At 61.2% G+C, this 55,576-nt stretch carries 55 protein-coding genes and 2 tRNA genes (1 of these 57 cut by a window edge); 17 read left to right on the top strand and 40 right to left on the bottom strand.

From position 1 onward, the window contains the following. From JF539_RS00285 to JF539_RS00260, 6 genes are all read right to left on the bottom strand, one after another. Positions 1-971, bottom strand: partial view of an acyl-CoA dehydrogenase family protein gene (locus JF539_RS00285; protein ID WP_207137946.1) — the 5' portion only. It extends 211 nt beyond the left edge of the window; the window shows 971 of its 1,182 coding nt (coding positions 1-971); its start codon is at positions 969-971; its stop codon lies beyond the left edge, outside the window. Between the two features lie 3 nt (positions 972-974). After that, on the bottom strand, positions 975-1,223 hold the full coding sequence (locus JF539_RS00280; RefSeq protein ID WP_207137944.1) for an acyl carrier protein: 249 nt from the start codon (positions 1,221-1,223) through the stop codon (positions 975-977). A gap of 213 nt (positions 1,224-1,436) precedes the next feature. Continuing rightward, positions 1,437-2,240, bottom strand: a complete 804-nt coding sequence (locus tag JF539_RS00275; RefSeq protein WP_207137942.1) for a class I SAM-dependent methyltransferase — start codon at positions 2,238-2,240, stop codon at positions 1,437-1,439. Further along, positions 2,237-3,289: a glycosyltransferase family 4 protein gene (locus JF539_RS00270; RefSeq protein ID WP_207137939.1), complete on the bottom strand. Its 1,053-nt coding sequence runs from the start codon at positions 3,287-3,289 to the stop codon at positions 2,237-2,239. Before JF539_RS00270 ends, JF539_RS00275 begins: the two co-directional genes overlap by 4 nt. Positions 3,290-3,297: 8 nt before the next feature. Further along, positions 3,298-3,696, bottom strand: a complete 399-nt coding sequence (locus JF539_RS00265) for a 6-pyruvoyl trahydropterin synthase family protein (RefSeq protein WP_207137937.1) — start codon at positions 3,694-3,696, stop codon at positions 3,298-3,300. A gap of 31 nt (positions 3,697-3,727) precedes the next feature. Further along, the gene (locus JF539_RS00260; protein ID WP_207137935.1) at positions 3,728-4,741 is read right to left on the bottom strand and encodes a zinc-dependent alcohol dehydrogenase; all 1,014 of its coding nucleotides are present in this window, start codon (positions 4,739-4,741) and stop codon (positions 3,728-3,730) included. A 110-nt stretch (positions 4,742-4,851) separates the two neighbouring features. On the opposite strand from JF539_RS00260, the gene mdoH reads away from it, so the two are divergent. Further along, positions 4,852-6,678, top strand: a complete 1,827-nt coding sequence (mdoH, locus tag JF539_RS00255) for a glucans biosynthesis glucosyltransferase MdoH (protein ID WP_207137933.1) — start codon at positions 4,852-4,854, stop codon at positions 6,676-6,678. 57 nt (positions 6,679-6,735) lie between these two features. On the opposite strand, the gene ptsN is transcribed toward mdoH, so the two are convergent. From ptsN to JF539_RS00200, 11 genes are all read right to left on the bottom strand, one after another. Further along, complete coding sequence (gene ptsN / locus JF539_RS00250; protein ID WP_207137930.1) at positions 6,736-7,203, bottom strand: PTS IIA-like nitrogen regulatory protein PtsN; 468 nt, start codon at positions 7,201-7,203, stop codon at positions 6,736-6,738. Positions 7,204-7,266: 63 nt separating this feature from the next. Next, complete coding sequence (gene hpf, locus JF539_RS00245) at positions 7,267-7,854, bottom strand: ribosome hibernation-promoting factor, HPF/YfiA family (RefSeq protein WP_207137929.1); 588 nt, start codon at positions 7,852-7,854, stop codon at positions 7,267-7,269. Positions 7,855-8,124: 270 nt separating this feature from the next. Beyond that, positions 8,125-9,657: an RNA polymerase factor sigma-54 gene (gene rpoN / locus JF539_RS00240; protein ID WP_207137927.1), complete on the bottom strand. Its 1,533-nt coding sequence runs from the start codon at positions 9,655-9,657 to the stop codon at positions 8,125-8,127. Between the two features lie 87 nt (positions 9,658-9,744). Then, positions 9,745-10,500, bottom strand: coding sequence for an LPS export ABC transporter ATP-binding protein (gene lptB, locus JF539_RS00235; protein ID WP_209017108.1), 756 nt, complete (start codon positions 10,498-10,500; stop codon positions 9,745-9,747). 118 nt (positions 10,501-10,618) lie between these two features. After that, positions 10,619-11,209 carry an LptA/OstA family protein gene (locus JF539_RS00230; RefSeq protein ID WP_207137917.1) on the bottom strand — a complete coding sequence of 197 codons (591 nt, stop codon included), beginning with the start codon at positions 11,207-11,209 and terminating at the stop codon, positions 10,619-10,621. Positions 11,210-11,212: 3 nt separating this feature from the next. Further along, complete coding sequence (lptC, locus tag JF539_RS00225) at positions 11,213-11,779, bottom strand: LPS export ABC transporter periplasmic protein LptC (RefSeq protein ID WP_207137915.1); 567 nt, start codon at positions 11,777-11,779, stop codon at positions 11,213-11,215. Between the two features lie 113 nt (positions 11,780-11,892). Next, positions 11,893-12,513, bottom strand: coding sequence for a ribonuclease D (locus tag JF539_RS00220; RefSeq protein ID WP_207137913.1), 621 nt, complete (start codon positions 12,511-12,513; stop codon positions 11,893-11,895). A 115-nt stretch (positions 12,514-12,628) separates the two neighbouring features. Continuing rightward, complete coding sequence (locus tag JF539_RS00215) at positions 12,629-13,087, bottom strand: c-type cytochrome (RefSeq protein WP_207137912.1); 459 nt, start codon at positions 13,085-13,087, stop codon at positions 12,629-12,631. Positions 13,088-13,104: 17 nt separating this feature from the next. Continuing rightward, on the bottom strand, positions 13,105-13,533 hold the full coding sequence (locus JF539_RS00210) for a c-type cytochrome (RefSeq protein WP_207137910.1): 429 nt from the start codon (positions 13,531-13,533) through the stop codon (positions 13,105-13,107). Between the two features lie 14 nt (positions 13,534-13,547). Further along, positions 13,548-13,955, bottom strand: a complete 408-nt coding sequence (gene cueR, locus JF539_RS00205) for a Cu(I)-responsive transcriptional regulator (RefSeq protein ID WP_207137908.1) — start codon at positions 13,953-13,955, stop codon at positions 13,548-13,550. 216 nt (positions 13,956-14,171) lie between these two features. Further along, positions 14,172-14,828 carry a GntR family transcriptional regulator gene (locus JF539_RS00200; RefSeq protein ID WP_207137906.1) on the bottom strand — a complete coding sequence of 219 codons (657 nt, stop codon included), beginning with the start codon at positions 14,826-14,828 and terminating at the stop codon, positions 14,172-14,174. A 140-nt stretch (positions 14,829-14,968) separates the two neighbouring features. Here JF539_RS00200 and dctP point away from each other — a divergent pair, with 140 nt between their 5' ends. The 5 genes from dctP to JF539_RS00175 all read left to right on the top strand — a co-directional run bounded on the left by dctP (position 14,969) and on the right by JF539_RS00175 (position 20,661). Beyond that, positions 14,969-15,955, top strand: coding sequence for a TRAP transporter substrate-binding protein DctP (gene dctP / locus JF539_RS00195; protein WP_207137904.1), 987 nt, complete (start codon positions 14,969-14,971; stop codon positions 15,953-15,955). A gap of 65 nt (positions 15,956-16,020) precedes the next feature. Then, a complete protein-coding gene (locus JF539_RS00190) occupies positions 16,021-16,563 on the top strand; it encodes a TRAP transporter small permease (protein WP_207137901.1) in 543 nt (180 codons plus the stop codon). 6 nt (positions 16,564-16,569) lie between these two features. Then, positions 16,570-17,886 (top strand): TRAP transporter large permease, encoded by a 1,317-nt coding sequence (locus tag JF539_RS00185; protein WP_207137899.1) that lies wholly within the window; start codon positions 16,570-16,572, stop codon positions 17,884-17,886. Continuing rightward, on the top strand, positions 17,883-19,151 hold the full coding sequence (locus JF539_RS00180) for a malonyl-CoA decarboxylase (RefSeq protein ID WP_207137897.1): 1,269 nt from the start codon (positions 17,883-17,885) through the stop codon (positions 19,149-19,151). The genes JF539_RS00185 and JF539_RS00180 overlap by 4 nt, the downstream gene beginning before the upstream one ends. After that, the gene (locus tag JF539_RS00175) at positions 19,144-20,661 is read left to right on the top strand and encodes a malonate--CoA ligase (protein WP_207137895.1); all 1,518 of its coding nucleotides are present in this window, start codon (positions 19,144-19,146) and stop codon (positions 20,659-20,661) included. The genes JF539_RS00180 and JF539_RS00175 overlap by 8 nt, the downstream gene beginning before the upstream one ends. Before the next feature lie 81 nt (positions 20,662-20,742). Here JF539_RS00175 and JF539_RS00170 read toward each other — a convergent pair whose 3' ends face one another. Continuing rightward, positions 20,743-21,012 carry a hypothetical protein gene (locus JF539_RS00170; protein WP_207137893.1) on the bottom strand — a complete coding sequence of 90 codons (270 nt, stop codon included), beginning with the start codon at positions 21,010-21,012 and terminating at the stop codon, positions 20,743-20,745. 137 nt (positions 21,013-21,149) lie between these two features. Between JF539_RS00170 and JF539_RS00165 the strand changes: the two genes are divergently transcribed. Together JF539_RS00165 and JF539_RS00160 are read left to right on the top strand one after the other, a co-directional pair. Next, complete coding sequence (locus tag JF539_RS00165; RefSeq protein WP_207137892.1) at positions 21,150-21,497, top strand: SMR family transporter; 348 nt, start codon at positions 21,150-21,152, stop codon at positions 21,495-21,497. Between the two features lie 258 nt (positions 21,498-21,755). Further along, a complete protein-coding gene (locus JF539_RS00160; RefSeq protein ID WP_207137890.1) occupies positions 21,756-22,409 on the top strand; it encodes a sulfotransferase family 2 domain-containing protein in 654 nt (217 codons plus the stop codon). 181 nt (positions 22,410-22,590) lie between these two features. On the opposite strand, the gene JF539_RS00155 is transcribed toward JF539_RS00160, so the two are convergent. Then, positions 22,591-22,677: transfer RNA gene (locus tag JF539_RS00155), tRNA-Leu, on the bottom strand. 189 nt (positions 22,678-22,866) lie between these two features. Between JF539_RS00155 and JF539_RS00150 the strand changes: the two genes are divergently transcribed. Next, entirely contained in the window at positions 22,867-23,841 is a 975-nt protein-coding gene (locus JF539_RS00150) for a complex I NDUFA9 subunit family protein (RefSeq protein WP_207137888.1), read from the top strand. 315 nt (positions 23,842-24,156) lie between these two features. Then, positions 24,157-25,419 carry an MFS transporter gene (locus JF539_RS00145; RefSeq protein WP_207137886.1) on the top strand — a complete coding sequence of 421 codons (1,263 nt, stop codon included), beginning with the start codon at positions 24,157-24,159 and terminating at the stop codon, positions 25,417-25,419. Positions 25,420-25,446: 27 nt separating this feature from the next. Here the strand turns inward: JF539_RS00145 and JF539_RS00140 are convergent, their stop codons facing one another. Beyond that, positions 25,447-25,680 carry a DUF1127 domain-containing protein gene (locus JF539_RS00140; protein ID WP_207137884.1) on the bottom strand — a complete coding sequence of 78 codons (234 nt, stop codon included), beginning with the start codon at positions 25,678-25,680 and terminating at the stop codon, positions 25,447-25,449. A 169-nt stretch (positions 25,681-25,849) separates the two neighbouring features. On the opposite strand from JF539_RS00140, the gene JF539_RS00135 reads away from it, so the two are divergent. Then, positions 25,850-26,878, top strand: coding sequence for a helix-turn-helix transcriptional regulator (locus JF539_RS00135; protein ID WP_207137882.1), 1,029 nt, complete (start codon positions 25,850-25,852; stop codon positions 26,876-26,878). 216 nt (positions 26,879-27,094) lie between these two features. Here JF539_RS00135 and JF539_RS00130 read toward each other — a convergent pair whose 3' ends face one another. Beyond that, positions 27,095-27,901 carry an undecaprenyl-diphosphate phosphatase gene (locus JF539_RS00130; protein ID WP_209016929.1) on the bottom strand — a complete coding sequence of 269 codons (807 nt, stop codon included), beginning with the start codon at positions 27,899-27,901 and terminating at the stop codon, positions 27,095-27,097. Positions 27,902-28,110: 209 nt separating this feature from the next. On the opposite strand from JF539_RS00130, the gene JF539_RS00125 reads away from it, so the two are divergent. From JF539_RS00125 to JF539_RS00115, 3 genes are all read left to right on the top strand, one after another. Beyond that, positions 28,111-28,803 carry a glutathione S-transferase family protein gene (locus JF539_RS00125; protein WP_207137879.1) on the top strand — a complete coding sequence of 231 codons (693 nt, stop codon included), beginning with the start codon at positions 28,111-28,113 and terminating at the stop codon, positions 28,801-28,803. Positions 28,804-28,822: 19 nt separating this feature from the next. Next, entirely contained in the window at positions 28,823-29,980 is a 1,158-nt protein-coding gene (gene queG / locus JF539_RS00120; RefSeq protein WP_207137877.1) for a tRNA epoxyqueuosine(34) reductase QueG, read from the top strand. A 120-nt stretch (positions 29,981-30,100) separates the two neighbouring features. After that, positions 30,101-32,260 carry a hypothetical protein gene (locus JF539_RS00115; RefSeq protein ID WP_207137875.1) on the top strand — a complete coding sequence of 720 codons (2,160 nt, stop codon included), beginning with the start codon at positions 30,101-30,103 and terminating at the stop codon, positions 32,258-32,260. A 255-nt stretch (positions 32,261-32,515) separates the two neighbouring features. Here the strand turns inward: JF539_RS00115 and fdhF are convergent, their stop codons facing one another. From fdhF to JF539_RS00020, 19 genes are all read right to left on the bottom strand, one after another. Next, on the bottom strand, positions 32,516-35,284 hold the full coding sequence (fdhF, locus tag JF539_RS00110; RefSeq protein WP_207137873.1) for a formate dehydrogenase subunit alpha: 2,769 nt from the start codon (positions 35,282-35,284) through the stop codon (positions 32,516-32,518). Further along, the gene (locus JF539_RS00105) at positions 35,281-36,957 is read right to left on the bottom strand and encodes an NAD(P)H-dependent oxidoreductase subunit E (RefSeq protein WP_207137871.1); all 1,677 of its coding nucleotides are present in this window, start codon (positions 36,955-36,957) and stop codon (positions 35,281-35,283) included. Before JF539_RS00105 ends, fdhF begins: the two co-directional genes overlap by 4 nt. 492 nt (positions 36,958-37,449) lie before the next feature. Beyond that, complete coding sequence (locus JF539_RS00100; protein ID WP_207137869.1) at positions 37,450-37,980, bottom strand: RNA pyrophosphohydrolase; 531 nt, start codon at positions 37,978-37,980, stop codon at positions 37,450-37,452. Between the two features lie 38 nt (positions 37,981-38,018). Continuing rightward, complete coding sequence (locus JF539_RS00095) at positions 38,019-39,164, bottom strand: divergent polysaccharide deacetylase family protein (protein WP_209016928.1); 1,146 nt, start codon at positions 39,162-39,164, stop codon at positions 38,019-38,021. A gap of 109 nt (positions 39,165-39,273) precedes the next feature. Further along, positions 39,274-40,602 carry a S41 family peptidase gene (locus tag JF539_RS00090; protein ID WP_207137868.1) on the bottom strand — a complete coding sequence of 443 codons (1,329 nt, stop codon included), beginning with the start codon at positions 40,600-40,602 and terminating at the stop codon, positions 39,274-39,276. Continuing rightward, on the bottom strand, positions 40,599-41,957 hold the full coding sequence (locus tag JF539_RS00085) for a murein hydrolase activator EnvC family protein (protein ID WP_207137865.1): 1,359 nt from the start codon (positions 41,955-41,957) through the stop codon (positions 40,599-40,601). Before JF539_RS00085 ends, JF539_RS00090 begins: the two co-directional genes overlap by 4 nt. A gap of 341 nt (positions 41,958-42,298) precedes the next feature. After that, entirely contained in the window at positions 42,299-42,796 is a 498-nt protein-coding gene (locus tag JF539_RS00080) for a GNAT family N-acetyltransferase (protein ID WP_207137864.1), read from the bottom strand. Between the two features lie 81 nt (positions 42,797-42,877). Further along, positions 42,878-43,360, bottom strand: coding sequence for a 23S rRNA (pseudouridine(1915)-N(3))-methyltransferase RlmH (gene rlmH, locus JF539_RS00075; protein ID WP_207137862.1), 483 nt, complete (start codon positions 43,358-43,360; stop codon positions 42,878-42,880). 82 nt (positions 43,361-43,442) lie between these two features. After that, a complete protein-coding gene (gene rsfS / locus JF539_RS00070; protein ID WP_207137860.1) occupies positions 43,443-43,826 on the bottom strand; it encodes a ribosome silencing factor in 384 nt (127 codons plus the stop codon). Positions 43,827-44,041: 215 nt separating this feature from the next. Then, positions 44,042-44,689: a nicotinate-nucleotide adenylyltransferase gene (locus tag JF539_RS00065; protein WP_207137852.1), complete on the bottom strand. Its 648-nt coding sequence runs from the start codon at positions 44,687-44,689 to the stop codon at positions 44,042-44,044. Continuing rightward, entirely contained in the window at positions 44,686-45,966 is a 1,281-nt protein-coding gene (locus JF539_RS00060; protein ID WP_207137850.1) for a glutamate-5-semialdehyde dehydrogenase, read from the bottom strand. Before JF539_RS00060 ends, JF539_RS00065 begins: the two co-directional genes overlap by 4 nt. Positions 45,967-46,016: 50 nt before the next feature. Then, positions 46,017-47,156 (bottom strand): glutamate 5-kinase, encoded by a 1,140-nt coding sequence (gene proB / locus JF539_RS00055; RefSeq protein WP_207137849.1) that lies wholly within the window; start codon positions 47,154-47,156, stop codon positions 46,017-46,019. Continuing rightward, entirely contained in the window at positions 47,156-48,202 is a 1,047-nt protein-coding gene (obgE, locus tag JF539_RS00050; RefSeq protein WP_207137847.1) for a GTPase ObgE, read from the bottom strand. The genes proB and obgE overlap by 1 nt, the downstream gene beginning before the upstream one ends. Before the next feature lie 37 nt (positions 48,203-48,239). After that, positions 48,240-48,794, bottom strand: a complete 555-nt coding sequence (locus JF539_RS00045) for a GNAT family N-acetyltransferase (protein ID WP_207137845.1) — start codon at positions 48,792-48,794, stop codon at positions 48,240-48,242. After that, on the bottom strand, positions 48,791-49,333 hold the full coding sequence (locus JF539_RS00040; RefSeq protein WP_268957506.1) for a GNAT family N-acetyltransferase: 543 nt from the start codon (positions 49,331-49,333) through the stop codon (positions 48,791-48,793). The genes JF539_RS00045 and JF539_RS00040 overlap by 4 nt, the downstream gene beginning before the upstream one ends. Beyond that, on the bottom strand, positions 49,333-49,902 hold the full coding sequence (locus JF539_RS00035; protein WP_207137841.1) for a GNAT family N-acetyltransferase: 570 nt from the start codon (positions 49,900-49,902) through the stop codon (positions 49,333-49,335). The genes JF539_RS00040 and JF539_RS00035 overlap by 1 nt, the downstream gene beginning before the upstream one ends. Continuing rightward, positions 49,899-50,504 carry a GNAT family N-acetyltransferase gene (locus JF539_RS00030; protein WP_207137839.1) on the bottom strand — a complete coding sequence of 202 codons (606 nt, stop codon included), beginning with the start codon at positions 50,502-50,504 and terminating at the stop codon, positions 49,899-49,901. Before JF539_RS00030 ends, JF539_RS00035 begins: the two co-directional genes overlap by 4 nt. 141 nt (positions 50,505-50,645) lie before the next feature. Beyond that, positions 50,646-50,915: a 50S ribosomal protein L27 gene (gene rpmA / locus JF539_RS00025; protein ID WP_207137837.1), complete on the bottom strand. Its 270-nt coding sequence runs from the start codon at positions 50,913-50,915 to the stop codon at positions 50,646-50,648. A gap of 55 nt (positions 50,916-50,970) precedes the next feature. After that, a complete protein-coding gene (locus JF539_RS00020) occupies positions 50,971-51,573 on the bottom strand; it encodes a 50S ribosomal protein L21 (protein WP_207137836.1) in 603 nt (200 codons plus the stop codon). A gap of 509 nt (positions 51,574-52,082) precedes the next feature. On the opposite strand from JF539_RS00020, the gene JF539_RS00015 reads away from it, so the two are divergent. From JF539_RS00015 to JF539_RS00005, 3 genes are all read left to right on the top strand, one after another. Further along, positions 52,083-52,172: transfer RNA gene (locus tag JF539_RS00015), tRNA-Ser, on the top strand. A gap of 832 nt (positions 52,173-53,004) precedes the next feature. Then, positions 53,005-54,309, top strand: coding sequence for a reverse transcriptase domain-containing protein (locus JF539_RS00010; RefSeq protein WP_207137834.1), 1,305 nt, complete (start codon positions 53,005-53,007; stop codon positions 54,307-54,309). Between the two features lie 235 nt (positions 54,310-54,544). Next, complete coding sequence (locus JF539_RS00005) at positions 54,545-55,324, top strand: hypothetical protein (RefSeq protein ID WP_207137832.1); 780 nt, start codon at positions 54,545-54,547, stop codon at positions 55,322-55,324. Positions 55,325-55,576: the final 252 nt, after the last annotated feature.

The following is a 55,576-nucleotide window of genomic DNA, read 5'->3' as shown; positions in this document are numbered from 1 at the left end:
TTCACGTTGTTCATGGCAACGGAAAAACTCATGGCGTTGAGCGCGTCGCCGTCGCCCTTGCAGGCTTCGAACTGCTTCAGGCCCGCGACCACATTCGCCTTGACGAGTTGCAGGAGGCTCGAGGCCTCCGCAAGGCGCAGCGCGCCGGGGGGCACCTGGCCCGGCGATTTGCGCGCGGCCGTTTTGACGAAACTCTGCGCCCGGGCAACCGCATCGGCGGCGATACCGTACCACAGGGACCCCCAAAGCAGATGGGAGACGGCCAGCATGGACTGGGCCGCGATTTCCGCGAAGGGTCGCGGCAGGATCTGCTCTTCCGGAGCCTCGCCCTTGAAGATATAGCCGTCGGAGCAGGTCCCGCGCATGCCCAGGGTGTCCCAGACGCTGGTCTGCTCCAACGTGTACTGATCTTTCAGGAAGATGGTTGCAACCTGATCCGAATGCGCAGCGTCGGCGTGACGGCGGGAGGTCACCATGATGGCGTCGGAATCCGCTCCGTAGGAGATCACGGTCGCATCTTTCGTCAGGCGCGCCGTACCGCCTTCAACCTCGATGGCACACAAGGAATTGCGCAGATTGCCGCCGATCCCGGCTTCGCTGGTCGCCGAACCGATAAGAAGCTGCTCGTCGCAGACTTTCTTCAGGAACGCCTCGTGCCACGCGCTGCCGGCCGCGTAGCCGGACAGGCTGGCAATCTGGATCTGATGCATGGCGTAGGTCATGGCGGTCGCGGCGCAGGCCTGACCGAGGATCGCGCAGATGTCGGCGACTTCCGTGAGGGTCGCACCTTCTCCGCCGAGTTCCGGGCGGATCATGATCCCCATCAGGCGCTCGGCCTTGAGGGCATCCATGCCTTCCCTGGGAAAGCGCGCTTCGCTATCCACCCGGTCCGCGAATTCCGCGGCGACCTTCGCCGCCCGTTTCGCACGCTCCGTCTGTGACAGGGCAGCGATCTTGGTTGCAACGGTCATGGATCAGGCCGCCTGGTCTTTGAGAATTTCCGTCAGAGCAGCGTCGATGGCGTCGACCGAAGAAAAGGACTTGCGGTTCAGCAGGTGTTCGGGGAACTCGATGTCGAACTCCTCTTCCAGAGCCAGCATTACCTGAACAGACGCGAAAGAGGATAGGCCTGCATCGTAAAGATCCGCACCGTCCGCGACAGTCTCGACCGCAACAGGCAGATTGCCATGCTTCGCCAGAAGGTTCCGAATTGTTTCTTTCATTGCCATCCTCGTCTACGTAGAAACGTTGCCCAAACCACCTCGATTGTAGTTGCTGGTCATATAGTGCGAAAAAGAATAAGTTGTACTTAAGGCATATGGTAAAAAATTACGAAACACGGACCTTCGATTTTCGAAAATTAGCTACGTACTTCAGATCTTTCGCACAAGAATACGCGCGAATTCGACACGACCGTGGCCAGACTGCCTGCGCTCTCAAGCGCGCTCATTTCCGTGTTGCGGCAAGGCCGCGAAATCGATGTGTCCGACCGTAATGTCGAGGCGTCGATCCCCGATCTTCTCCCGCCGGTCGCGCCACCAGTCTTCCAGGGCGTCTTTTTCCAGGCCGACTTCCCGGCCGACATTGGCCCAGCCCTGCAGAAACTCCGTCTGAAACTCTTGAGACGACGGGCCGGCCCGCCAATCGGACGCGCCCTGCACGACATGGTAACCTTCGGCTTCAAAAAGCGCCACCGCACGGGGTGCCGCGTCCGGTCCAAGGGCCGGACCGAACCCCTTGTCGGTGCGCTGATGCGCGTTCAAGGCTAGAGACAGCGTGTCGTCGAACGGATGCGGCGGGGCGAATTCGGTGCGGCCGTCATAGGTGAGGCTTGCCAGAAAAGGCTTTTTCGCCCGGACGATCCGCGTCACAAGCTCTTCCAGAAAGCGTTCGGAGACGAGATCCAGAAACGCCGATGTCGTGATTGCATCCACCTCTTCGAACGGCAGATTTGTGAGCCCGTTTGCCAGGTTGGACTGCCGGAGAGAAACCGCATCGCCCCAGCGGCGCCGAGCGGCATCCAGCAGGAGCGGATCGTGATCGGTCAGCAGCCAGTCGACCGGGCGGTCGGCCCGCTTGCCCAGCGCCGCAACCGTCGAACCGGCACCGCTGGCGAGATCGAGCAGCCGGACTGGGCCGGACGGCAGCCCCTCCCAAAACGCCTTTTCGACATCCGGATTTCTGGCCGCCAGGTCGAGCGGTTCACGCAGGGTCAGCCAATGGGACGAAAACCCGCTCATGATTGCAGTTCCTTCAAGATTTCGGCGAATTGGCCAGCGGCCTCCCGCCACTCCGGCAACGCCGCTGCCGCCTTGCGAGCCGCAGCCGCCAGCGCGGAACGTTCTGCCCGGTCTTCGATCAGGGTTGACAGCGCCTCGCGCAAGCACGCGACATCCTCCGCCGGACAGTAAACCGCCGCATTTTCAGGCAGCGTCTCGCGCACCGCGCCACCGCCGCTGCCGATCACAGGCAGGCCATGGGCGAGAGCCTCGGTATAGGCCATGCCGTAGCCTTCGTAGCGGCTTGCCAGCACGAAGATGTCGGCTGCGGCATAAAACCCGGACAGCGCCTGCGGCGGCACCGCTCCGTGACAGGTGATCCGGGCGGTCAGCCCCGCTTCCGCAGCCTGCGCCTGAAGCGCCCGGTAGCAGGCCGGATCCGCGTCAAGACCACCGACGATATCGAGATGCCAGTTAACACCGGCCAAAGGGGCTAGCGCCTCCAGGAGCAGGTCGTAGCCCTTGCGCGGGACCACCGTGCCGACCGACAACAAACGCAAGGAATCAGATGGCGCTTTTGGGCCAGCTACGGGCTTCTCGGTTCCCGGTGGAACCACGCTGATCTTCGTTGCCGGAGCACCGAAGAGCTCCGTGACCTGGCGCGCCGTGGCCGGGCTGGTGACGATCACATGGCGGGCGTGCGCCAGTACCTCACTCTCGCTGGCCCGGAGCGCCGGCGCCTTGTCCGCGCTCAGCCCGTTTTCCAGGCAGAGCGGGTGATGCACCAGAGCGACGAGGCTCAGCCGGCCGGCCAGCGCACGCGCCGCGTCGTCCATGACGCCGAAGGCGAGCCCGTCGACAACCACCAGGCTGCCGGCGGCAAGACCTGCCAGTTTCCGCTGCGCGGACGCCAGGGTTTCCTCCGTCGGAAACGGAAACCCCTCGCCCAGAGGCAGAAGCTCGACTTGCCAGCCAAGGTCGCGCAGTCCGGCGATGATGCGCCGGTCGTAGCCGTAACCGCCTGTCGGCGTCTCCAGGTCGCCCGGATAGGCGAAACACACCGTGTTCATCGGTCTTTTCAGATCCCGGCCTCGTACCAGGCCCGAGCGACATGGGATTCCGAGATGGTCACCCGGATAGCGCTCAGTTCCGCTCCCGGACGCCCCAGCCGGTCCTCCCGCGCCGCCTTTGCCAGATGGTCGTGGATATGCCGGGTCAGGAATTCCGTCGTCGTGTTGACGCCCGCGAATTCCGGCACGTCGTCCAGGTTCTTGTAATTCAGCGGCTGCAGCACTTCCTTCAGGGCTTCGTGAGCACGGCCGATGTCGATGACCACGCCATTTGCGTCGAGGCTTTCGGCGAGAAAGGCCGCGTCGATGACGAAGGTGGCGCCGTGCAGGGCCTGGGCAGGCCCGAACAGCTCGCCTTTGAAGGAGTGGGCAATCATGACGTGGTCGCGGACTTCAACTGCAAACATTCTCGTGTTCCTGAAATGGCTCTTTGAAAGACTACGGGGTGGTTGGCTTGCTTTCGCCGTCATAGACGACAAGGGCGGCCAGAACATCTGACGCCTTGTTCAAAATATCGGGAAGTTGCTCGGGCAAGCTGTCGAACGGAATGCGATGGCTGATCAGCCGGTCCAGCACCGGGTCGCTCAACAGGGACAGCGCGGTCTCCATTCGGCGGCGGTAGGTCCAGCGTGCCTGACGCTCCGCAGGGATCGTGCCGACCTGGCTGGATATGAGTTTCAACCGCCGGGAATGGAAATCCTGGCCAAGGGGAACCGGCACCTCCCGCGCCCCATACCAGCTCATTTCCACGATGGCTGCGCCGTCGCCCGCGCAGGTCAGAGCAGTGCCGAGACCGCCTGGCGTCGCGCTGGTATGAAAGACCAGATCCTGGTCCCCTGGCGCGTCTTCGGGAAGACTGAACCCAAGCCCGAGCGCCCGGGCGACCGGTGCCCGGGCGGCATTCGTGTCCACGACGGTGACGGTTGATCCAGGCAGCCCATTTGCGACGTAAGCCGTCAGGAGGCCGACAACGCCGCCTCCCACCACGCAGATGTGATCCCCAGGTGATGGTTTTCCGTCCCATATTGCATTGAGCGCCGTTTCCATGTTGGCCGTCAGCACGGCCCGTTCGGGGAGAACGTCTGCGGGGACCGGAACACAAGAACCGGAAGGGAGGGTGAAGACACCTTGATGCGGATACAGCGAGAACACGGTTTGTCCCATCAGAGCGGCGTCCCCTTCGACGACCTTTCCGACATTGGCGTAACCGTATTTGACCGGGAAGGGAAAGTCGCCCGACTGAAACGGCGCGCGCATGCGCTGCCACTCACATTCCGGAACCTCACCGCGGAACACAAGTCCCTCGGTTCCCCGGCTGATGCCGCTGAAAAGCGTTTGAACCATGACCTCACCGGTTTGCGGGCGCGCAAACTCGGTCGTCTGGATTGCGCAGCTCAAGTCGCCGGTGTACCAGAGCGACCGGGTTCTGCCTGTGCCGGCCGTCACCGTCATCTTTCCCGCCTTCGCGTATCTTTCCTAAGCACGCAGCATGCTCCCGTCACCATTAGGACATTTTGACATGCGCACTATCGCGACGATTGCCCAGATTGGAAGACCAAAAAATGTTTCAAGCCATTAAAGCAACGTATTCCGGTCAACCGGCACCCGGCATGACGCCGCGCCGTGTGCTGTTTTCAGCCCTTCTGGTCCTGAGCTTTGTCGGCCTGTCGGCGCTCATGGCGGTCACGCTGTCGCCAGGCGGGCTGACCCCGCTCGACCTGTTTATCCTGCTGTGCTTCATGGTGACCCTGCCCTGGACGATCATCGGCTTCTGGAACGCGGTGATCGGTCTCCTGGTGATGCGCCTGTCGAAAGACCCTATCGCCGCCGTTTGCCCGATAGACCAGGGCAATCCGGAGCAGCCTCTCACCTGTTCAACCGCTCTTTTGTCCTGTGTGCGGGACGAGGACACCGAAAGCCTTGAGACAACCCTGAGCGCCATGGTTTCCGGCCTGGTCCGCGCCGGGCAGGCGGAGCACTTCTCCCTTTACGTGCTCAGCGACACCTCGATGAGCGATATCGCCCTGCAGGAGCAGCAGATGATCGCGCGTCTGCGCGAACGGTTCCAGGGTCAGATGGATGTGACCTACCGGCGCCGGACGGAAAACACCGGCTACAAGGCCGGCAACATCGAGGACTTCTGCGAGCGCTGGGGCAACGACCATGACTTCGCGCTGGTGCTCGACGCCGACAGCTACATGTCTGCCGAGGCGATCAGCGGTCTTGTCCGGCGCATGGAAGCCAACCCGCAACTGGGTATCCTGCAGAGCCTTGTGGTCGGCCTGCCAACGGACAGCGCGTTCGCCCGGATCTTCCAGTTCGGCATGCGGCTCGGCATGCGCTCCTACACCATCGGCAGCGCATGGTGGCAGGGCGATTGCGGCCCGTACTGGGGTCACAACGCGCTCCTGCGCCTCAAGCCTTTCAAAGAGCACTGCAAGCTGCCTGTCCTGCCAGGCAAGGGGCCGCTCGCCGGCACCATCCTGTCCCACGACCAGGTGGAAGCCGTCCTCATGCGCCGGGCCGGATACGAGGTCCGGGTCCTGCCCATGGAAACGGGCAGCTACGAGGTCAATCCGCCGCATCTCCTGGAATTCATCCGCCGGGACCTGCGCTGGTGCCAGGGCAACCTTCAATACCGCCGGCTCCTGAGCCTTCCGGGTCTCAAGCTGGTCAGCCGCGCGCAGCTCTTCCTGGCCATGCTGATGTTTTTGGGTTCGCCCGCCTGGATCGGTTTCATGACCGCCGCCGCCGTTCTCGGCATGACGACGGACTATGCGCCCTATCGCGCCGATACGGGGTCGGTGCTGTTCTTCACGGTCCTGACCATGGTTTTCGCACCGAAGCTGGCGACGGTTGCCGATGTGCTGGCGCGCAGGGACATGAGAAAAGCCTTTGGCGGGCCGGTCCGCGTGCTTCTCAGCGTCGGGGCGGAGATCCTTTATTCCTCGATGCTCGCGCCGATCATGGCCGTGGCGCACAGCCTGTTCATGGGCGGGCTGATGTTCGGCAAGACCATCGGCTGGGGCGCGCAGGCGCGCGGCGTTCAGCGTCTGCCGCTGGCGCTCGCCGGCCGCAAACTCTGGCCGCAGGCCCTGTTCGGCAGCGCGGCTCTGGCCTGGGTCACCGGACAGCCGTTCGATCTGGTCTGGCCGATCATTCCGGTCGCCGTCGGTCCGCTCCTCGCTCCCCTGATCGCGGTCTCGACCTCGACCAAGACGCTCGGTACGGCCGCAATCCGGTCGACCCTGTGGCGGATCCCGGAAGAAACGGCTCCGCCGGCGGAACTGGCGGATCTCCACCTTCCGACCCTGTTGATCCAGGGCCACGTCGCGGCCACGCCGCAACAGGCCATGGTCCAGGGCGACGCCACCACCGCAGAGGCGTAAGAGAACCGGCTTCGGCCGGTTCAATTTTTTCAATTCAAGGAAGAAGGAAGGGCAGCCTCAGGCCGCGTTGGACGATGCCAATGGCTGGATGAGGTAACCGAACATCTCGGACGCGTCGCTCGCCCCGCGAATGCCCTTGGTGACCTCGGCATCGCGAAGCTGGCGCGCGATCCTGGCAAGGGCTTTCAAATGATCCGCTCCCGCCCCTTCCGGCGCGAGCAGAAGAAACACGAGATCGACCGGTTCGTCGTCAAGAGCATCGAAATCGACCGGCTTTTCCAGTTTGGCGAACAGCCCTACAAGACGGTCCAGACGGGTCAGTTTGCCATGCGGAATGGCAATACCGTGACCGACGCCGGTCGAACCAAGTCTTTCGCGCTGAAGCAGGGTGTCGAAAATCTCGCGCTCCGAAAGCCCGGTCACTTCCGCCGCCTTGGCGGCCAGTTCCTGAATAGCCTGCTTTTTGCTTTTGGCCTTCAAACCGGCAATGATCGAGTCTTTCGTCAGAAGGTCTTCAAGATCCATCAGTCAGCCTACAAGTTTCGAAGCACGGCGTCTCCGTTGGAAACGCCGGCTCCGTTCGCATCTTTATTCCGCGGCCGCGCCAGCCACCAAAGCCGGATCGATCCAGCCTATATTGCCGTCCGGCCGGCGGTAAACAACGTTGACACCGCCATTTGCCGCATTTTTGAACATGACGACCGGCGCTTCGGTCAGATCAAGTTCCATGACCGCCATTCCGACTGTCATCGTTTTGACTTTCGCGGACGTCTCGGCGATGACGAGCGGATTGAAGTCCGCCGGCACTTCCTCGTCTTCCTCGGGCGAGGCGAGCACGTAAGACGCGGCCTCGAAGGTCTCCCGGCCATGAGCGTTGTGGATGTGGTGGTCCTTCAGCTTGCGCTTATACCGCCGCAACCTTTTCTCGATCTTGTCGGCTGCCGAATCAAAACTGTTGCGCGGGTCCTGATCCTGCGCGGACACCTGCAATATGATGCCGGTGTCCAGGTGCACGGTGCATTCCGACTTGAAGCCGGCGCCTTCCCTGCTGAGCGTTACGTGGCCTGTGAATCCGCCTGTGAAATACTTCGACAGGGCATCTTCGATTCGGTCTGTGATGTGTTCGCGCAGAGCGTCGCCTACATCGACATTCTTACCCGAAATCCGCAAAGCCATGGGGACCTCTTCTTTTTCTATTGACCGATGGTACACCGGCAACCCGCCGGTGCTGAAACGCGAAACGTTTCAAGCCCACAGAATGGACCAGTCGGCGCGCAAGCGCCATCCCCTGATTACGTCATGAGGGCGGTGCTATAATTGCGGTACCTCAAAGAGTCAATTGATTATGATTAAGCGTAGCTGATTTGAGACGGACCTGTGTAAAACCACTGTATTGTTTCAGTGGACATGTTGGAAATATTTTGCGGTTCCCGGGCTGTAACCCGCTTAAAGACGCGCGTTTTTTTCCCGCCGGCGCTGAACCGAGGAGCCGATTTTCATGGCCTCGCGATATTTCGCGACGGTGCGCCGGGCAATATCGATTCCATCGTCCTTCAATACCTTGACAATCGTGTCATCCGACAAGATCGCCTTTGGATCCTCCGCCTCAATCATCTGCCTGATCTTGTGCCGCACCGCTTCCGCGGAATGGGCATCGCCGCCCACGGTTGCCGAAATGGCAGAGGAGAAAAAGTACTTGAGCTCGAAGATGCCGCGCGGCGTCGACATGAACTTGTTGGACGTGACACGGCTGACGGTCGATTCATGCATGCCGATCGCTTCGGCGACGGTTTTCAGGTTCAGCGGCCGCAAGTGCTCGATGCCGTATGTCAGAAAACCGTCCTGCTGGCGCACGATTTCAGTCGAGACCTTCAGGATCGTTCTCGCCCGCTGATCCAGGCTCTTGGCAAGCCAGTTGGCGGTCTGCAGCGACTCGACCAGATATTCCTTCTCGGTCTCGTTACGCGCGGTCTTGATGACCTTGGCGTAGTAGGTCTGGTTGACCAGCACCTTGGGCAAGGTGTCGGAGTTCAGTTCCACCGCCCAGGTGCCGTCGTTGGCCGGGCGCACGAAGACATCCGGAACCACGGGCTGGACCAGCGACGAGCCGAAGACGCTGCCGGGTTTCGGATCGAGCGCCCGGATTTCGGCGATCATCTCGACGAGATCCTCCTCGTCGACGCCGCATACCTTTTTCAGCGCCGAAAAATCCCGCTTGGCCAGCAGTTCGATGTTGCCGATGAGCGCTTCCATGGCCGGGTCGAAACGGTTCTTGTCGATCAGCTGCAGCTTCAGGCATTCCCCCAGATTGCGGGCGAAAACGCCGGCGGGTTCGAAGGTCTGCAGGATGGCGAGCACCGCCTCCAGCCGGGCGATATCGACGCCGAGTTGGTCGGCCACCTCATCCAGGTCGAGATAAAGATATCCGTTCTCGTCGAGAGAATTGATCAGGTGTCCGGCGATCAGCTTGTCTGCCTCCGAACTCAAGGTCAGATGCATCTGTTCCTCGAGTGAGGCGACCAGTGACGTTTCCTCGGCAACGAAGGCCTCGAGATTGTAGTCCTCGGAAGCGCTGCTGCTTGTCGCGTTCTTGTAGCTGTCGCCGGTCTTCAGAAGAGCCGGATCGGGTGATGCCGGGACACCGGGCTCATCGGGAAAGACATTGCCAAGATCGGTGTCCATGCGCGAGGCGATGGCCTCGGATCCGGTTTCCAGGTCGTTCTGCATCCAATCGACCGACCCCGGTTCTTCGCCGCCGGACGCCGGGGTGTCCGAACTGTCGGAGGGCTGGTCGGATACCGGCTCCGAGGTGCCCTCTCCCTCGCTTTTTTCCAGCAGAGGATTGCGTTCCAGTTCCGCTTCGACATAAGAAACAAGATCGAGATTGGACATTTGCAACAGCTTGATCGCCTGCATCAGTTGCGGCGTCATCACCAGCGACTGGCTTTGCCGCATCTCGAGCTTTGTTGAAATGGCCATCTATGTACCGGGCACCCGTCGGTCGTCTTGGTCTGCTTTTTGCTTATTGGTTCAGACTGGCGTTATACCCCACAGGGCAGCCCATGATCAAAGCGTAAATTGTTCTCCGAGATAAAGCCGCCGGACGTCCGGATTCGTGACAATCTCCTGCGGCAGGCCTTCGGTCAGCACTTCGCCTGCGGCGATGATGTAGGCGCGGTCGATCAGTCCCAGGGTCTCGCGCACGTTGTGGTCGGTGATCAAGACGCCGATGCCGCGCTGTGTCAGGTGGCGGACAAGCTGCTGGATATCGCCGACGGCAATCGGATCGATCCCGGCAAAGGGCTCGTCGAGCAGCATGAAGGAGGGACGGCTGGCAAGTGCCCGGGCGATTTCAACGCGCCGCCGCTCACCGCCGGAGAGCGCGATACTCGGCGATTTGCGCAGATGGGTCAGGCCGAATTCCGCCAGCAGGGAATCGAGTTCCTCGCGCCGTTTCTGTCGGTTCGGCTCGACCACTTCCAGAACCGCGCGAATGTTTTCCTCGACCGTCAACCCGCGAAAAATGGAGGCTTCCTGCGGCAGGTAGCCGATCCCCAGGCGCGCACGGCGGTACATCGGCATGCGCGTTATGTTGAAGCCTTCCAGAGAGATCTGCCCCTGATCCGGCCGGATCAGCCCGGTGATCATGTAAAAGGTGGTCGTCTTGCCGGCGCCGTTCGGCCCCAATAGCCCCACGGCTTCGCCGGGCTTCACGGTCAGGCTGACGTATTTCACCACCTGCCGGCGCCCATAGGTCTTGCCGATCCCGTCGACGACCAGGGCCTGCGAAAGGTCTTCCGCGTGGCGCTCCGGTCCCGGCATGGTTCCCTGCAACCCGTTATAATCCGAAGAGGTTATCTTCACCGATGCGCCATCCATCTGAATCCTGCTGCGGCCTCACATAAGCACTCGGCCTGAAGCTGTCGAGTCGGGCCAAAGATCACTCTTGATTATTCTTTACGCTGTTCGGCTGAATGCGGACCTTCACCCGGCCGCCGCCGTTGCCGCTCTGCCCGGCAACCTGCCCGCTGCCCGCCGACAGGTTGGCCTGCCCGGTCTTCAGATTGACCGTCAGCTTGTTGCCGACCACCACATTGGGCCCCTGGCTCAGAACCACTTCGCGGCCGGTCATGACCATGATTTCCCGCGTCATATCGAAGCTCGCGACGTCGCCTCTGGCCTTTTGATCCTTGGAGGCAATGAAGACGCCGCCTTGCGCCTCCAGACGGGAAATGCGCTGCTGCACCGCGTTTTCGGTCCCGCTCCCGGCCGGGTTAGTCCCGGATCCGGCATAGTAGACCTTCAGGCGCTGGGTCTTGAGGCTAGTTTCCCCTTGCGTGACGACAACGTCGCCGACAAAGGTCGCGATCTTGCTGTTGTCCTCGACCTGCAGCTCGCTCGCCTCGATTTCGATCGGCTCGCCGTCATTTGACCCGAACCCCGCAAAAGCGTCCGAAAAAGTCTGGGCCTGTGCGCCGCCAATCCAAATCGCCGCCAGCGACGCGATTGCCAGGCTCTTGAAAAAAGTCATGTCTCAGCGTCCTTCCGAAGCCGGATTGAGGGTCATCTTGATACCGTCCGTGAACCGGACGATGCCTTTGTCCTGGTCATAAGAAACCTTTCCGCCCAGGACGCGTCCCCGCTCCGAACGTATGGAAACCGGCTCGGAAGACGACAAGCCCCCGTTTTTCATATCGATGTCCACTTCCGCGAGATCGACCGTGTAGCCTTCGCTCCATTCGAGCTGGATGCCGTCGTAAAGGCGCAGGGTTTCTTCGGCGTTGTTATAGGTTCCCTTGAGCGCGACGATCTCGGCGTTCTGGTCGGCACTGAGCGTAATGTTCGCACGAATTGTCTCAAGATCGATGATGCGCGGATCGCTGAGCCGCTGAATGGCGCGCCGCGCGGTCACCTTGTAGGAGCGTTCACCTTCATGGCCGGACAGTTCCGGATGGTCCATGACCAGGCCTTCGCTGGTCAGCATCAGATTGGTTGCGCCGAAACCGGTCAGAATGTTGAACAGGACGACAAGGCCGATCATGCCGGCAAGGATCAGCAGTCCGATGCCCGGAAACAACCAGCGCAGAATGCGAACCAGCATGCTGTGCCTGCGCGCGGCCCTTTGCACCCGGCTCAAGGGCCGTTTGGCAGACGTACCGCCTGGATGTTCACCGACAAGAACCAAACAACTCTCCCAAAAACGTCAGGCGAAGCTCACGAATGAGCGAAAATATCCGTTTCCTCCCATCCCTTCAGATCGAGTTCCGCGCGCGTGGGAAGAAACTTGAAACAGGCGTCGGCGATATGGCCGCGGCCCTCCCGCGCGAGCATGAACTCGAGTTTCTCCTTCAGCGCGTGCAGATGATAGACATCGGACGCTGCGTAAGCCAGTTGCGCATCGCTGAGAACATCCGCCGCCCAATCGGAACTCTGCTGTTGCTTCGACAGATCGACGCCAAGCAATTCGCGGGTGATGTCCTTCAGTCCGTGCCGATCCGTATAGGTCCGCACCAGCTTCGACGCGATCTTGGTACACCAGATCGGTGTCACTTCGACATTCAGATAGTGCCGCAATACGGCGACATCAAAGCGGGCGAAGTGAAAAATCTTGGTCTTTGAGCTGTCCGAAAGAAGCGCTACAAGATTCGGCGCCTCGCGCTGCCCCCTGGCAATCTGCACCACGTCCGCCGTTCCGTCGCCGGGAGACAGTTGCACGACGCACAGGCGGTCCCGGAGCGGGTGAAGTCCAAGCGTTTCGGAGTCCACCGCAACCGCATTCGCCTTTTCATAGGCAGTCAGATCGGGAAGGTCTCCCTTGTGATAGCGGATCGTCATGTCGCGTCTCTCCTGCCGCAGGCCTGTCGCAATGCAAAATCGTTTAGCCTGTGAGGTAAATCATGACGCGGCATGTGGCAAGCGGTGAGCTTTTGACAGCCTGGAAACAGACACGCTATTTCTTGATCCGAAACGCCTCGTGACAGGATTTGCAGGTTCCCGCGAGTGTCCCGAACGCACCCGCGACGGCCTGTTTGTCTGCCCCGTCCCTGGCAAGCGTCTCCAACGCGACCGCCGAAGACCGCAGGTCGTCAGCGTAGGCGGAGAAGGTCCGCCAGTCCGTCCAGATCGCAGGCGCGGCCTCCGTCGGGGATTGAAGGCTGTCATCGGGGAAAAGCGCGGTGAGGGCCTCGCCGCCATGTTGCGCGATTGCCTTTGCGGCCTTCGCCACCGATGCCGGATCGTAGGGGGCTCCACCCTTGAGCATTCGGCCGATTGGCTTCATGTTCTTGCCGATCGCCGACATTGCGTCCATGCGTTCCCTGACAACGCCGCTGGCTCCGTCGTGCCCCCAGGCGACGCCCGCGCTCAAAAGCGCCGTAACGAACGCAAGTTCCTTCAAACCCGACCGCATCAGCCAGCCACTCCCTGTCAATAAATGCCGTTTGCCCGCTGAAGCGTGCGAACGTAAGCTACGATTTTTTCGACCTCCCGGCCGGTCACATTCTCGACAGGCGGCATGTTGCCGAATGGCCAGTGATGGGCACGAACGCCCCGCGCCACAGCCTGGAAGAAGGATCCGTCGGCATGGTGTCCGGGCTCATAGATCTTGTGCACGAGCGGCGGCCCGGACCCGTTTCGTCCGCTGGCGTTTTCACCGTGGCATGCGACGCAATTCTTTTGAAAAAGGTCCTGACCCTGAAGCGCGGCGCCGGTCAGTTGAGGAACGTTGACCGCCACGAGCGCCTCGCCGCCAGCGTCCGACTTTCCGCTCCGGTCGGAAATCTTCAGGATGGCCGCACCGCTCAACAGCAGCAACGAAACCCCGGCGAGCGTGCCGATAAGCTGTTTTCTTCTCATTGGCGCCTGATTCCTTAATCCGTGGAAGGGGGATCTTTTTTTCCGGCGAGATCGTCCATGATGGGACACTCCGGTCGCGCGTCGCCGTGACAGGCCTCTACCAGGTCCGACAGGGTCCGTTTCAGCGACTCGAGCTCCGAGATCTTGCGCTCGACTTCCAGGATCTTCGCGCGTGTGAGGGCCTTCACATCCGCGCTCGCCCGGTTCCGGTCCTCGTAAAGCGACAGCAGTTCGCGGCATTCTTCGATGGAAAAGCCGAGACTGCGCGAGCGTTGCAGAAACTTGAGCCGCTGCAGATCGGCCTCTTCGAAATCCCGGTAACCGTTTTCGCTGCGCGCCGGGCGGACAAGACCGATTTCCTCGTAATAGCGGATCGTCTTGACGGGCAGTCCGATTCTGTCGGAAGCCGTGCCGATATTCATCGCAACCTCACCTCGTACACCAGCCCCGCTCACCTTCCGGATTGCCCGGTCGGGACGCGGACCGGAGGATTGACCTCCCGGCTCAGTTAGGGCCTCCAGCAACTGGAAGGTCAAGCGAAAACACGCCCGCGCGTTACGTTAAGGAAGAGATCGCAATCGATCCATGGTTCCAGGCCTGAGTCCGGCCGCCGGGCCGGCAGTCTGAGGGTCCGGATCCTAAACCGCCTGTTTTTTCAGGCTCGACATCAGATAATGGAACTTCTCGCCCTGGACCGCGACATGGTTCCGCAGGGCATTGGCCGTCTCTTCGGGCTTGCCATCCGCGAGAGCCTTCACAACCGCCTCATGTTCGGACATGGATTGCGGCATGCGTCCCCGGAACCTGAGCTGCTGGCGCCGGAAGGGCTTCAGGCGCTTGTGCAGCTTGGTCGCCTCCTGTTCCAGGAAGCTGTTTCCGGACTGGCTGTAGATCGTTTTGTGAAAACGCTCGTTCTCGATGTAGTAGCGGTCGACATCCTGCCGTTCGACAGCGGCCTGGCACTTGGCGTTGGCGTCCCGCAACTCGTCCAGGGCCTCTTCGGAAATCCGTTTCGCCGCCAGACGCCCGCACACCGCTTCGAGTTCGGCCATGACCTCGAACATCTCCATCAGTTCGATCGGTCCGGGCTGACGGACGAAGGCGCCCCGGCGCGGAACCAGCTCGACCAGGCCGGAAAGGGCAAGGCGCTGAAATGCTTCTCGCAACGGCGTCCTGGAAACGCCGAACTGCTCCGCGAGCCGGACTTCGTCCAGGCGGTCGCCATCCACGAAGGTGGCGTTGAAAATCAGCTCCTCCAGCGCTTCGGCGATGTTGTCGGCACGACGTGGTTCCATGATTTTCCTTATAGACGACCTCGCCTGAAACGCAATCTCATTTCTTTTGTATACAAGATGATTGACTAAAAATACAGTTAGGCTTTAGGGTGACGTCATTCCCCCAGGCTCCCTGGGGCGAAGACTTTGGGAGGAACAATATGAAACTCGTTTTGAAGGGCGCGGTCGCCGCCCTCGCCGTCGTTGCGGCCACCTCTATGGCCAATGCAACGGAATTGCGCCTGTCGCATCAATGGTCGAACAAGGATGTCCGCCATCAGGTCGCGCAGATCGTCGCCGACGAAGTTGCCGCCGCCGATGTGGACCTGGAGATCAAGATCTACGGTTCGAAGTCTCTCTTCAAACCGCGCGAACAATACAAGCCCCTGAGCCGCGGCCAGCTTGACATGACGGTGCTGCCGCTCAGCTATGCCGGCGGTCAGCAACCGGCCTATAACCTGACCCTGATGCCGGGCCTGGTGAAAAACCACGATCACGCAGCCCGCCTGAGCCAGTCTCCCTTCATGGAGGCCCTCGAAGCGAAGATGGCCGAAGACGACGTGATGGTTCTGGTGCACGGCTACCTCGCCGGCGGATTCGCGGGCAAGGAAAAATGCATCACCAAGCCGGACGACGTGAAGGGCCTGCAGACCCGCGCGGCCGGCAAGTCCTTCGAGCAGATGCTGGCCGGCGCGGGCGCCTCCATCGCCTCAATGGCCTCGTCGGAAATCTATAACGCCATGCAGACCGGCGTCCTGCAGGCGGCCAACACCTCGTCTTCCTCCTTCGTGTCCTATCGGATCTACGAGCAGGTGAAGTGCTATACGCCGGCCGGCGACGTTGCCCTCTGGTTCATGTACCAGCCGCTTCTCATCAACAAGTCGACCTTCGAGGGCCTGACCGAAGCGCAGCAGACCGCTCTTCTGGAAGCCTCCAAAAAGGCGGAAGCCTTTTATCTGACGGAAGCCAAGAAACAGGACGCGGCCTCTGTCGACGTCTTCAAGGAAGCCGGTGTCGAGATCGCGGAAATGAGCCCGGAGGACTTCGAAGCCTGGCGCGCGCTGGCAATGGAAACCTCCTACAAGAAGTTCGTCGAGGAAGTGCCGGACGGACAGGATCTGCTCGATAAGGCTCTGGCCGTCGAGTAACCCGACATCAGGGGCGGTCCCGGACCGCCCCGCTTTTCATTTCCTTCAAATCAAGAGGATCGGTCATGGCCGGCCAAAGTTTCGCTGTTGCCGCGCGCACCGGCAACAACCCCTTTTTGCGCGCCGTCGCCGCTGTTTCGACATTTGCCGGCTGGTGTTCGGCCGCGATGATCGTCGCCGCCGTTGCGATCACCTGCCAGATGATATTCGTGCGCTTCGTGCTGAACGGCTCGACCGTCTGGCAGACGGAAGCCGTCATCTACCTGGTCATCGCGGCGACCCTGATCGGGCTGCCTTACGTTCAGCGCCTGCGGGGCCACGTGAACGTCGATCTCGTTCCGCTGTCGCTTGCGCCGAAACCGAGATTCTTTCTCGCGCTGCTGACCTCGATCCTGTCCATCGCCCTGATCGCGACGATGCTCTGGTACGGCTACGAGTACTGGCATTTCGCCTGGTCCCGCGGCTGGCGGTCCGGCACGGTGTGGGATGTCCAGCTCTGGATCCCTTACCTTTCCCTTCCGATCGGTTTCGGATTGCTGCTCCTGCAGCAAATCGCCGATCTCGTGGCGGTTCTGACCGGCACGGACAAACCCTTCGGCCTGGAGTAAGCGGCAATGGATCCTCTCCTGCTCGGCGCGATCGTCGCCCTCGTCACGATCCTCGTCCTGTTCTCCGGCGTTTCCGTCGCCATCGGCCTGCTGATCGTCTCCGCCGGTTTCCTGATCATCTTCGACGGTCCCCGCTCCCTTGAACTCCTGCCTGAAATCTTCTTCGGCAAGCTCGACAATTTCGCCCTTCTGTCGATCCCGATGTTCATCATCATGGGTGCTTCGATTGCCTCGACACGCGCGGGCGCCGACCTTTACGAGGCGCTTGAACGGTGGCTGACCCGCGTGCCCGGTGGCCTGGTGGTATCGAACCTCGGCGCCTGCGCGCTGTTCGCGGCCATGTCCGGGTCCTCGCCGGCGACCTGCGCGGCCATCGGCAAGATGGGCATTCCCGAAATGCGCAAGCGCGGCTACCCGGACGGCGTCGCCGCGGGTTCGATCGCGGCCGGGGGCACGCTCGGCATTCTCATCCCTCCCTCCGTCACCATGATCGTCTACGGCATCGCCACGGAGACATCGATCGGCCGCCTGTTCCTGGCAGGCGTGATCCCGGGCCTGATGCTGGTCGGGCTGTTCATGGCCTGGTCGCTCTATTCGACATGGCGCTCGGGCGACGCCGGAACCCTCAGCGCCGGCCGTTACAGCTGGGTCGAGCGGCTGGTGATCCTGCCGCGTGTCCTGCCGTTCCTCGCCATCATCGTAGGCGTGCTCTACGCCATGTACGGCGGCATCGCCACGCCGTCCGAGACGGCCGCCGTCGGGGCGCTTCTGTGCCTGTTGATCGCCATGATCATATACAAGCTCTGGCAGCCGAAGGCGCTCTGGGTCGTCTTGCGCGACAGCACCAAGGAATCGGTGATGATCCTGTTCATCATCGCCGCCGCCGGTGTGTTCTCCTACATGCTGAGTTCACTCTTCATCACCCAGGCCATCGCCGAATGGATCGGCACGCTGGACGTCAACCGCTGGGTCCTGATGGGCGCGGTCAACATCTTCCTGCTGATCGCCGGGTTCTTTCTGCCACCCGTCGCGGTGATCCTGATGGCCGCACCGATCCTGTTGCCGATCATCACCACGGCAGGCTTCGATCCGATCTGGTTCGCCGTGGTGCTGACGATCAACATGGAGATCGGCCTGATCTCGCCGCCCGTCGGACTGAACCTCTATGTCATCAACGGCATCGCTCCGGACATTTCGCTGAAGACGATCCTGACCGGCTCCCTTCCCTTCGTCGCCTGCATGGTGCTGGCCATCGTGCTCCTGTGCCTGTTTCCCGAACTGGCGACCTGGCTGCCCGATTACGTCATGGGGGACGCCGTATGACCCTTCTGGCCGATCTTCTGTCGACCATTTTCGAACGCCGCTACCTTCAGCTCAGCCGCAGTCCCCAGGATGGCCGGCCGTTGGAGGAGCTGGCCGGCGATCTGGTCGGCTCCGCCGGGGAAACCTCGGGACTTGCGCTGGCGCAGAATATCCTGGCAGGCTTCGCCCAATACGACGATACGCAGAAGCTTGCCTTTTTCCGAACCGTGGCAACGACAATGAACATCGATCCGGAGAAGGTTCGGACCGCCCTGGACCGCTACGAACGCGCTCCGTCCAAAGCCACCTACCGGGACTTCATGACCGCGTCCGAACCGCGGCGGCAGGAACTCTTCCGGCGGCTGAACCGGGTGCCCGGCGCGACGGGAACGCTCGTCAAGATGCGCGCCGATCTCTTGCGCCTGCGCGGCGAGGCGCCGGAGCTCGACGCGCTGGACCTCGACCTCAGGCATCTGTTCGCTTCCTGGTTCAACCGCGGTTTCCTCGTGCTCAGGCCGATCAGCTGGGAAAGCCCGGCCCATATCCTGGACAGGATCATTGCCTACGAAGCGGTCCACGCCATCGACAGCTGGGACGACCTGCGCCGCCGCCTTCAGCCGGCGGACCGGCGCTGCTTCGCGTTCTTCCACCCGTCCATGCCGGACGAGCCGCTGATCTTCGTCGAAGTCGCCCTGACCAAGGGAATCCCGAGTTCGATCCAGACCCTTCTGGCGGAAGACCGGGCCGCGATGCCCGCCGAGGACGCAGACACGGCCGTCTTTTATTCCATCTCCAACTGTCAGGCGGGCCTCGCCAGCATCTCGTTCGGCAATTCGCTGATCAAGCAGGTCGCCTCGGATCTCGCCGCCGAACTCGGCGGCCTGAAAACCTTCGTTACCCTGTCGCCGATCCCGGGCCTGAACCGCTGGCTGGAAAAGGAAGGTCTTGCGGAAGATGGTGCGTCTCCGGTGGACATGAAGGCAACCGCGGCCTGGTACCTGATGAACGCCAAGGCGCGCGGCGGGCTGCCCTTCGATCCCGTTGCCCGCTTCCATCTCGGCAACGGCGCGATCGTGCATGCGGTCCACGCGGATGCGGATATTTCCGAAAAGGGCCGGGCGCAATCCGGGGGAACGATGGTCAACTACCTTTACGATCTGAACAAAATCGCTCAAAACCACGAAAAATTCGCCACGACTCAAGAGGTGGCAGCCGCCGACGCGGTCAGGTCCCTCGCCAAATCCTCCGCCCTTGCGCAGACCTGGAAAGGTAAAGCCGATGCCTAATCTCCTTTTCGACAGCCTGTTCGGCATTCATGCCGGCAAGACGACGCCGTTTCTTCATCTCGCCGATGGCCGGACGATCACCCATGAGGCGTTTCTCGAAACGACCGCGCAAATCGCCAACGTTCTGACCCGAAGCGGGTTGAAAGCAGGCGACCGGGTCGCCGTCCAGGTCCAGAAATCGCCCGAAGCCCTGGCACTTTATGCCGCCTGCGTCCAGGCCGGGCTGGTGTTCCTGCCGCTCAACACCGCCTATACCGTCGATGAGCTGACCTACTTCATCGAGAACAGCGGCGCGCTGCTGATCGTCTGCGACGGACAAAGCGAAGCCGCGCTTGCTCCGATCGCCGAAAGGCTCAATGCCAAGATCGAAACGCTGAACGCCGATGGCGGCGGCTCGCTGATGTCTCAAGCCGAGGCCGCGCCCGCGAGCTTCGCGACCGTCAACCGGGACGGCGAGGATCTGGCCGCGTTCCTCTACACCTCCGGCACCACCGGTCGGTCCAAGGGCGCCATGCTGACGCAGAACAACCTGCTTTCCAATGCGCAGACGCTCGTGAAGGAGTGGCGCTTCACCGACAAGGACGTGCTCCTGCACGCCCTGCCGATCTTCCACACGCATGGCCTGTTCGTCGCCTCCAATGTCACGCTGGCCGCGGGCGGCAGCATGATCTTCCTGCCGAAATTCGACATCGACGCGGTCATCGCGCAGATGCCGAAGGCGACCGCGATGATGGGCGTGCCGACCTTCTACACCCGTCTGCTCGACGACGGCCGTTTCACGCGGGAGCTTGCCGCCCACATGCGCCTGTTCGTGTCCGGGTCCGCGCCGCTGCTGGCCGAAACCCATGTGCAGTTCGAAAACCGTACCGGCCACCGCATCCTGGAACGCTACGGGATGACGGAAACCAACATGAACACCTCCAACCCTTACGACGGCGAACGCCGGGCGGGCACGGTCGGCTTTCCGCTGCCGGGGGTCGAGCTCAAGATCACCGATCCGGAAACCGGGGCAACCCTGCCTCAGGGCGAGGTCGGCCAGATCGAGGTGCGCGGCGAGAACGTCTTCAAGGGCTACTGGCAGATGCCGGAAAAGACCGCCGCCGAGCTGCGCGCCGACGGTTTCTTCATCACCGGCGATCTCGGCAAGATCGATGAGGACGGTTATGTCCATATCGTCGGGCGCAACAAGGATCTGATCATTTCCGGCGGCTACAACATCTATCCGAAGGAAATCGAGCTGGTACTCGATGAGCAACCGGGCGTCCTTGAAAGCGCGGTGATCGGCGTTCCGCATCCGGACTTCGGCGAAACGGTACTGGGCGTGCTGGTTCCGGAGAAGGGGCAGTCACCCGACCTCGCCGCGATTCAGGACGCGGTCAAGGGCTCGCTGGCGCGGTTCAAGCATCCCAAAGAGCTCATCCTGCTCAGCGAACTGCCGCGCAACACCATGGGCAAGGTGCAGAAGAACATCCTGCGAGAGCAGTACAAGGACATGTTCCAGCCCGCATGATACCGAGGATCGTCGAGGATGCCCCTTGCATAAATCCCTCCCTCTCTTTCCCTCATCCTGAGGAAGCGCCGAGCGCCATCTCTAAGGAAGGGGCGCCTGCTCCCGCGTGTGCCGCAAGCCGCCGTTGATCTGCGGGATCTCCCCGGTCATGCCGCCGGATCGTTCGCCAGGCAAACAGGCGGTGACGCCGGCGGCCTCGTCCGCGGTAACGCCACGGCGCAAAAAGGACTGCCGCGACAGCGCTTCGTGCCCCTCGCGGAAATCGGGCAGGCAGACATCGTGGCGCGGCGCCATCGCAGCGCGCTTGTCCGTCGGGCGCGTCAACAGGACCCAGTCCCGGCCGCTCAACATGACTTTCCCTTATCAGCGCTGCGTAATTCGCCGGCACAGGAAGGGAAAAGAGGTTTTGAACAATCGGTTTGCAGCGGCGGCGATCCGGAGTTACATCCGGTGCGTCGTCCGCATCTCTTTACCTGTCAAAGACCGCCATGCCAGCCAGCCTCGTGACCACCTACCTGTTCCTGATCGCCGCCATCGTCGCGGAGGTGATCGCCACCTCCGCGCTCGCAAAGGCCGACAATTTCACGAAGCTGGTGCCTTCGGTGATCACCGTTGTCGGCTACGCGCTGTCCTTCTGGCTGCTCTCCTACCCCATCCGTGTGCTGCCGACGGGCATCGTCTACGCCATCTGGTCGGCCACCGGCATCGTATTGATCACAATGGTCGCCTGGCTGTTCTTCGACCAGAAACTCGACTTGCCCGCGATCCTGGGGCTCGGCCTGATCGTGGCAGGGGTGCTGGTGATCAACGTGTTTTCGAAGTCGGTGGGGCATTAGGGAGTGGCGGGTACGTGCTGCCGGGGATCGAACCCAAGGTCACCGACCCGGAGACCGGAGCCCCCTTCCTCAGGATGATCTCGGCAAGATCGAGGTGCGCGGCGAGAACGTCTTCAAGGGCTCCTGGCAGATGCCGGATGGCCGCGATTTTTGCTGCCCGATTGAAACTTGTTCGAAGCGGTGCCATACAGCACGGGCGTTGAGGCTCCTTGCGAGCGATCGGCCGAAACTCCAGGTGCAACAGGGCAAACGCCGCGCATGCCGCTTTTCAAAATCAATCAGAAGACCATCCTGTTCATTCATATTCCGAAGACGGGCGGCACATCGGTTGAAGAAGCGTTTCAGGCCGCGGGTCCGAAGGCCCTTTTTAGCGACCGCCGGCCGGTGGGGCTGCGCTGCACACCGCAGCATTTCCACGGAGACCTGCTGAGCGCGGTCATGCAGCGGGAGTTCGTCGACTACAGCTTCGCCGTTGTCCGGCATCCGGTCGACAGGCTCGTGAGCGAGTTCTTTTACCGGTGCAAGGATCTGAAGTTCCGCTACTACGCCGGCTTTCGCCGCCGCAAGGTGCGCATTTCGGAGGCTTCGCCGGCGGAACTCACCAGGGCTTTCTCCGGCTGGCTGGACAGGATCCTGGCCGACTATTCGACGAACCCTTTCATCCTCGACAATCATATCCGCCCGCAGGCGGAGTTCACGTCGCAGTTCGATCCCGTCGTCTTCAGGTTCGAGGATGGATTGCAGTCCGCGCTCGACACGATCGGAGCGAAGATCGGCCACGCCTTCGGACCGGTCCCCCACGCCAACGCCTCCAACAGACCCCGCTTCCCGATCGCACAGGCCGACCTGCTCAAGCTGAAGACCTTCTACGCCAGCGACTTCGAGACCTTCGGTTACGCGCTGGACGCCTGAGAATTTAGGCGGTTGAAGCGGTCTCACCGGGACCGTTTGAAAAAGACGGCAACCAACGCGGAAAAGTGACCGTCCGTCGGATCCCTTACCAGTTCCCCTAAAAACCAAAAAAGCCCCGCCAGAGCGGAGCTTTTTTGAAAAGGTTTCCTGGACCGAACCGGTTATGATCCAAGAAAAAATTTGGTGCCCAGGAGAGGACTCGAACCTCCACGCCCGTAAGGGCACTAGCACCTGAAGCTAGCGCGTCTACCAGTTCCGCCACCTGGGCCGTGAGGGGGGCTTGTAAGGGCCGCTCAAGTGGTTGTCAATCATGGAGTGAGACTTTTTTTCCTCAAGCGCGGCCGGTACTTCACACCGTGCCCGCAAAGGGCTATGAGAAGGGCTACGAGGCTCAGGGCCGTCAGGCGTTTTTCGCTTTCCGGCCAACCCTTTTGGACGCGACAGAAGGCACTTGAGGATGTCCACACAACTTAACGGCAAACTGGTCACGGTTTTCGGCGGATCCGGCTTCCTCGGCCGCCACATCGTTCAGGCGCTGGCGCGGCGCGGCTACCGGGTGCGCGCGGCCGTCCGCCGTCCGGATCTCGCAACCCACCTGCAGCCGCTCGGCATGCCGGGGCAGATCATGCCGGTTCAGGCGAACCTGCGCTACCGCTGGTCGGTGGACCGGGCCGTGATCGGGTCCGACGCGGTGGTCAACGCCGTCGGCATCCTGGCGCCGACCGGAAAACAGACTTTCGACGCCATCCAGGCCTTCGGGCCGCGCGCCATCGCCGAAGCCGCCCGGGCTGCGGGCCTTGAAGGCATCACCCATATCTCGGCGATCGGAGCGGACGCGGACAGTCCCTCCGTCTATGCGCGCACCAAGGCCGCCGGCGAGGCCGCCGTTCTGGAAACCCTTCCCGAAAGCGTTATCCTGCGTCCGTCCATCGTCTTCGGCCCGGAAGACGACTTCTTCAACAAGTTCGCCGGCATGGCACGGCTTTCTCCCGCGCTGCCGCTGATCGGCGGCGGCGAGACCAAGTTCCAGCCGGTCTATGTCTGCGATGTCGCCGAGGCAGTTGCGCGCGCGGTCGATGGAGAGCTGACACCCGGCGCCGCCTATGAGTTGGGCGGACCGGAAGTCAAAAGCTTCAAGGACTGTATGGAAGAGGTTCTCGAGGTCACCCGCCGCTCGCGCGTTCTGCTGCCGATCCCCTTCCCCGTCGCCTCGGCGATGGGCAAGGTCATGCAGCTTCTTCCCGGCGCGCCGATCACCGCCGATCAGGTGGAGCTGCTGAAGTCCGACAATGTGGTCTCGGACGAAGCCAGGGCCGGCGGACGCACGCTGGAAGGCATCGGAATTTCCCCCGTGACGCTCGCCGCCGTGCTGCCCACCTACCTGGACCGCTTCCGCACCCACGGCCAGTACGACGCCCACCGGCCGGCGTGAGGTAAGGCTGTTTAAAAAAGCTCTGGACTGTCATTCCGGACAAGTGCAGCGAAGCTGCGCGCCGATCCGGAACCCAGAAATATTTTGCACCGAAGGTGCTCAATGCTCAAAACAAACGCTTATGAAAATTAGGGCTCGCTATCGCTCGCACTGATCTCTGGATTCCGGCTCACGCGATTCCGCTTCGCGGCCCGCTGTCCGGAATGACGTCGTGAGGTTTGTCCGCAGACTTAAACCTCCCCCCTCTTCACTACAGCTTTCCGTTGCTGCCCCGGGCGTCTTCGCCTAGGCTTTGTCTCATCTGCGGAGGGGCCGATGACGAGACTTGCCAAGTTCACACTGCTCTTTGTCGTGTTCGTGGACCTTCTCGGCCAGGGGCTGGTGTTTCCGATCATCAACAGCCTGATCATGGAACCCGACGCCTCGATGCTGCCGAAGGCGACGTCCGAGGCGATGCGCCATTTCGACTACGGGCTGATCATCGGCGTCTTTTTCCTGTGCTGGTTTTTCGGCGCGCCCTATATCTCCAAACTCTCGGATGTGATCGGGCGCAAGAACGCCATCCTGATCTGCCTGTGCGGCGCGCTCGGCGGATATGCGCTGACGATCGTGGCGCTTTATCTGAACAGCTTCCCGCTCCTGATCCTCGGCCGTGCCGTCACCGGCCTGACCGCGGGCAACCAGCCGATCGCCCAGGCGGCGATGGTCGACGGCAGTGTCGACGAGGAGGACTGCAACCGAAACATGGGCTACATCATCACCGGCGTCAGCTTCGGTCTTGTGGGCGGTCCGATCCTCGGCGGGTTTCTGTCCGACCCGGTCATTCTCGGAAGCCTTGCCAGCGTCAAGCTGCCGTTTTACGCCTGTTTCGCGCTGGTCGTGGCCGCGCTTTTCCTGGTGCTCGTCTTTTTCGAGGATCGGGAGGACGCCGTGGCTGAGCAGCGGCCGTTCCGCTTCCGTCCGTCCGAGATTTTCGAGCTTTTGTGGCGGATCAGGGATTATCCCGTCGTTCTGCGCCTGACGGTGGTGTTCTTCCTGTTCCACGTCGCCAACATGTCTTTTTACATCTTCGTCGACAATTACCTGACCAGCCGGTTCGGCTACGGCACGTTCGGCGGCAGCATGGTGATGCTGACCATCGGCGTGGCCCTGGCGTTTTCGAGCACCTTCCTGGTGGTGCCGGCGCAAAAGCGGTTCAGCAAGGAGGCAATCCTCGGGATCACCTTTGTGGTCTGGGCCCTGTCATCGGCCGCCTTCGTCGCGGCGCCCGCAGCGCTTTTGACCTTCGTTCCCGTCTTCTGTTTCTATTTCGCCTTCGGTATCGCCTATCCGACCTTTCTCGGGCTCTACTCGGCCGCGGTCGGCGAAAAGGAACAGGGCTGGGTGATGGGGGTCACGATCGCCGTCTTCACGCTGGTGGCGGGTGTCATTTCCCTGATCGGCGGCGAGCTGATCGGCTTCAATCTCGACATTCCGTTTTACGGCGTGATCGTGGCGGCCCTCGTCGCGCTGAGCGCCATGTTCCTGTTCTGGAACAAACCGGAGATCAAGGCGCTCACGCGCAAATCCGGCGGCTGACAGCCACGGGCCTGCCGCCGGGCGCAGTCATCGCAAGCCCCTGATACGGCCACGATCCTCATGCAGTTCCTGGTAGCCGAGTTCGGTGCGCATGAGGCCGATATCCTTGAGTTCCGCTTCGCTCAGGCGAGACAGGGCACGATAAGTTGCCCGGCGGACATAATAACGGTGAAGCCTTTCGGCAACACCATGAAGGGCAGCCAGCAGGATACCGCGGCTATGGGCACGGCTGCGGAAGACGGTTTCAATTTCAAGGCTCATCTCTCTTCTCCTGGATCAACGACAGTCCTTTCGGGGGCAGGGAATTTCCGTTCCGTTTCCCGGGGACAGAAAGACAATGACAAACCAATCCTGACAGCAGGGAGTCAGGTTTGATCTTGTTCTGTTCTCAAGCTAAAAGTTTTTATCGAATCCGGTGAGACACAACTCCATGAACCCGATCGAACGCGCGCTCGGCATTCTTCTTCTGCTCACGGGCGGCAAGCTCATCCCGGCGACCACGCTTGCGGAGCGCTTCCAGGTCTCGTTGCGGACGATCTACCGCGACATCGACCGGCTGATCGCGCTCGGCGTTCCGGTCGACGCGGAGCGCGGCGCGGAAGGCGGCTACCGGCTCGCCAGCGGCTATCTGCAGCCGCCTGTCGCCCTGACCCGCAACGAGACCGCCGCCCTTCTGTCGGCCATGGCGCTGACGCGCTCGAGCCGGACCGTGCCGCTCGCCGACGATCTGACGTCCGCGCAGAAGAAGCTGCTCGCCTCGCTGCCGAAATCGGTTCACGGACTGCTCAAGGACGCGGAACGCATCGTCGGGATCGAACCGATCCCCGCCGACATCTTCCATTCCGGCACCAAGGCGGAGGCGAACAAGGACTGGCAGAAGGCACTGGACGGCTTCATGGCCGGCATTTTGGACAGCAAGCGGGTCCGCTTCGAGCACTGCAATCCGGTCCGGCAGACCGTCAAACCCCATGAGGTGGAGCCTTACGGCATCATGTTCGACCGGGACCTCTGGTATCTGGCGGGCCGCTGCGTCGACACCAATGTCGTCAAGGTCTACCGGGCCGACCGGGTGCGCAACCTGGAAGTCAGCGGGCTGTTCTTCCGGCCGGACAAGACCTTTTCCATCCAGAGCCTGCTTGGCGGTGCCTGGCTCTCCAACGCCATGCGCCGCTGGGAGCAGGAGGAGGAAATCGCCAGGATCCTGATCACAGCCAACCAGGCCCGCAAACTCAGCGCCGACTGGTATTACCGGCACGCGGTGTTCACGCCCACGGACGACGGGCGCGTGCTGGTGAGCATCCCCAGCACGGAACGCGCCCGCATCCTGCCCCTGGTCCGCTGGCTCGGGCCGGGCGCGGAACTGATCGAACCTGCGGACCTGCGCAAGGAGATCGCCGAGGAACTTGCAGAGCTTGCCGGGCTTTACGCCACCGACAGGCGGACGGAACCTGCCGGCTGAGGGGAAAACGCGGCAAAAAACCTCGCGCCCGTAACGGGCCCTGCCGCTTGCTCCCGCCTCCCCGATCATCCCATGGCTCGACCATGGGATCCATAGCGTTTCTTGTGCAAGCCGACCGTTTCGGCGTGTTGCATCGTCTCGCCATGGATTGCCGGATCAAGTCCGGCAAGACCGCCAGTGTGAACCAGTCTTCCGAAACAGATCTGTCGGACAGCATCACCCCAGGAAGTAGAGACCCGCGAAGCCGGCGAGGCCGACGAAGATCCGCCACCAGGCGAAGGGCGCGAAGCCGTGGCGGGAGACGAAGTCCAGAAGCCCCTTGACCACGAAGACACCCGCGATGAAGGAGGCGACGAAGCCGATGGTGATGATCATGGCATCGTCCATCGAAAGCACGTCGCGGTTCTTGTAGAGGTCATAGGCAAAGGCGCCCGCCATGGTCGGCATGGCGAGGAAAAACGAGAACTCCGCCGCCGAACGCTTGTCCGTTCCCATGAGGAGCGCGCCGGCGATCGTCGCGCCCGAGCGGGAAACGCCCGGGACCATCGCCAGACACTGACAGAAGCCGATCTTCAGGCAGAGCGACAGCGGATAATCCATGACATTGGTGTAGCGCGGCTGGAGCGGCAGGCGGTCGATCCACAAAAGCACGATACCTCCGAGAAGAAGAGTCGTGCAGATCAGCGCCGGCGATTCAAACAGAACCTCCTTGATGAAACCATGCAGGAGAACTCCGATCACGGCGGCAGGCAGGAAGGCGATCAGGATGCCGGCGACGAACCGGCGGCTGGTCGGATCGGACGGCAGCGAAAGCATCAGCGACCACAGGCGGCCGAAATAAACCGACAGGATCGCCAGGATGGCGCCGAGCTGGATCAGGACCTCGAAGGTCTTGCCGGTGCTTTCGAAGCCCAGAAAATGGCCTAAAAGCAGGATGTGACCGGTCGAGGACACCGGTATGAACTCGGTCAGGCCTTCGACGATGCCGAGGATCAGCGCGTTTACAATCGTTTGACCGTCCATTATGTCCCGTCTCCAAACGGCTTGATGAAAACCAGCCCGAAAAAAATCATTTGCGACTCGGGCCAAGACGCCCGCCGGCGTTTCTTGCCGGAGGAAGCGTCTCCCGTCAAACCCTTGATAACCATATGTGAGGCAAACTAAGGCGGAACGCGTTCACCAAAGCCGCGCTTCGACCTAGTGTTGCCACAGTTCAGGCTCTAAACCCTTTCATGCTGACGCTTTATCACCATCCGTTCTCGCCATCGTCCAGATTCGTCAGGCTGATTCTGAGCGAATACAGCGCTGCCTTCGAGGAACAGCATGTAAACCCGTGGGAGCGGCCGCAGCGGCTTTTGATGCTGAACGCCGCCGGAACGGTTCCGGTGATGGTGGAAAACGAGGGCCCGGCGATCTGCGGTCCGGGGCCGATCATGGAATATCTCGACGAGACCCGGGGCTATGCGGTCGCCGACCGGCGGCTGATGCCGGACCACCCGGAAGCAAGAGCCGAAACGCGCCGGCTGGTGGAGTGGGCGCTGATCAAATTCGATCAGGAAGTGGTCGGGCACCTGGTACGGGAACGCATCTACAAACAGATCATGCCGAAGTCGGCCGGAGGCGGCGAACCGGATTCCGCCGCGCTCAGGGTGGCGCGCGCTAACATCCATCATCATCTGAAATATTTCGGCTATCTTGTCGCCTCCCGCCGCTGGCTGGCGGGCGACCGTCTGACCTTCGCCGATTTCGCCCTTGCCGCAGGCCTGTCCTGCGCCGATTATCTGGGGGAAGTGGTCTGGAAGGACGAGGACGACATCAAGAACTGGTACGCGCGGGTCAAGTCCCGGCCCAGCATGCGTCCGCTTCTGGGCGAAAAGGTTCTCGGCATGCCACCGGCGCCGAGCTACGCGGACCTCGATTTTTAAAAGCGCCAGAGCGACCGTCTTGGACAAAAAGACCGCAAAGCTCCTGACTGCCTTTAAGCACAAGGCGGACAAGCTTGGCTTCGACGATCTGAAAATCGCGCCGGTGAGTTCTCTGCCGGATGTCGCCGGCCGCCTGCGCGCGTTCCTGGACAAGGGCTATCACGGCACCATGGGCTGGATGGCCGAGACGGCGGATCGCCGCGCCGCGCCGTCGGCGCTGTGGCCGGAGGTCCGCTCCGTGATCATGCTGGCGATGAATTACGGTCCGGGCGACGCGCCGGAAGAGCAGCCGCTCGCCCATCTCGCCGACAAGACGACCGGTGGCATTTCCATCTATGCCCGCCACCGCGACTATCACGACGTCATCAAGGGACGACTGAAAGAGCTGGCAAGTTTTCTGGTCTCCCGGGCCGGAGGCGACGTCAAGGTCTTTGTCGATACGGCGCCGGTCATGGAAAAGCCGCTCGCCCAGGCGGCCGGGCTCGGCTGGCAGGGCAAACACACCAATCTGGTGTCGCGCGAGCTCGGCTCCTGGTTTTTTCTCGGTTCGATCTTCACCACGCTTGAGCTGTCTGAAAGCGCTGCCGAACGCGATCATTGCGGTTCGTGCCGGGCCTGTCTCGACAGTTGCCCGACAGACGCCTTCCCCGCCCCTTATCAACTGGATGCCCGCAGATGCATCTCCTATCTGACCATCGAACATCCCGGCCCGATTCCGGAAGAATTCCGGGAGCCCATGGGCAACCGGATCTACGGCTGCGACGACTGCCTCGCTGCCTGTCCGTGGAACAAATTCGCAGAGGCTGCAAGGGAAGCCAAGCTGATCGCCCGCGCGGATCTGATCGCGCCGAAGCTGTCGGAGCTTCTGGATCTGGACGACGCTTCCTTTCGGAAGCTTTTTTCCGGGTCGCCGGTCAAGCGGATCGGACGTAACCGGTTCCTGCGCAACGTGCTGATCGCCGCGGGCAATTCCGGGGAGACCGGACTGCTGGAGAAAGTCCGGACACTTCTCGTCGATCCCGATCCGACCGTCCGGGGCGCCGCGGTCTGGGCGCTGCGCCGGCTTGCGCCCAGGAACACGGTCGCAGACCTGAAAAGCACCGCGCTCGCAGCCGAGACGGACGAAAGCGTCCGGGGCGAATGGCTGCGGGAGCTGTCAGGGCACGCGGGCAATTGATTCGACCCGGTCATGAGATTGTCCCATAGTTCCTTGAAGTTGAGACTCATCCTCCCCCTGTACCGGGGTCCTGCTGACACCGTCAGACCAGGCCCGGTTCTTCGATCTGGAGCCAAGATATTGTTTTTTCCGTCCGTCTCTTCCCATCTCCGGCACAAGACCGCATCGCGCTCCCGCGTTGTCAGTTTCGGCGTGGCGCTGGTCCTCATCTCCAGCCCCGCGTTTGCCCAGGACACCGGCCTGGCCGCCTTCAACGCCTATGTCGACGCCCTAAAGAGCCTCGGTCTGACCGTCGAAAACGGTGCGGTGAACTACGACGCCGCGAGCAACACGCTGACGGTTACGAACAGCACCATATCGCTGGGAGGCTCCATCACCGGAATCGCGATGAAAGAACCGGGGGAAGCCGCCGACGGTTCCGGGAGCTCCCCTGCCAAGCCGTCCCGGCTCACCTGGTCGGTTTCGTTCACCGCCGGCACACTCACTTTCGCCGGACTGAGCCGTGACGCCAACTCCTTTTCCGCGGACAAGATCGTTTATTCCGACGACACGAATTTCAGGCTTTCCGGCTCGGTCGAAGGCGAAGGCCGGATCGATGTAAAAGGCCGTCTGGCGGGGACCGAAATCGACAACTACGATTTCACGATCCCGGCGATGCCCGCAGAGGACCCGGAGCGGCCGGTCAGCCGCTGGCTCCCTTTTGTCAAATCCAGCCTGCTGGCCTCTTACACTCTGGCGAAGGCCGACAATATCGGGATGACCTTCGAGGCTTATGAGGAAGGCCGAGACACTCCGGCCGTATCCGGAACCATGCAAATGGACGGGTATCGAATTTCCGATGTGGTCGAAGGACGGGTGGGCGAATATTCCGTCGACCAGGTGACCCAGAGTATGCGGACGCGGGACCTGCAGTCCGGCGAGATGCTCAACCAGATCACGTCCCAGGGCAAGACCATCTACCAGAACATGGATTTCAACGCCGTTCTCAGCCTCTTCGATCCGTCGATACCGGAAACCGGCGAGAAAATGACACTGATCGAATCCGGTTCGACGGTCGATTACGAAAACAAGCAAGAGTTGGGCAACGGCCTGTCGGTCAACATGTCCGTGGAAAAGGTGTCCATGGCCGATGTCACGGTCACCAAGCGGGAGAACGATCTCCTGGCCCTCTTCGACGCTCTGCTCAGCAAGAAGACGATCGCGCCGGACGAGCTTATCCTGGGGGCATTTCAGGTATACCGCTCCTTCGGACTGGCGGATGCCCGGGTGAGCGGGTTCACCTTGAATATTCCCACGCCCGATTCGCAAAAGGACGTTGATGTCGCCATCGAGGAAATGGCGATGACGAATGTCAGCTCCGAGGGGATCGGCGAAATGCTGCTTGTCGGCCTGAACGCGCCGGACCTTCCGGGCGGCGGGTTCGCCACGCTCGAGTGGGCTTCGATCAACGATATCAGCTTCGCCGAGTTCGCACCGATGAAAACCGTCATCGGCGAGATGGTCGCGGACAAGGACTATGCCAAAGACCACCCGATGGAGATCGTGAAGGCCTTCGTGCCGCGCTCCTTCGGCTATGAAATCGAGGGACTGGAGGTCAACCTTCCCGACACCGGAACCACCGAGATCGGCAAGGCGGAATTCAGCGTTTCCACCACTGTCCCGCCCATTCCGACCAGTCTCTATGCGCGAAACGACGGCATCCGCGTTCCGGTCAAGACGATCAAGGACCTGGAACTCAGGACCCTGTTCGAGGCCCTTGGGCTGGATACGGTCGTCTGGTCCGACGAGACCCGCCTTACCTGGGACGAAGCCACCCTGGACCTGCGCCTGGAGCGCCTGATGGTGGATATCGAAGGGCTCGGGCGCGCCGAAGCCTCCGCCCGCTTCGCCAATGTGCCCAAGGCCCTCTTCGAGGATCCGCAGGGCCAGGGGCAACTGGCGGCGATCATGGCCCAGTTCGTCGAGGCCACTGTTACCTTCAAGGACGCCGGCCTGGTCGCCAAGGGCCTGCCGCACATGGCCTATCTGCAGGGGGTTCCGGAAGAGACGCTGCGCTCCGCGCTCGTCGCCCAGGCTGTCGCGGCAAGCGGCCAGCTCAAGAACCAGGCCTTCACGGCCATGGTCAGCGAGGCAGCCACGAAATTCCTCAACAACCCGAACGGACTCAGGGTGACGCTGACCCCGGCCAATCCGGTACCGCTCACCAACATCCTCGGCAGCCTGGCCACGGCCCCGCAAGCCCTTCCGAACATGCTGAATGTGAATGTGGCGGCGGAGTGATCGTTTCGAGGTTGGACACCTCCTGGCCTTGCCGCTTGCACCCCTCTCCACCCTTGCGGGGGAGATGTCCGTGAAACGGACAGAGGGGGGCGCGGCTGTGCGGCAATATGAAAAGCTGAATGGAGTCGAACGGCTGGTTCCCCCCCTCTGTCAGCCAAAGCTGACATCTCCCCCTCAAGGGGGGAGAAGGGGGCCAGGGAAAGCCTCCAGTCCGCAGTCCATTTGCTGACCCGGTTCGTGGACGCCGGCCCTGCCCTACTCCGCCGCCTGCACCTCCGCGGCCGGTGCGATGCGGGCCGCGCAGAACTTGAACTCCGGGATCTTGCCGAAGGGATCGAGCTGCGGGTTGGTCAGGAAGTTGGCCGGGGCCTCATAGAAACAGAACGGGATGAACAGCATGCCCGTGGAGACGTCGCGGTCGGCGCGCAGGGTCAGCGTGATCGCGCCGCGCCTTGTTTCCACCCTGACCTTCTGGCCGATTTCCAGACCGCCAAGCTTGATATCGCGCGGGTTCATGGACACGACCGGTTCCGGCTCGATCGCGTCGAGCACGGTTGCCCGCCGGGTCATGGCGCCCGTGTGCCAATGTTCCAGCATGCGTCCGGTGGTCAGCACCAGCGGGAAGTCGGTGTCCGGCACTTCGTCGGGCGGCACCAGATCCGTCGGCACGATCCGGCCCCGGCCATCGGCGGTCGGGAAGGACTGGCCGAACAGGATCTCGTTGCCCGGCTTGTCCGGAGCGTCCGAGGGGTAGGTGACCGTGCCCTCTCGCTCCAGCCGCTCCCAGGTGATGTTGTCGAAGGACGCCATGTGGGAGCACATTTCCGCGTAGATCTCCGGCACCCCTTCGTAGGACCAGTTGAGGCCGAGGCGGTTCGCCATTTCAATCAGCAACTCCCAGTCGGCCCGCGCCTCGCCCGGCATCGGGACGCAGGGTCGGCCGATCTGGACCTGGCGGTTGGTATTGGTAAAGGTGCCGAGCTTTTCCGCATGCGCGGAGGCCGGCAGGATCACATCCGCGTGCCAGGCGGTTTCGGTCAGGAAAATGTCCTGAACGACCAGATGTTTCAGGCTTGAAAGCGCCTTGCGGGCGTGGGTCTGGTCCGGATCGGACATGGCCGGGTTTTCGCCCTGGACATACATGGCCTCGACGCCGCCGGCGAGAATGTCGTCCATGATCTCGACCACCGTCAGGCCGCGCACAGGATCGAGCGTCCGGCCCCAGGCGTCCTCGAATTCGGCACGGATGTCCGGGTTTTCGACGGAGCGGTAGTCCGGGTAGACCATCGGGATCAACCCCGCGTCCGAAGCGCCCTGGACATTGTTCTGGCCGCGCAAGGGGTGAAGCCCGGTTCCCGGACGGCCGATCTGGCCCGTGGTCAGCGCCATGGCGATCAGGCAGCGGACATTGTCGGTGCCGTGAACGTGTTGCGAGACGCCCATGCCCCAGAAGATGATCGACTTCTGGCTGGTCGCGTACAGCCGCGCGACCTCGCGCAGGGTGTTCGCGTCAATGCCGCAGACCGGCTCCATCGCCTCGGGCGTGAAGTCCCGGATCTTTTCCTTCAGCGCCTCGAAGCCGTCGACATGGGCGGCGATATACTGGCTGTCGTAAAGCTCCTCCGAGATGATCACATTGAGGATCGCGTTGAGCATGGCGACATCCGTGCCCGGCTTGAAGATCAGGCCGTAGTCGGCAAAGCGCATCAGGCCCTGGCCGCGCGGATCCATCACGATCAGCTTGGTGCCGTTCTTGGCCGCCTGCTTGAGATAGGTCGCCGCCACCGGGTGGTTCTGTTCGGGCCGCGCGCCGATGACGATCATGCAGTCTGCGTCTTCCGCCGCATTGAAAGGTGCGGTCACCGCTCCGGAACCGATCCCTTCCATGAGGGCCGCCACGGAGGAGGCGTGGCAGAGCCTGGTGCAGTGGTCGACGTTGTTGCTTTGAAAGCCCTGACGGATCAGTTTCTGGAAGAGATAGGCCTCTTCGTTGGAGCCCTTGGCAGAGCCGAACCCGGCGATGCCCGCACCGCCCTTGGCCTCATAGACCGCTTTCAGACCGCCTGCGGCTCGGTCCAGCGCCTCGTCCCAGGTGGCCTCGCGGAAATAGTCGAGATAATTGCCCCGGCTCATGGCGATGTCGCCGCGCTTCGGTGCGTCGTCGCGGCGGATCAGCGGTTTGGTGAGACGCTCGGGGCTCGAGACATAGTCGAAACCGAAGCGGCCCTTCACGCAAAGCCGGTTTTCGTTCGCGGGACCGTCGCGTCCGTCGACCTTGACGATCCTGCCGTCCTTGACCGACACCGTCGTGAGACAGCCGACGCCGCAGAACGGGCAGACGCTGTCGACGGTCTCTTCCGGATAAACCGCCCTTTTTGTCGCCGTTTCGTCCAGGAGGCTCTTTTCCATGAGCGCGCCGGTCGGACAGGCGGCAACGCATTCGCCACAGGCCACGCAGCTGGACAGTCCCATGGGATCGGCGAGATCGAAGACGGGTATCGTTTCCGACCCTCGGCCGGCCATGCCGATGACGTCGTTGACCTGGACTTCCCGGCAGGCGCGTTCGCACAGGTTGCAGGCGATGCAGGCGTCCAGATTGACGGCGATCGCCGGATGGGAAATGTCCTGCGCCGGCTTTTCGCATGGTGCGAAACGGCTTTCCGTCACCCCGGCGGCCACGGACCATTTCCAGAAATCGCTCTCGGGGTCGGGATGCGCGTCCCTGGGCGGCTGGTCCGCCGCCAGCAGTTCGAACACCATTTCACGCGCCTTGGCGGCCCGCTCAGTCGCCGTCTGGACGACCATGCCCTCGGACGGCTTGCGGATGCAGGAGGCCGCCAGCGTGCGCTCGCCTTCAATGTCCACCATGCAGGCGCGGCAATTGCCGTCGGAACGGTAACCCGGCGCATCCTTGTGGCAGAGATGGGGGATCGCCACGCCTTCGCGCTTGGCCACCTGCCAGATGGTTTCACCGTCACGGGCCGTGACCGTCTTGCCATCGAGGGAGAATGCGATCTCGGTCATGTCTCGAACTCCTCCGGGAAGAACCTTAGCACGGACGCTACCGGATTGCTGGCCGCCTGGCCGAGACCGCAAATGGAAGCCGTCCGCATCACCGCCTCCAGATCGGCGATCTTGTCCTCATTCCAGTCACCGTCCGCCAGCATCGTCTCGAGTTTTTCCGTACCCGAGCGGCAGGGTGTGCACTGGCCGCAGCTTTCATGCTTGAAGAAGCGGATCAGGTTGAGCGCGACCTCGCGCATGTCGTCCCGGTCGGAGAAGACCACGATAGCGTGGCTGCCGATGAAGCATCCGTATTGGTCGAGCGTGCCGAAATCGAGCGGCTCGTCCGCCAGGGATGCCGGCAGGATACCGCCGGACGCGCCGCCCGGCAGATAGCCCTTGAAACGGTGCCCGTCTTCCATGCCGCCGCAGAACTCGTTCAGCAACTCATTCATGGTGATGCCGGCGGGCGCCAGCTTGACGCCCGGTTGCTTCACCCTGCCGGACACCGAGAAGGACCTGAAGCCCTTGGACTTGCGCCGGCCCTGGCACGCGAACCACTCCGGTCCCTTTTCCAGAATGTCGCGGATCCAGTAAAGCGTTTCGACGTTGTGATTGAGCGTCGGCCGGCCAAAGAGGCCTACCTGGGCGATGAAGGGCGGACGGTGACGCGGCAGGCCGCGCTTGCCTTCGATGGATTCGATCATCGCGCTCTCCTCGCCGCAGATATAGGCCCCTGCCCCCCGGCGCAGTTCGATGTCGATGGAGTTGATGATCCCGGCGGAGCGCAAGGCCTCGATTTCCGTTTTCAGGATTTCCAGAACCGCCGGATACTCGTCGCGCATATAAAGGTAGATGCGCTCCGCCTCGATGGCATGCGCCGCGATCAGCGCCCCTTCCAGGAGGCGGTGCGGATCGCGTTCCAGGTGAAAGCGGTCCTTGAACGTGCCCGGCTCGCCTTCATCGCCGTTGATGGTAAGATATTTCGGGCCTGGCAGATCATGTACGATCTTCCACTTGGTGCCGGTCGGAAATCCGGCTCCGCCCAGTCCGCGCAGACCCGCCTCAAGCGCCTTGTCGGCCACCCCAACCGCGTCGAATTCCCCGGCCCGGACCCGTTCCAGCAGCCTGTAACCGCCATCGGCCCGGTAAGCTTCCAAGGCAACGTATTCCGGGATCACGGGAGCGCCGCCGCCTTCGTACAAGACGGCGCGCACCGAGAGTTCCGTGGCATTGTCGACCGCCTGTTTCGCGACCTGTACGGCGGGGGCACCGGCGCAGCGGCCGATGCAGGCGACTTTCTGGACGCGGACCTTGGCCGGGTCGAGGCCGGCTTTGAGCGTCGCGGCGAGTTCATCGGCGCCTTTCAAGGCGCAGGCAATGCTGTCGCACACCCGGACCGTCACCGGGGCGGGTTTTGCTTCGCCTTCGCGGACAATGTCGAAGTGATGATAAAAACTTGCGACCTCGTAGATTTCCGCCTGCGACAGGCGCATCTCCTCCGCGAGTGCCTTCAGGTGCCTGGCTTCCAGGCAGCCGAAAGCATCCTGGATCTTGTGCAGATGTTCGATCAGCAAATCGCGGCGACGCGGCTCTTCGCCCAGAAGAACCTGAACCTCTTTCAAGGCCTCATCTTCCAGTTGGCGCCCTTTTGGCTGGGACGGCTTTCTGGAAAGCCCCTTGCCGAAAGACATTGACGTCCCTCCAAATTTCTCAGGACCGCCGGAGGAAAGGCCCGTGCGCCCCAGTTCTTCTTCACGCGGGTCCGACCGCCCTTCGCACCGCCGAACCGCTTTCGCTGGCCGGGATCGTAGCGATGCACTCCGGGCCTGTCTGTTTCAAAAACGACATGAAACCAAGAGACATTGCTGACTAGCGGACGTTACGCGGGATTGTCCATACAGACGTTGGTATCCGGTTTTTTCCTCTCAAGGGAGTTGCGCCTGATCGAGAGCGTTTTTGATTGCCGCAGAGGCACCTCTCCCATGGGGACAGGCCGGCACTCGCGCCGGGAGAGGGGTTTGGACCTCTCCGACATTTTCGGGGGTTTGCCCCCTCACCCCAGCCCTCTCACAATGGAAGAGGGAGCTCGGCAGTGCCCGGTGCAAGTGCCATACCCGCGACGGCGGGAAACCGCAGCATTGTACTGGAGGAGCCGGGAACCGGCTGAAGCGCCCGCCCCCTCTTCAGGCCGTCAGATGGGAAAAGGCCGCGACCACGCGTTCGTAGACCGGGCGCTTGAAGGGGACGATAAGCTCCGGCAGGCGGGCGGCCGCTTCCCAGCGCCACGCGCTGAATTCGGCGGTGTGGCCGTCCGGCGGCGTCAGAATGTCGATTTCGTCTTCCCGGCCGTCGAAGCGATAGGCGACCCAGCGCTGCGCCTGGCCCCGGTATTTCCCCTTGCGGGTCGAGCGCGCGACATCCTCCGGATAGTCGTAGGCAAACCACTCCGGGGCTTCCTCAAGGAGCGTGACGGAGCGAACCGATGTTTCCTCGTAAAGTTCACGCCGGGCCGCCCGCTCGGGCGTTTCGCCCTTGTCGATGCCGCCCTGGGGCATCTGCCAGGAGTATTCGTAAATCGAGGTGTTCGCGCCGTCGTCCCGGCTTCCGATCCAGACCCTGCCTTCCGGATTGATCAACATGATACCGACGCAGGGTCGATAAGGCAGACCTTCCTGCGGTTCCGGAAAACCCGGCCCGAGTTCTAACTTTGTCACGCAATCACCTGTTTCAATACCTCGGGCATGGTCCCGGACTATCGGTCAATGGTTGCGCTGATCGGCACCAGCTGCAACCCGCGCTCTTCCAGGTCTCTTACCCACTTTTCAAGCTGGCGAACAGTGACGGGAAGCGCCGAACCGGCCGCCACCGCAACGCCTCTGGTCCGGGCAACGCCTTCGAGCTGCAACAGTTTCGCGTCGATGCTGTCTTCCTTCGGCACTTCATCGAGCACCACGTCCACGCCGCTGAAGGGCGTCCGGGATTCGTTCGCGGCTTCCGACGCGATGCTGCGCGACGACGTTCCGTTGTCGATGAACATCAGCCCACGTTCTTTCAGCTTGCCAAGTAGGAAGTCCATGGACGGCTTGGTCGACGTGAAACGTGCGCCCATATCCGCGATCGTTCCGACATAATTGGTGGCGCGCGTCAGCAAAAACGACAGCCGGTTGACCATTTCATCCGGCCTCAGGCTCACCAGAAGCGTGTGGGGACCGGGATCGTTGTCGGGAAAATCGAACGGCTCGAGCGGCAGTTGCAGCAGGAGTTCGTGCCCCTTCGTGCGGGCCTGCTGCATCCATAGATCCAGGTCCTGGCCATAGGGCGCCAGGGCGAAGGTGACATCCGGCGGCAGCCGGTCTATGGCATTCTGCGTTCCCGTCTCGCTCAGTCCCAGGCCGTTTACGATCACCGCGATTTTCGGAATGGAGGTAAACTCGCGCACGACCGGCCGGGAATAGGCGTCGAGCGGACGCACGCCGGCATCGCTGATTTTCGGCAGGAAACCGACGTCGGTGCGTTCTATGACACGGGTATCCGGATTGATGGACAACTCCGTCACCGGTTCCTCGGGACCGCGCCCGTCAGGCCGCTGAACCATCTCGTAGCGCGGTCCGAGGAGATCCTTGTCGGACCCAGGGCGAAGGTTGGGACCGAGATCCTCGCCGATGCCCGGGCGAATCTCGACAACCTCGATGTCCTGGGACGTCACGCCCTCGACAATCGCGTCGAGCGGAAGAACGGCCACCGGTTCGCCGCCGTAGGGATCGTCCACGACGACGATCCAGACAAGTATGGTCGTCGCCAGCACGCTCAACAGACCGGCACCGATCAGGCCGAACGGCAGCCGGACCAGCCGCCGTTTTCCCATTCCTAGGGGAGCTGTGAGATCTTCGCTCGACATGCCGTCCTGAGCCTTATGACCGGCGGGGAGCCGGCGTTTTTTGGTTACGGATTACGCAGAACGAGAACGGAAATACGCGTGCCGGACGAGGGCCGGCACGCCTTAAAGGTCAGTTTTTGACAGCCGCGCTGTCGGAGACCGGCGGGAAGGCGCTGTTCGCCTGAATGCCGCGCAGCAGGTCCAGCGCCAGGTTCAACTGGCTGTCGTCCTCCGGGTCCGAAGGCACATAGGCCTGGCTGCCGGATTCTTCCTCGCCGTCAGCCTCCAGGTGGCCGCGCAGACCGGCTTCGCCCTTGGTTTCGGCCCGGCCGACCAGTTCTTCCGGCAGTTCCTGCAGTTCCTCGATGTCCGGCACGATACCCTTGGCCTGAATGGAGGTTCCCGACGGGGTGTAGTAGCGCGCCGTCGTCAGGCGGATCGCGCCATTGGCGCCGAGCGGGATGATGGTCTGCACGGAGCCCTTGCCGAAGGACCGCGTCCCGAGGATGGTCGCCCGGCGGTGATCCTGCAGCGCGCCCGCGACGATTTCAGACGCGGAGGCCGAACCGCCGTTGACCAGCACGATGACCGGCTTGCCGTTGGTGAGGTCGCCGGCACGCGCGTTGTAACGCTGGGTCTCTTCGGCTTCGCGTCCGCGGGTCGAGACGATCTCGCCGCGATCCAGGAAGGCGTCGGACACGGCGATGGCCTGATCCAGAAGACCGCCCGGGTTGTTGCGCAGATCGATGATGTAGCCTTTCAGCTTGTCCTCGCCGATCTTGGCCGTGGTTTCCTCGATACCTTCCTTCAGGCCGTCGAAGGTCTGCTCGTTGAACTGGGTGACGCGGATGTAGCCGACATCGTCTTCCTCACGCCAGCGGACGGAGCGGATGCGGATGATGTCGCGCGTGATGGTGATGTCGAACGGCTCCGCGCGGCCCTTGCGCCGGACGGTAACGATGATGTCCGTGTTGACCGGGCCACGCATTTTCTCGACGGCTTCGTTCAGGGTCAGGCCCTGAACCTGTTCGCCGTCGATATAGGTGATCAGATCGCCGGCCAGAACGCCGGCCTTCGCTGCGGGCGTGTCGTCAATCGGGGAGACGACCTTGACGAGGCCCTCTTCCATGGTGACCTCGATGCCAAGACCGCCGAACTCGCCGCGTGTCTGCACCTGCATGTCGCGGAAGCTTTTCGGCGACATGTAGCTGGAGTGCGGATCAAGGGATGTCAGCATGCCATTGATGGCGCTTTCGATCAGCTGGGCGTCGTCCGGAACCTCCACATAGTCCGAGCGAACCCTTTCGAACACATCACCGAAAAGGTTGAGCTGCCGGTAGGTGTCCGTCGCCGCGGCATTTGCGGCCACCGACACGTTGATCGGCACCTGGGTCATTGTCGTCACCGCCGCGGCTCCCATCAGGGCACCGACCAGCAGCAGAGAAGCTTTCCGTATCATCCGCGAGCCTTTTCTTCTTCTGTGCGCGCCCACCAAGGCGTGGGATCGATCGCGCGGCCGTCCTTCCGAAATTCTACATATAGTATCGGCTGGGTCGAACCCAAGCCGAATGTCGAAGCGCTCGCCCATTGGGTCGCGCCCATAACGCCAACCGGTTCCCCGGCAAGAACGAATTGCCCCAGTTCCGCATCGATCCGGTCCATCCCGGCCAGGAGCACATGGTAGCCGTCGCCCGTATTCAAGATCAACAGCTGGCCGAAGGAACGGAACGGTCCCGAATAGACCACCCAGCCATCCGCCGGCGAGGTTACATTAGATCCCGGCCTTGTGGCGATAGACTGTCCTTCCGTCTCTCCACCGAATTCATCTTCCTCACCGAACCCTTTCAGCACTGTTCCCGAAACCGGCTGCGGAAGCTGGCCTTTCGCCTCCTGGAAGGGAATCGCCGGAGCCAGTCTTCCCGGATCAGAAAACGGATCAAAATTGCGCGAGGCATTCCGCCTGGCCTCTTCAGCCGCCCTGCGCGATTTTTCCGCCGCTTCGCGCGCGCTGTCTATCTCGGCTTCAAGGCCCGCGATCAGGTCCTTGAGCGACCCGGCCCGCTCGGCCAATTCCTCAGCCCGCCGCTTTTCCTGCTCCAGACTTCGCACCGATTTGGAATACTCCTGCCTTTTCGCGCTCAAGAGAAGCTCAAGACGGGACTTTTCCTCAGCCAACCGCATGGCATCGCCGCGAAGCCGGTTTTTTTCCTCTGCGATCACCGCTTTCAAGCGGTGCAACTCTTCCAGGTCGGCGGCAAGCGCTTCCGTTTCGACCTTCAGTTCGGGCATGACCGCATTGAGGAGAATCGCACTGCGCACCGCCGACAGGGCATCGCTCGGCCGAACGGCCAGGGCCGGTGGCGGGCGCTTGCCGATCCTCTGCAGCGCGGCCAGCACCTCGGACAATACGTCGCGGCGCGCGATGAGCGACAGACGCACCGCGTCTTCGTTCTCACCCAGGCTCCTCAGCCGGCGCTCCGTGGCGCTCAGTTCGGTTTCCAGTCCCTTGATCGTGTCGGAGGTGCTGATGATTTTCGCGTTCAGCGTTTCCCGGTCCCGGTCCAGGGACCGGATTTCCCGCGCAATGGCGGCCTGGCGGTCGGAGGACACATCTATGTCCTGGGAAAGGGCCGCCAGTTCCTGTTCGCGCTGTTTCTTCCGGTTGAGAACGGCGCCCATTTCCGGCGAGACGCCGGCAGTTTCGGTGGCGTTCGCCTCGGACGCCTCGTCGGCGTTTTCCGTCGCCACCGCGTGCATCGGCAAAAGGCACAGAGCAAAAACAGCCGCACTCAAGAGCGGTCTGGTTTTCCGCATCTCAAGTCCTGAACGCATGACCCTGATGCGATCCGGCTTCACCCTGCCCAAGCTCCAAAAGGTTACCAACCTATGCGGTTTACACATACAGCGTTAACGAACCGTTTACCTTGTTTGTCCGGCCGACCGGCGGAAGCTCCCACAAGTCCTTCCGCCCCAGTCTTTCGTTACGGCGTGAATGAGGCGACATACGGGCAGACCGGCCATTTTCGGCATATTGACGCATTCCACGGACTTCACAATGCGCTTCATCGGCAAAAGGGTGCGGAGCGGACGATGCAGCTTTCAGGCAACGGGCAAGGCATGAACCCCGGGTAAAGGCACTTTCATGGCAGCAGTCTCTAGAAATGCCGGTAGACGAGGTCTTCCGGCTCCGGCCGTTCAGCTTGGTCGTCCAGTCTGGCGCCAAGACGTTCGGCGAGGTTCCTGGAACGCAGATTGTCGCGATCCACATAGCTGACAAGACCGGGCAGTTGGCGAAGCTCCCGCGCCCAGGCCACGAGCCGTTCCGCAGCCTCAAACGCCAGACCCTTGCCTTCGGCGTGGGGATAGACAAACCAGCCCAGTTCATGTTCGGGAAACAGCGGCCCATGGTTTATGCCGACCTGGCCAAGGCAATCCCCCGATTTCCTGTCCTCAAGCATCAGCGCGCCATGGCCCATCAACGGCCACTGCGCCATATCGTGGCAAAACAGGGCCCACGCCATTTTCAGCTCAAAAGGCCCTCCCATGCCGACGGAGCGGTCCGTCCGCATGAAGGCAAGATAGTCCGGCCAATCGGCCATGCGCATGGGCCTCAGGATCAGCCTGCCGGTCGTGAGGATCGGTATGTCGGTCATTTCTCGGTCAACTCTCGCGGCATGACGCGCCCCGTAGAACCGGTTGCGCTCCAGCCACCTTCGCAAAACTCGGTTGCAAGGTCAGATCCGATGGTAGGGATGGCCGGACTGAATGGTCAACGCCCGGTAGATCTGTTCGGCGAGAAGAATGCGGGCGATCTGGTGTGGCCATGTCATCGCCCCCAGCGCCAGTTTCAGATCGGCCCTGGCCAGAACCTCTGCGCCATGGCCGTCCGCCCCTCCCAACGCAAAGACGACTTCCGGAACGCCTTCGTTCTTCCAGGTGTCCAGCCTGTCGCTAAAGGCCGGACTGGTCAGGTTTTTGCCGTTTTCATCGAGAACGACCAGGCGCGCTCCGGCCGGAATGCCCGCCAGAAGAGATCCGGCTTCGTCCGCCTTGCGCGCCTCCGGCCTCTGGGCGCGGCTTTCCGGTATTTCGACAAGCGCGATCCCGGTCACGCCAAGCGCCCTGCCCGTCTTGCGTGCCCGGTCGAGATAGCGGTCGAGAAGATCTCGTTCCGCACCGGCCTTCATCCGGCCAATGCAGGATAGCGTGAAGCGCATGAATTCCCCGCCGGAGCCCGCTCCGGTAATTTACTCTACGTCATCGGCAAACCGAGGCCCTGACGTCCAGGACCTCAAATGCTCAGCCGATAAAATGCGGCGCTTCGTCCGTCTCCGGCGCCCACATCTTCTCGAGATTGTAGAAGCCGCGCACTTCCGGACGGAAAATGTGAACGATCACATCGCCCGCATCGATCAGCACCCAGTCACATGTGCTCAAGCCCTCGGCTTTGACATGGCCGGTGCCCGCCGACTTGAGGTCCTTCAGCAAATGGTCCGCGATCGCGCCCACATGGCGGTGGGAACGTCCGGACACGATCACCATGTGATCGGCCAGGGAACTCTTGTCTGCGATGTCGAGAGTAGTTACGTCCTCGGCTTTTGAATCTTCAAGACTAGCGAGAACCGTATCGAGAAGGTCTGCCGCAAGATCAGCGCTTACGGAAGCCTGTACAGGAGTGGACATAGCTGTCCGCCCACTTTCAAAGGTCATGGTCAGGTGTAGTGCCTTTCGCCGTTTCTGCCGTCCTGCGCCCAACGTCGTCACGAACCGAACGTCCGACTATACGTCACCCGTTTTGGATGCAGGACCGGTTGACCGTACCTCGGCCGCGCTCTCCGCGACCGCCCCTATCATACCGCTTACCCTTTGGCATTTTCAAGACAGCCGGCACTTCATGGCTAATCCGCTCTTCTTCCAGCCGGTTCGCGCCGCAGTTCGGTCGAGGAAACCGGGTCCAGCGGCGCGTGCAGAAACGTCCAGACCGGAGGTTCCATATCCGGCAAAAGACCGGCCTCGTCTTCAGGAAGTCTATATTTTTCATACGCTTTTGCCATCGGTGACGAGAGCACGGACAGGGAGGCGCCGGGACGGTTGACAATGGCGAGCGGAACGGAACCGACAATGGCGCGCCAGTCCTGCCAGCGATGGAAACCCGCCATATTGTCGGCGCCCATGACCCAGACGAATCGCACGGCCGGGCGCATCGCGCGCAGCGCCATGATCGTTTTGGCGGTGTAAGGCGTGCCCAGAACCGACTCGTAGGCGGTCACCTTCATGCGCGGATGATCGGCCAGCGCGCTTGTCATGTGCAGGCGCATTTCCAGGGGAGCCAGATCCGAATGGCTCTTGAGGGGATTGCCGGGCGTCACGAACCACCAGACCTGATCGAGCCCGAGCCGCTTCAACACGGTGAGGGCGACAAGCCGGTGGCCGGAATGGGGCGGATTGAAGGAACCGCCGAAAATGCCGATGCGGTTGCCCGCCTCCGCATGCGGCAGCTTCAGCCAGTCACGGCCAAGTCCGGACCCGATGGTCAGTGGGCTCATGAACGCGTCTGGCTCGTGCCGCGCACCTTGTATTTGAAACTGGTCAACTGTTCGACGCCGACCGGTCCGCGCGCATGCATGCGGCCCGTGGCGATGCCGATTTCCGCGCCCATGCCGAACTCGCCGCCGTCGGCGAACTGGGTGGAGGCGTTGTGCAGGACAATGGCTGAATCCACTTCCCGCTGGAACCGGTCCGCCGCCGCCTGGTCTTCGGTCACGATGCAGTCGGTGTGGTTCGAGCCGTAGGTGGCGATGTGCTCCATCGCCGCATCCAGGTCCGGCACCACTTTCACCGACAGGATCTTGTCCAGATATTCCGTCGACCAGTCGTCTTCGCCGGCCGGTACGGTATCGCCGCAAAGCGCCTGCACGCGCTCGTCGCCGCGGATCTCGCAGCCCTTTTCCTGCAGCGCCCTGACGATCGCCGGCAGATAGCTGTCCGCCACGTCCTCATGCACCAGCAGCGTCTCCAGGGCGCCGCAGATCCCGGTGCGGCGCAGTTTGGAGTTCACGACAATGTCGACCGTTTTATCCAGTTCGGCGGACTTGTCGACGAAGAGATGGACGATCCCTTCAAGATGGGCAAAGACAGGCACGCGGGCCTCGGTCTGGACCCGTTCCACAAGACTGCGGCCGCCGCGCGGCACGATGACATCGAGGTTTCCGTCGAGCCCGCGCAGCATTTCCCCCACGGCCGCCCGGTCGGTCACCGGCACGACCTGAATGGCGTCCGCCGGCAGGCCGGCTTCGCGCAGACCCTGTTCCAGGGCTGCATGGATCGCCTTGTTGGAGTGAATGGTGTCGGAACCGCCGCGCAGGATGACCGCGTTGCCCGCCTTGAGACAAAGCGCACCGGCATCCGCCGTGACATTGGGACGGCTCTCGTAGATGACACCGATGACACCGAGCGGCGTGCGAACCCGCTCGATCTTGAGCCCGTTCGGCCGCTCCCAGGCCGCGATGACGCCGCCGACCGGATCGTCGAGCCTGACGATGTCCTCAAGCGCCCCCGCGATCGCCTCGATCCGCTCCTCGCTGAGCGTGCCCCGGTCGAGAAAGGCGGCCGTTTGTCCTCCGGCCTTCATGGCCTCGACATCGAGCCGGTTCGCGGCAAGGATCTCGGGCATCGCTTCGCGCACGGCCTTCGCCATCGCGGTCAGGGCGCTGTTCTTTACCTCCGCTGGAGCGGTGGCGAGGATGCGCGCGGCGGCACGGGCGCGCCGTCCGATCTCCGCCATCAGGTCCGCCGTCGTCCCTGTCTCGACCATGTCCAGCATTCTTCTAAACTCCCCGTTTCCGGCCCTTGAAGGCCTTCATTCAACGCGTTTTAGCCTGTTCCGTTCAAAAAGGCATCTTCAAGAACCAGATCGTCCCGATGGATCATTTCCGCCCGTCCCGGATAGCCGACGATGGCCTCGATTTCCCGGCTGTTGCGGCCGGCGATCAGACGGGCCTCGTCGATGTCGTAAGCGATCAGGCCCCGGCCTATTGTCCGTCCTTCCGGAGTAAGCAGAACGACCGCGTCGCCGCGCGAAAAGGTTCCGGAGACCGCCGTGACGCCGGCCGGCAGCAGGCTCTTGCCCGATTTCATCGCCCGGACCGCCCCGGCGTCCAGCCGGATCTCGCCGCGCGGTTCCAGATGGCCGCCGATCCAGGCCTTGCGCGCGCTCGAAGGCGAGTCGAGCGCCGGAAACCATGTTCCCCGCACCCCCTCGTCCAAGCGTTTCAGCGGATGCAATTCCTTGCCCGAGGTGATCACCATGGCGGTTCCCGCCGCCGTCGCGATCTTGCCGGCATCGATTTTCGTCTTCATGCCGCCCCTGGAAAGCTCCGAACCGGCACTGCCTGCCATCGCCTCGATTTCCGGCGTGATACGCGGAACTTCCGGCAGGAAGACCGCGTCCGGGTTTTGCGCGGGCGGGGCGGTATAGAGACCGTCGATATCGGACAGAAGCACCAGACAATCGGCGCTGGCCATGGTTGCGACACGGGCCGCCAGACGGTCGTTGTCGCCATAACGGATTTCGGAGGTGGCGACGCTGTCGTTCTCGTTGACGATGGGAACGGCGCCCATCTTCAAAAGGGTGCCGATGGTCGCACGGGCATTGAGATAACGCCGCCGCTCTTCCGTGTCGCCCAGCGTCAGCAGGATCTGCCCGGCCTTCTTGCCATGGGCGCCGAGCGCATCCGCATAGGCCTGCGCCAGGGCGATCTGGCCGGCGGCGGCCGCGGCCTGGCTTTCTTCCAGCTTCAAGGGACCTTTCGGCAGGCCCAGAATGCCGCGTCCGAGCGCAATGGAGCCGGAGGAGACGATCAGTGTTTCCGCACCGCCGTCCGCCAAGGCAACCACATCGGCGATCAAGGCATTGAGCCATGCGCGCTTGAGTTCCCCCTCCTCGACGAGCAGGGCGGAGCCGATCTTGATCACGATACGGTTGAAGGCACCGAGACGGTGGGGGGATGACATTACGGGTGCCACCCTTCCTCTTGCGGGGCCGGCACCTGATTGGCCGCTTCTTCCTTGTCCCGGTCGATGGCGCGCAGGATCATGCGCAGGGCCCGGTCGACGTTGAGGCCGCTGGCGGAGGACAGGATCAGCGGCTTTTGACCGCAGGCGGCTTCGAGGCTTGCGGATCTTTCCGCAATCAGTTCTTCCGTCAAGGCGTCGCATTTGGAAAGCGCGACGATTTCGGGCTTTTCGGTGAGGCCCGCGCCGTAGGCTTCCAGCTCGCCGCGCACAACCCGGTAGGCCTCGCCCGGGTCCTCCTCGCCGGAGCCGTCGACCAGATGCAAAAGCACCCGCGTGCGCTCAACGTGGCCGAGGAAGCGGTCGCCGAGGCCGGTGCCCTCATGGGCGCCCTCGATGAGGCCCGGAATATCGGCCATGGCGAAGCTGCGGCCATCGATCTGGACGATGCCCAGATTGGGATGGAGCGTGGTGAAGGGATAATCCGCGATCTTCGGCTTGGCCGCCGAGACGGTCGCCAGGAAGGTGGACTTGCCGGCATTGGGCAATCCGACCAGACCGGCATCCGCGATCAGTTTCAGCCGAAGCCAGATCCATTTCTCCTCGCCCTCAAGGCCGGGGTTGGCGCGGCGCGGCGCCTGGTTGACGGACGACTTGAAATGCGCGTTGCCGAAGCCACCGTTGCCGCCTCTCAGAAGGACGACCTTCTGGCCGAGTTCGGTCAGGTCGGCGATCAGGGTCTCGTTGTCTTCCTCATAGATCTGCGTGCCGACTGGTACCTTCAGGACGACGTCGCCGCCATGGGCGCCGGTGCGGTTCTTGCCCATGCCGTGAATGCCGGTTTCCGCCTTGAAATGCTGCTTGTAGCGGTAGTCGATCAGCGTGTTGAGGCCGTCGACGCATTCGACGATCACATCGCCACCCTTGCCGCCGTCGCCGCCGTCCGGTCCGCCGTACTCGATGTATTTCTCGCGCCGGAACGACACGCAGCCCGCCCCGCCGTTGCCGGAGCGCACGTAGATCTTGGCCTGATCGAGGAATTTCATTGTTCTTCTCTTTTGTCCTGTTGTCAGGCCCTGATCGTCAGACCGATCGAAGGCCGTTCAGAAAATCTTCCCGTGTCAGTTCCGTGCGAAGGGCGGGCATGCTGGCACCCCGGGAAAGGCTTGCGCAGCTTACTTCACCAACACGCTTGAAGCCGAGTTTTTCCGCCACCCTCAAGGAGCCCGGGTTTTCCGTCATGGCTTCGCAGGCAACGCGCTCATGCGCTGTGTTCTCAAACAGCCAGCCAAGCGCCGCCCCGGCGGCTTCGCTCATCAACCCCTTGCCCCAGTACGGGCGCCCCAGCCAATAACCGATCTTTGGGGTCTCCCGCAATGTTCTGAAACTGGTACCGCCAATCATTCGGCCCTCATGGTCAATATGGAAGTTCAGCTCGTCGGCCTCCTTCCAATCAGACCATCGCGCGACCGCGTCGCTCAGGAAGACCCGGCCCTGATCCAGATCGTAGGGGTAAGGAACGCGCGACAACATCTTCGCGACGTCGTAGTCGCCAAGAAGTGCCGCGCAGGCCTGAAGGTCCTCCTGGCGGGGTGCCCGGAGGACGAGCCGTTCGGTTTTGACTGAAACCGTGCTCACGATGCCCCGCCTTTCAGGGTTTCAAACCGCTCGCGGCTGAGCTGCACTCGCATTCCTGGCAAGGTTTCACCGCGCGACTTGACCGAAAGCGAATACGTATGCGCTCCGGTAAAGCCAAGCTTCGACAGGACGTTCAGAGAGGCCGTGTTTTCGTCGAGCGCCCCGCTCATAACCGTTTGCGTGTCCGTGGTTTCAAAGAGCCACGCCAGCGCGGCGCGCCCGGCCTCGGTCATGAAGCCCCTGCCCCAGTAAGACCTGCCCAGCCAATACCCGAACTCCGGCGCTTCGGCGGGCTTTCCAACCGAAACGGCACCGGCTGCCCGGCTGTCCAGCTCAATCGCAAAGACCCGCTCGCCGTTCCCGGTCTGTCCCTCGGTCTGCAGGAACCATGTTTCTGCATCCTCCACGGAATAGGGATGCGGAACCACGGACAACATTCGTGAAACGGCAAAATCGCCGATTAGCCGTGTGATCTCAGGCAAGTCACCCGCTACGACCGGCCGGAGACAGAGGCGATCCGTTCTTAGGACGGGCAGCATCACGCCGGTTCCTTCCGTGCCTCGAAGTCCGCCTTTTCCAGCCGCACGACCACGTTCGAAACCTTGCGGTCGAGCGCCTTGGCGAAACGTTCGGTCAGGCAGAAAGGCTTGAAACCGAGCTTGCGCAACAGCGCGCGGGAGCGGGTGTTGTCCTCGAAGGCGCGCGCGGCAATCGCCTCCGTGTCGTAGGCCTCGAAGGCCCAGTCGAGAACCGCGTCCACCGCCTCGCTGGCGTAACCGTGCCCCTGGAACGCACGGCCGATCCAGTAGCCCAGCGTCGGCAGGTTCGGAAGGTCCTGAAGGTCGCCCGGGGCTTCGATGGCCACGACACCGATAAAGACACCGCCAAGCGTCACCGCGAAGGCGGCTTCGGTCTGAAACGGATCGGAACCGACGATCTTGCCAACGAATTTTTCCGCCTCGCCCTCGACATAGGGCCAGGAAGCGCCGGTCAGCCAACGAACGATTTCAAAGTCGCGGCCGCCAAGGTCCGCAATCGCCGCGGCGTCCTGCTCCTGAAGCGGACGCAGGATGAGGCGGCGCGTTTTCAGGTTCGGCATTCTAATCATCGGCCCTGCCCCCAGCCTTTCAGCGAATCCCACACGGTCCGTTCCAGCGAGTACCGTTCGATCGGCACGGGTCCACCGGCGCCGACGGAGCGGATCATCGCCTGGTCGCGGTACTGGAAACCGGATTTCACGAGCACGCGGCGCGACGCCGGATTGGTGACCCGGCAGGACCCCTGCAACTCGTGTGCGTCGGTGTAGGTGAAGGCATGATCGACGAGGCTGTGCACCGCCTCCGTGGCATAGCCCTGGCCCCAGAAGGGTTCGCCCAGCCAGTAGCCGACATGAAGCGGACAGCCCGCTTCGATCGAGGCGTATTTGACGACCCCGATCAGCCGGCCCGTGCTTTTCAACCTGATTGCGAAAAGGGCGTGATTTTCACGGATTTCATTTGCCCGCTGGATCAGCTTGCGGCCGTCTTCCGCCCTGAACGGATGGGGCATCGCGGCGAGATTGGCCGCGACGGTCTTGTTGTTGGCCAGAAACACCAGATCGGCCAGATCGTCCGCTCGCGGCGTATCAAGCCGCACGCGGACCGCTTCCTGCGGCAACGGGGCCGCGCTCAGACTGCTCTCGTCCAGCAACCCATCGCTTTCAACAACCATCTTTACCTCCAGTCAAAACAAATCAAAGGGGGAGATGGCGCCCCATCTCCCCCTCCGGATTTTGACAGTCGTGGTTGCTGACCTGTCTCTTACCGCCGGGGTCTTGGTGGGACGCCGGCGTTTCGAAACTTCACGTCGGCTTTACTCCGCAGCTTCCGCTACCGGGACCACATTAATGTAGGTTCGTTTGTTCGCCTTCGGCTGAAACTCAACCTTGCCTTCCACGGTCGCGAAGATGGTATGGTCCTTGCCCATGCCCACGCCGGTGCCCGGATGCCAGGTTGTGCCACGCTGACGCGCGATGATGTTGCCGGGAATCACAGCTTCCCCGCCGTATTTCTTGATGCCGAGACGGCGGCCTGCTGAGTCGCGGCCGTTGCGGGACGAGCCGCCTGCCTTCTTGTGTGCCATCGTTAGAACTCCTCGTTCTTCGAATTCTTAATTCTTACAGGGACGAAACGGCGGCTTAGCTGCCCGCCAGTTCCTTGGCCTGCTCAACCCAGTTTCCGCGTTCGAACTTGCCTTTCAGGCCAGTCTCTTCTTCAACGCGCGCGACATCGTCAGCGGACATGGCCGCGATCTGAGCGAAGGTGGTGATGCCCGCCTCGTTCAGTTTTTTCACGGCCGCCGGACCGGCGCCGTCCAGCTTCTTCAGGTCGTCGCCGGCTGCGGCTGCGGCCGGAGCGGCCTCTTCCGCGGCTTTCTCGGCCTTCGGCGCTTCCTTCTTCGGAGCTGCCTTCTTGGCCGGCTTCGCGCCACCGGTCAGGATGTCGGTCACCTTGACGAGGGTGAAGGCCTGACGATGGCCGTTGCGGCGGCGGGAATTCTGACGCCGGCGCTTCTTGAATACGATAACCTTGCGGCCACGGCCCTGATCGACCACTTCCGCAACAACACTGGCGCCTTCGACGGTCGGAGCGCCAACGGTGGTATCCGCGCCCTTGCCAACCATGAGCACTTCGTCGAAAGTGACGGTGCTGCCGGCTTCGGCGTCGAGTTTTTCGACCTTCAGGAGGTCGTCGGCTGCAACAGTGTACTGCTTGCCGCCTGTCTTGATCACTGCGAACATGTCGCGCACGTCCTTCTTTTCGTTTTTGAACGTACCAGCCCCGGATTACAGCCGGTGTGCTGGCAGCTTTCAGATCGAACCAAGGCGCCTGTCCCTCCGGTCATTGACATCCGGTTGACAAGTCTTTGCGTCGGGTTGCGTGAAGCTTTGGAAAGCCCGCCAGGCCTTGAACGACGAGAGAGCCCGAAAAAGCGGACCTTTTCGAGCCCGCGCAATATAGTCGGTGAGCGTCCGATGTCAAACGGAAATATGGGCTTTTCGGGCAGTCTCCGTCTCGCCCTTGCGTCGCGCGGCCAGGCACTCAGGTTGGCCTTTTACACATGAAGGAATGCTGATCGCAAAACAAAGGAAAGAAAACCGACGACCGAAACGCCGGATGCGTCGCCTCTGGAGAACTGCGATGCCCCTAAAATGCACCAGTGGGGAAGAATGCATTTCGACACTTGCGGCGCGCGAAGAGCTTGTCTATGTTCCGCGCCACTTGAGACTCGTTTTTCTCAAAGTGCCGCGGAGAGGTGCCGGAGTGGTCGAACGGGGCGGTCTCGAAAACCGTTGAGCGCGCAAGCGTTCCGAGGGTTCGAATCCCTCTCTCTCCGCCATAACCTTATGATTGTAATGCGCTATTTTTAAAGCGTGATTGTCAACACTTTTCAACTTTATCGGGCAACACGCTTCCAGCAAGCAACATGGAGACAACACGCGTGATGTTGCACGCGGGCCGTTCTTCCCACATTTTGCTTCGCGTACGAATGCACAGCGCCGTCGGAGCGATTTCGACGACTCGCACCATTCAACAGTTTCCCGAAGATTGGCCGAATTTTGCTGTTGCTTTCTTCCCTTCAGGGGTTGCAAGCGGGAACGATCACACTACCTTTAAAAAGCTGGAATCTGGCGGTAGGGATCGTGTTGGCAGGCTTGTCTTGGGCACTCGAATTCCGATGCAGCATCGACGTCCGTACAATCGTGCTGGCGAGTGATGCGCCGATAGGACCGAAGGGTACCTCGGCAGAGTTCAGCGAGGATCCGTCCAGAATGACCGTTATAGCCGATGCTTTCTCCTTTCGTGGGGCCTGTTGGGCGGCTGGTCGCTTTAATTCTTCGGGCGGGGCCAGGGTGCGTGGCCGGGCGGCCTTGCCTTCGCCCTCAAAAAGGGTACCGATAGGAAGGAAGGCAAGAATGTTTGAGACATGCAAAAACGTGCCAACTCGGCACGCCTCGGGCGGGGCTCTGATCTTTGGGGCCGCGTCAGAATTTCTCTGGCGGTAGGGATCGTGTTGGCAGGCTTGTCCTGGGCACTCGAATTCCGATGCAGCATCGACGTCCGTACAATCGTGCTGGCGAGTGATGCGCCGATAGGACCGAAGGGTACCTCGGCAGAGTTCAGCGCAGCGGTCGGACGGGTATAGCGACCAACAGGACCCACAAGATCACATGCCAACGTCAAAGTGCAAACACTCCAAACCTTTTGAAGAGACCACCCGGCAACCTGCGTTGCGACACGCATGGAACAAAGTCCATGCGAATGGAATTCAATCTCGTTCGGATACAACAAAAACGGAAATCATCGAATTCCAAAAGACTGCCGATAAGATCATTCGGAAGATACAACGTGAGATTCGAAATGGTTCGTTTGTCTTCGGAAAGTCTGTGGGGAAAAAAGTCCCCAAAGGGTCTATGGGGGATTTTCGCCCCATCGTCGTCGCACCTATCGAAACCAGAATTCTCCAGCGTGCGGTGCTCGACCAGCTTCTGAGACAGCCCTCGTTAAAGCCCTATATCGTAACACCCTATAGTTTCGGCGGGATCACCAAGCAGTCGGACGACGGAATGGCGGCCGTACCTTTGGCGATTTCCAAAATTCTCGATGCCAAGAAGAGTGGCTTGAACTACGTCCGATGCGCCGACATCTCAGCCTTCTTCACGAGGATCAGCAAATCCGCGGTCCGGGAAATCATTTCCAACGAAATTCAGGCATCAGATTTCATGGGATTGTTTGACAGCTGTGTGGCTGTCGAATTGGAAAACGCGGCACAATTAGGAGCGGATGCTGACCGCTTTCCAAGGGAAGACATGGGTGTTGCACAAGGGAGTGCGTTATCTCCACTCCTTGGAAATATTCTCCTCCATGCATTCGACAAGTCAATGAATGAAGGAGATTGTACCTGCTTTCGTTACATCGATGACATAATAATACTAGCCCCCACAGAGAGAGCCGCGAATGCGCGCTTCCGGAAAGCCGAAGGCTTGCTTTCCGATTTACAGCTAGAGTTTTCGGCGCAAAAATCTTCCGGAGGTGTCCGATCATTCGAGACCGGATTTGAGTTTCTGGGCATCGAAATTGTGAACGGCCTTATCCGTCCGAATGGAAAAGCGGTCGGAAAACTCAAGCAGAAGATATTGGATATTCTCAACGCATCTCGAAAAGAGTTTTCCCGCGATGCGTCCAAGCCACTTCGCAGTCAGTTTGCGATGATCCCGACTCTGAGCCGCGTCTCAAGTACTTTAAATGGTTGGGCCAAGCACTATCGCTTCTGTAACGATCAAAAGTTGTTCCTGTCGCTAGATCAATATGTCGAATCCCATATTTCCAGCTATCTCGGATCGTATGCCGCATCGGTTAGGAAAAATCCGGAAGCCAAACGAGAATTCCTCGGCATCACCTCACTAAATGATATCGATTGGAAGCCATTCGCTTGGCCAACAACCAAACCCAACTCTTGTAACGTTGAGTATTAATAGTAAAAATACTTCAATTCATATCCATAAAATTTAAAAAATAAAAATAATATATTTGATTTCGAGCAAATCATTACAATATAAACTGCTGCCCAATTCTACTTAATATTCTTATTATTTTTATGCGACTATTTTTGCCATATTTTAATTATTCAGTTCAAAAAGAGTAGCAAATTCTCCGACACGGATAAGCTGAAATAAATTTACAATTTAAGCGGTAAATATGGAGTTTCTAATGAATGAAATTATTTACGTCGATCATCAAAGATTAAATTCTTATATCGAGCAAATTGATTTTCGCGAAAAACGTGGAATTAAACTCGATATAGATAAAATAACGTATAAGTTTCCATTTGAATTTGGAATTAACTCTTCCGTTTCTAAAGACTCCGGCAAATACAACGAAACTGAGAAAATAAATTGCGTTTGGTCATACATACAGGCGTTAAACGCCTATCAAGATATCCGCCCTGGAATAGAAGGCGTTAAATACCTAATTGTTAGAGAATTTATCGATTTAAATGAAATATTTCTAGAAAAAATTTCCAAAAAAAACGAAATAATACTTAGATTTTGGGCCTCAAAAATCAATAGAAACGATCAAGACATAATACTTCTTTTGGCATCCAACATTAAATACTGTGACATGCCGCCTGGGATAGATCGAGTAGATAACTGGTCTACGTATACAGCCTTACATAGATTTCTCTACGACTTCCGAGAAGAAATCAACCAGAGTACGATGCGCGATTATTTTTCTGACAATTTCTGGGATCGAAATGGCTCTCTGGGGTCCGAAGAACACCCTCTTTTTCTCTCTCAAGATGTAAATCTAGACATAGATATGATCTCAGATTTTACTCAGAACCTTGAACTATTTTTTAGATCAAAAGGTGGTTTAGTTGCAGGAAAACGAAAAGTAGAAGTGGTGTATGTTGTTCGTGATCATGGGCATCCACATAGAGACGCACCCTACCACGTCTTCGGATACCCTCTATGGATAATACAAAACTGAATTTGCCCGCGATGTATCTAAGTCCTTGCTGTTTATGAGCATTAGTTTGCATAAGCTGCTTAAAGTCTGGCTACGGAATAAATTCTGTAAGAGTTGCGGGCAGTTTATGGAAAGGCAAGCGCCTCAGATGCACTGAATAGCCCCTAGATTTGTAGACGCCTTCTTCCCTAATTTTGAGGCAAGGAGGCCATGATGGGCACGAGCAATTTCAGTGACGATTTCAAGCGGGACGCGGTGGCTCAAATCACCGAG

The organism is Roseibium aggregatum (assembly GCF_017309185.1).
Taxonomy (GTDB): Bacteria; Pseudomonadota; Alphaproteobacteria; order Rhizobiales; family Stappiaceae; genus Roseibium; species Roseibium aggregatum_B.
Note: the sequence above shows the minus strand (reverse complement) of the source record. Positions and strands in the feature narration are given on the sequence as shown.

What these genes read in the sequence shown, in the direction of transcription:
- JF539_RS00260 (WP_207137935.1), bottom strand. Translation starts at nt 4,741, where the DNA reads ATGACGGTGACGGCCGGCACAGGCAGAACCCGGTCGCTCTGGTACACC.
- JF539_RS00080 (WP_207137864.1), bottom strand. Translation starts at nt 42,796, where the DNA reads ATGACCGACATACCGATCCTCACGACCGGCAGGCTGATCCTGAGGCCC.
- ptsN (WP_207137930.1), bottom strand. Translation starts at nt 7,203, where the DNA reads ATGGATCTTGAAGACCTTCTGACGAAAGACTCGATCATTGCCGGTTTG.
- JF539_RS00270 (WP_207137939.1), bottom strand. Translation starts at nt 3,289, where the DNA reads ATGAACACGGTGTGTTTCGCCTATCCGGGCGACCTGGAGACGCCGACA.
- JF539_RS00220 (WP_207137913.1), bottom strand. Translation starts at nt 12,513, where the DNA reads ATGACGATCCGCTATCACAAGGGAGACCTTCCCGATCTGACTGCCTAT.
- JF539_RS00170 (WP_207137893.1), bottom strand. Translation starts at nt 21,012, where the DNA reads ATGTTGAGCGGCCGGGACTGGGTCCTGTTGACGCGCCCGACGGACAAG.
- JF539_RS00005 (WP_207137832.1), top strand. Translation starts at nt 54,545, where the DNA reads ATGAATGAAATTATTTACGTCGATCATCAAAGATTAAATTCTTATATC.
- JF539_RS00230 (WP_207137917.1), bottom strand. Translation starts at nt 11,209, where the DNA reads ATGACTTTTTTCAAGAGCCTGGCAATCGCGTCGCTGGCGGCGATTTGG.
- JF539_RS00280 (WP_207137944.1), bottom strand. Translation starts at nt 1,223, where the DNA reads ATGAAAGAAACAATTCGGAACCTTCTGGCGAAGCATGGCAATCTGCCT.
- JF539_RS00215 (WP_207137912.1), bottom strand. Translation starts at nt 13,087, where the DNA reads ATGCGGTCGGGTTTGAAGGAACTTGCGTTCGTTACGGCGCTTTTGAGC.
- JF539_RS00040 (WP_268957506.1), bottom strand. Translation starts at nt 49,333, where the DNA reads ATGCTGCCCGTCCTAAGAACGGATCGCCTCTGTCTCCGGCCGGTCGTA.
- JF539_RS00165 (WP_207137892.1), top strand. Translation starts at nt 21,150, where the DNA reads ATGCCAGCCAGCCTCGTGACCACCTACCTGTTCCTGATCGCCGCCATC.
- JF539_RS00030 (WP_207137839.1), bottom strand. Translation starts at nt 50,504, where the DNA reads ATGGTTGTTGAAAGCGATGGGTTGCTGGACGAGAGCAGTCTGAGCGCG.
- lptC (WP_207137915.1), bottom strand. Translation starts at nt 11,779, where the DNA reads ATGCTGGTTCGCATTCTGCGCTGGTTGTTTCCGGGCATCGGACTGCTG.
- JF539_RS00090 (WP_207137868.1), bottom strand. Translation starts at nt 40,602, where the DNA reads ATGATACGGAAAGCTTCTCTGCTGCTGGTCGGTGCCCTGATGGGAGCC.
- JF539_RS00130 (WP_209016929.1), bottom strand. Translation starts at nt 27,901, where the DNA reads ATGGACGGTCAAACGATTGTAAACGCGCTGATCCTCGGCATCGTCGAA.
- rlmH (WP_207137862.1), bottom strand. Translation starts at nt 43,360, where the DNA reads ATGCGCTTCACGCTATCCTGCATTGGCCGGATGAAGGCCGGTGCGGAA.
- JF539_RS00035 (WP_207137841.1), bottom strand. Translation starts at nt 49,902, where the DNA reads ATGATTAGAATGCCGAACCTGAAAACGCGCCGCCTCATCCTGCGTCCG.
- JF539_RS00175 (WP_207137895.1), top strand. Translation starts at nt 19,144, where the DNA reads ATGCCTAATCTCCTTTTCGACAGCCTGTTCGGCATTCATGCCGGCAAG.
- JF539_RS00085 (WP_207137865.1), bottom strand. Translation starts at nt 41,957, where the DNA reads ATGCGGAAAACCAGACCGCTCTTGAGTGCGGCTGTTTTTGCTCTGTGC.
- JF539_RS00060 (WP_207137850.1), bottom strand. Translation starts at nt 45,966, where the DNA reads ATGCTGGACATGGTCGAGACAGGGACGACGGCGGACCTGATGGCGGAG.
- fdhF (WP_207137873.1), bottom strand. Translation starts at nt 35,284, where the DNA reads ATGACCGAGATCGCATTCTCCCTCGATGGCAAGACGGTCACGGCCCGT.
- rsfS (WP_207137860.1), bottom strand. Translation starts at nt 43,826, where the DNA reads ATGTCCACTCCTGTACAGGCTTCCGTAAGCGCTGATCTTGCGGCAGAC.
- lptB (WP_209017108.1), bottom strand. Translation starts at nt 10,500, where the DNA reads ATGCCGGGACCGGAGCGCCACGCGGAAGACCTTTCGCAGGCCCTGGTC.
- JF539_RS00125 (WP_207137879.1), top strand. Translation starts at nt 28,111, where the DNA reads ATGCTGACGCTTTATCACCATCCGTTCTCGCCATCGTCCAGATTCGTC.
- cueR (WP_207137908.1), bottom strand. Translation starts at nt 13,955, where the DNA reads ATGAATATCGGCACGGCTTCCGACAGAATCGGACTGCCCGTCAAGACG.
- JF539_RS00275 (WP_207137942.1), bottom strand. Translation starts at nt 2,240, where the DNA reads ATGAGCGGGTTTTCGTCCCATTGGCTGACCCTGCGTGAACCGCTCGAC.
- hpf (WP_207137929.1), bottom strand. Translation starts at nt 7,854, where the DNA reads ATGGCTTTGCGGATTTCGGGTAAGAATGTCGATGTAGGCGACGCTCTG.
- JF539_RS00180 (WP_207137897.1), top strand. Translation starts at nt 17,883, where the DNA reads ATGACCCTTCTGGCCGATCTTCTGTCGACCATTTTCGAACGCCGCTAC.
- JF539_RS00160 (WP_207137890.1), top strand. Translation starts at nt 21,756, where the DNA reads ATGCCGCTTTTCAAAATCAATCAGAAGACCATCCTGTTCATTCATATT.
- JF539_RS00150 (WP_207137888.1), top strand. Translation starts at nt 22,867, where the DNA reads ATGTCCACACAACTTAACGGCAAACTGGTCACGGTTTTCGGCGGATCC.
- JF539_RS00145 (WP_207137886.1), top strand. Translation starts at nt 24,157, where the DNA reads ATGACGAGACTTGCCAAGTTCACACTGCTCTTTGTCGTGTTCGTGGAC.
- JF539_RS00140 (WP_207137884.1), bottom strand. Translation starts at nt 25,680, where the DNA reads ATGAGCCTTGAAATTGAAACCGTCTTCCGCAGCCGTGCCCATAGCCGC.
- rpoN (WP_207137927.1), bottom strand. Translation starts at nt 9,657, where the DNA reads ATGGCCATTTCAACAAAGCTCGAGATGCGGCAAAGCCAGTCGCTGGTG.
- mdoH (WP_207137933.1), top strand. Translation starts at nt 4,852, where the DNA reads ATGTTTCAAGCCATTAAAGCAACGTATTCCGGTCAACCGGCACCCGGC.
- rpmA (WP_207137837.1), bottom strand. Translation starts at nt 50,915, where the DNA reads ATGGCACACAAGAAGGCAGGCGGCTCGTCCCGCAACGGCCGCGACTCA.
- JF539_RS00185 (WP_207137899.1), top strand. Translation starts at nt 16,570, where the DNA reads ATGGATCCTCTCCTGCTCGGCGCGATCGTCGCCCTCGTCACGATCCTC.
- JF539_RS00265 (WP_207137937.1), bottom strand. Translation starts at nt 3,696, where the DNA reads ATGTTTGCAGTTGAAGTCCGCGACCACGTCATGATTGCCCACTCCTTC.
- JF539_RS00190 (WP_207137901.1), top strand. Translation starts at nt 16,021, where the DNA reads ATGGCCGGCCAAAGTTTCGCTGTTGCCGCGCGCACCGGCAACAACCCC.
- obgE (WP_207137847.1), bottom strand. Translation starts at nt 48,202, where the DNA reads ATGAAATTCCTCGATCAGGCCAAGATCTACGTGCGCTCCGGCAACGGC.
- JF539_RS00020 (WP_207137836.1), bottom strand. Translation starts at nt 51,573, where the DNA reads ATGTTCGCAGTGATCAAGACAGGCGGCAAGCAGTACACTGTTGCAGCC.
- dctP (WP_207137904.1), top strand. Translation starts at nt 14,969, where the DNA reads ATGAAACTCGTTTTGAAGGGCGCGGTCGCCGCCCTCGCCGTCGTTGCG.
- JF539_RS00065 (WP_207137852.1), bottom strand. Translation starts at nt 44,689, where the DNA reads ATGAGCCCACTGACCATCGGGTCCGGACTTGGCCGTGACTGGCTGAAG.
- JF539_RS00135 (WP_207137882.1), top strand. Translation starts at nt 25,850, where the DNA reads ATGAACCCGATCGAACGCGCGCTCGGCATTCTTCTTCTGCTCACGGGC.
- JF539_RS00010 (WP_207137834.1), top strand. Translation starts at nt 53,005, where the DNA reads ATGCCAACGTCAAAGTGCAAACACTCCAAACCTTTTGAAGAGACCACC.
- JF539_RS00200 (WP_207137906.1), bottom strand. Translation starts at nt 14,828, where the DNA reads ATGGAACCACGTCGTGCCGACAACATCGCCGAAGCGCTGGAGGAGCTG.
- JF539_RS00210 (WP_207137910.1), bottom strand. Translation starts at nt 13,533, where the DNA reads ATGAGAAGAAAACAGCTTATCGGCACGCTCGCCGGGGTTTCGTTGCTG.
- JF539_RS00105 (WP_207137871.1), bottom strand. Translation starts at nt 36,957, where the DNA reads ATGTCTTTCGGCAAGGGGCTTTCCAGAAAGCCGTCCCAGCCAAAAGGG.
- proB (WP_207137849.1), bottom strand. Translation starts at nt 47,156, where the DNA reads ATGTCATCCCCCCACCGTCTCGGTGCCTTCAACCGTATCGTGATCAAG.
- JF539_RS00095 (WP_209016928.1), bottom strand. Translation starts at nt 39,164, where the DNA reads ATGTCGAGCGAAGATCTCACAGCTCCCCTAGGAATGGGAAAACGGCGG.